Origin of the sequence: Myxococcus sp. RHSTA-1-4 (assembly GCF_020037125.1) — a bacterium.
Lineage (GTDB): Bacteria > Myxococcota > Myxococcia > Myxococcales > Myxococcaceae > Myxococcus.
Map to the genome: position 1 here is coordinate 57,672 of NZ_JAIQDG010000037.1, position 50,800 is coordinate 108,471.

The following is a 50,800-nucleotide window of genomic DNA, read 5'->3' on the forward strand; positions in this document are numbered from 1 at the left end:
TCCGCTTCGACGGGCAGAACCTGGCGGCCCCCGTCTTCGAGAAGGTGGGCCTGTCCTCGCTGGACCTCATCCTCTGCCGCAACGTCATCATCTACTTCGACCTGCCCACCATCCGCGGGCTGATGGACCGGTTCCTCGCCGCGCTGCGGCCGGGCGGGCTGCTCTTCCTGGGGTACTCGGAGAGCCTCTTCAAGGTCTATGACCGCTTCGAGATGATCGAAGTGGACGGCGCCTTCGTGTACCGGCGCCCGCTGAACGACCGGGGCCTCCGCGCGCCTCCGCTCCGGATGACGCCGTACCCCGGCGAGCCGGAGCCCAGGCAGCAGACGCCCGAGACCTTCGCCTCGGACCTGCGCAAGCGCATCCAGGCGGAGGCCGCGGCCAGGGCCGCGGGTGCGGGCACTCCCGCCGTGGGGGGCCCGCGCGCGCAGGGGACACCGGCCATGCCCGCGGCGGTGGCCAGCCGCCCCGTCCAGGCGCCGGGCACCGCGCCCGCCGTGTCACCCCCGATGCAGCCGCGCCCGGCCGACTCCGCGCGCCCGCGCATCACCCAGGAGCTTCCGGTGGTGGGCTCGCAGGACTCCGCGCGCCCGCGCATCACCCAGGAGCTTCCCGCCGTGCCGCCCGCGCGCACCGGGGAGGTGCCGGTGGCCGCGTGGCCCAAGCTGCTGCCGCCCGCGGAGCGGCTGGCGATGGCCGTGCGGAAGATGGCGCAGGGAGACTTCCCCTCCGCCATCGCCGGGGTGGAGCGGCTGCTGGCGGACGAGCCGAGCGACCTGGACGCGCTCCTGACGCTGGGCAACCTCTACTCGCTCACGGGCCGCATCCCCGAGGCACGCGACACCTTCGCGCAGGCGATTCAGCGCGAGCCGCTGTGCGTGGAAGCGCGCGTGTTCGGCGGGGTGGCGGCGCTGCAGGCGGGGAACCTCGCGGAGGCTCGCTCCGAACTGAGCAAGGCCCTGTTCCTGGAGCCCACGCTGGCCATTGGCCACTACCTGCTGGCGCAGGTGCACGAGCGCTCCCAGGAACCCGACGCGGCGCGGCGCAGCTATCGCAACGCCATTGCCCAGCTGCGCTTCCCGCAGCGGCCGCTGGCCGGGCACTACCCGGAGATGCCGGACTCGGCGGAGGCCATCTCCCGCGCGGCGCGCTACGCTCTCGCCGCGCTGGAGGAGCAGCCCCTTCGCTGACGCGGGGCCCTGGCGCTCCCAGGTGCCCCAGCGCCCCGGCTCCGGAAGCTCAGCCCAGGTTGCTCTTCACCTGGTCCAGCGTCTTCTTCGGGTCCAGCACCGAGGCGAACTTGTCCTGCAGGTAGGACTTCGCCTTGCTGCGCAGGAGCATGCCCGGGTCGGTGCCTTCGCCCTGCACCTGGTTGTCGGTGATGACGAACGAGGCATCCATCTGGATGCCCATCACCTTGCCGGCGATCTTCGCGCCGTCGCCCTGCCAGTTCGACTTCACGCCGTACTTGTTGCTCCAGTACTGGAGGAGCTGCTCGACGCGCTGCTTCACCTCCTCCTTCGGGAGGGAGTGGGGGATATCGAACTTCATCATGCCCATGGCCCGGCTCCTGATGTCGGTGACCCGTCCGTGCGTTTAGTGACGCCCGGGCGGGAAGGAAACCGCCGTGTCACTTCATGGGGACACGGATGTCAACAGGCTAGCTCACCGGACAGGCGCGCCGCGGGGGCGCTTGAGCTTCACCGGCGGGTCCCCCGGGCGGCCCCACCGGGCCATGTAGGGCGCCAGGTCGTACTTCTCCGCCGTGCGGGGCGAGCTCATGGGCCGCACCTTCCCCAGCACCTTCCGCTCCTGGAAGGGCCTGTCGTGCAGCCCCAGTACCCACATGAAGTTGGCCACGCTGGCCGGGTCCCTCCCGTCCACCGCGTACTTGTCGTTGAGCAGGGCGATGCGCTGGAGGCCCTCCAGCGGGGTGGGGCTCCACTCCAGGAGCTTCTTGCCCCACAACATGCGCAGGTAGTTGTGGATGCGGCCGCGCTCCAGCAGCTCGCGCTGGGAGGCGTTCCACAGGCCGTCCCCGGTGCGGGCCGTCTCGAGCTGCTCCAGCGTGTAGAGGTGCTCGCGGGCGTCCTGCTGGTGCCTGGCCAGCGTCTCGCGGGCCCAGGCGGGCAGCGACTCCAGGGAGAGCTGCCGCGGCACGGGGGTGTGGAAGCAGTAGTTGAAGGCCAGCTCGCGGCGCACGAGCAGCTCCTCCAGGAAGGAGCGCACGGCGGGGTGGTCCGTGCCGCGCTCGCGGATGACCGCGCGTGCCGCCTCGCCCGCGTAGAGGTTGCCCCAGTGGAAGAACGGGGACAGGCCGGACTGGTGCGCGCGGCCCGGGTCGCTGCGCTCGGTGTCGTAGCCCTCCAGCTTCTTCTCGAGGAAAGCGTTGAGCGCCTTGAGCCCGGCCTTGCGCCCGCCACGCTCGGAGACGGGGGCCACGGCGTGGTCGATGTCGAAGGTGCCGAGCGCCTCGCGGGCCTCGCGCGCGTCCGCGAGGGTGAAGCCCGGCTTCAGCTTCTGTCCCGCGGCGGCGGCCTTCACGGCGCGGGCGGGGAGGGTGCGGCCCAGGTACTCCGGCCACAGCTTCTGCAGCTTGGGCCGCAGCGTGTATGCGCCGGCCTGCACCGTGGCGATGCGCTGCATGGGCACCACGCAGGACGCGTCCACCGCGAACAGCGGCACGTCCAACGCCTTCGCGGCGCCGCGCAGGTGGCCGGGGATGATGAAGGTGGGGAAGAGGTCCGACACCACCGCGGCGGCGCGGCGGCCCAGCTCTCCCAGCCGGGGGTGGTGCGCGTGCTTGTTGCGGGGCAGCTCCAGCCAGTAGGGCAGGCCCTTCGCCGCGCAGCCCGCCGCCAGGTCCACCATGCCCTCCAGGGCCCAGGCATGGTGCCGGTCCGAGGCGTGGGGGTAGTCCGGGCGCAGCGCCTGGTAGACGACCACGGGCAGGCCCAGGTGGTTGCCCAGGGCGATGGCCACGTCCAGCGCGTGGTTCTCCTCCGCACGGTGATTCACCATGCACCAATAGAGGACGAACTCACGGCGTCCGGTGGGAAGGGGGCAGTCCTTCACCACCTGGACACGAGCGGAGTCCACGCCGAGCTCGGACCATGAAAACCCGATGGGCATTTGTAACAACGATGCCCGAGCCGCGTTCGCGTCGCGCGGGAATAATACATGTATTCATGCTGCATTGTTTCAGGGCGCTCACGGGTGTGAGCCCATGCGTCTGAGCGGACGCGGGGTGGGGGAGGCGTCCGGCTGGACGTGAGCTTCTGCTCGATGTTCGCCTCGTGGACCGGGGCGCATCGCTCGGACGTGGGTCAGTTCAAGGGTCCGGATTCTCGGATTACAAGTGGACGGAGGTGCCAGAAAACCGGCACGGAGCCGCCGGTTGTGGTCTTCTCCGCGGCCGGCTGACCCAAGGAGTCGTTGCGTGCCACATCCGAGAATCTGGAGCTGCCTCTCCGCCGCCGTCCTTGCCCTGGCGCTCGCCCTGCCGGTGTCCGCCGGTGCGCAGTCGCCTTCGACCTACCCGTCCACGCCGCCCCCGTCGTATGCGCAGCCGCCCTCCGCGCAGCCGGGGTATGCGCAGCCCCAGCAGCCGGCGTACCCGCAGGAGCCCGCCTCGCCGCCGGCCCCCGCACCCGCGTCGCCTCCCCAGGGGACGCAGCCCACGGACCCGAGCTACCCGCCGCCGCAGAACGCCTACCCCCCGCCGCAGCAGCCGGCGTACCCACCCGCGCAGCCCGCGGACCCGGCGTATCCGCCGGCGCAGCAGCCGCAGAACGGGTATTCGCAGCCGCAGCAGCCTTCCTCCTACCCGCCGCCGCAGAGCGCGTATCCGCCGCCGACCACCGCGCAGCAGGACCCGGCGCAGGGCATGGACCCCACGGCGCCGGACGCGCCCCGGGTGCCGCCGGAGCAGGATTCGCTGGTCACCCAGCCGCAGGCGCCGCTGACGCCGGACGGGCGGACGGACCCGCTGAAGCCCTCGGTGGCGTCGTCGTCGGCCACCTCCTCCATCCCGCCTCCGGGTGAGGACACCGGGGTGATGCTGGACGGCCGGCCCCGGCAGGGCCCCTTCCTGTCCGGCCCCGGCAGCCTCACGTTCCTCATCCACCACACGACGATGGGGGCCCTGGGCGGCTTCTTCACCCAGGCCTTCGCGAACGACTTCAACTTCAAGCAGAGCTCGCGCGAGCAGATGCTCGCGGGCACGCTCATCGGCGCGGGCCTGGGCTTCGGCGCTTCCGCGTGGTGGCAGTTCAACAACTGGGTGGACAAGCCCATGGCCAACTTCGGCATCGGCAACTCGGTGGTGGGCGGCATGTTCACCGCGGGCCTCATGGACCTGTTCACGCAGGACCCGGGCGTGCTGACCTGGTCCGCCTTCCTCGGCGCCGAGCTGGGGGCGTGGCTCACCGCGGGGCTCGGCGGCGGGCAGCTTCCGCTGAACGACGGCCTGCTGGTGGCATCGGGCGCGGGCTGGGGCATGGCGTACGCGGCGCTGCTGCTGGCCGTCATCCACTTCTCCGGCACGGACGTGTCCAGCAAGACGTGGCGCGACACGCTGCTGCTGGCCCCTGGCATCGGCGCGGGCGCGATGGCGCTGGCCACCATGCGCTACAACCCGACGCCCTCGCAGATCCTCCGCGCGGACATGTTCGGCGCGGGCGTGGGCGCGGCGGTGCTGCTCATCTCCGGCCTGGTGCTGGGCGGCTTCGACCAGTCCACCCCCTACGTGCTGTCCTTCCTCGGCTCCGCGGGCGCCATCACCACGGTGAGCCTGCTGTGGGAGGAGAGCGTGGACCGCTCGGCGTTGAAGCTGTCCGGCCGCTCGGCGAAGGCGCGGCCGTACAGGAACGTCTGGTGGTAGACGGGACGTAGAGCGGCCGGGCGGGCGCCGTGGCACGGCGGGGCAGGCGGCACCACCTTCCCCCCGACATGGCGCGCGTTCACCCCTTTACGGCCCTCCTGACGTCGCTGGGGCCCAGGCTGGAGCCCAGCGACTACGTGCCGCGAAGCAACGCGGCGCCCCAACCGGCTCACGTCCGGCCCCTGCTGGAGTCGGCGAATCCCACGGCGGAGCTGCGGCGCCTGAAGAGCTCCGGCGCCCTGCTGCGCGACGCCCGGCCGGCGATGTACCTGGTGGAAATCCACAGCCCCGCCGGGAAGCTGGGGGGCCCGCCGGTGCGCTTCCTGCTGTGCGCGCTCAACCCGGATGCGGCCGCGCCGCTGGAGCATGACCCGTACCGGCCCAGGGCCTGGGAGGCGGAGCCCGCCGTCACGCTCACCGCGGACGATCATGGCGTGCTGCGAGGGCTGCTGGCCGAGGCCTCCGAGCGTGCCATCACCGTGTGGCATGGGCAGTACGACAGCCACCCCATCTCCCTGCGCCGCATCGAGCCCTCGCCGGTGGCGAAGCGCATCCAGGCCGTGCTGGACGAGGCGCCCATGCGCCCGCTGGTGGCGCTGGACGAGGGCGGCCCCACGCTGGCGGCGGTGGTGCCCCTGTCGGACCCGGGGCTGGAGCTGCAGCCCATCCACCGCGCCTTGAAGGGCGTGGAGACCTTCAAGGAGGAGACGTTCCTCACCCTGGTGACGGCATACGCTCGCGTGTACGAGCTGGACGAGCCGCTCGACACGCCGCGTGGGCTGGCCGCCGCGCGCGAGCGCCTGGCAACGCTCATCAGTGGACACCACGCGGTGCTGCTGGTGCTGCCGGGCGGAAGGGGACGCATCCTGCGGTTCCGGCAGGGCTTGGACCTGGCGCACCTGAAGGGGGCGCCCCGGAGTCCCACGCTGCGCAGTCTGGACCTGGCGCTGCTCAACGCGCTGGTGCTGCGGACGGTGCTGGGCATCCAGGACCCGGAGGCGCCGGGGCACCCGCAGGTGTTCCCGGTGCAGGGGCTGGAGGCGTTGGTGCGAGGTGTTCAGGAGGGGACCTTCCAGGCAGGCTTCGCCCTCAACCCTCCGCCGCTGTGGGAGGTAAGGGCCGTGATGGAGGCACAGGCCACGCTGCCGCCGAGGACCCTCCGGGTGGAGCCGCTTCCACCAGCGGGTCTTCTGTTCCTGGATCGTGAAGCCTAACTTTTCAGCGTGAGGGTCCTGACGCGAACCCTGCCGGACTGGCCCCGGCGCGTGCGGCTCGAGCTCCAGCCGGGGCCCGGGGAGACCCTTGATGCCATCTGCGGCGGGGAAGTGCAGGTGCTCCAGCGGCGCCTGGGCTACCGCTTCACGTTGGATCCGCTGCTGCTGGCGCACTTCGCGGCGTACGAGGGTGGGGCGCTACGGGGCCGGCTGATGGACCTGGGGACGGGCTGCGGCATCATCCCGCTGGTGCTCGCGCGGAGGCTGGGGCGCAAGGACATCACCGCGCTGGAATTACAGCCGAGGCTGTTCTCCCTGGCCGAGCGCAACGTGTACCTCAACCGCTGCGAGCGGGAGGTGACGCTGGTGCGGGGCGACTTGCGGTGTGTGGAGGAGCAGTTCCCCGCGGGCAGCTTCGCGCACGTGCTGTGCAATCCGCCGTACCGGGCGCGCACGTCGGGGCGGAGCAGTCTGTCGATTGAGAAGGCCATCGCGAGGCACGAACTGGCGTGTGAGCTGGCGGACGTGGCCCGCGCGGCGGCTCACCTGCTGGGGCCGCGCGGTGGGCTGTGCATGGTGTACCCGGCTTCGCGCCTCAGCGATCTGGTATCCGTGCTGCGCGGGCGACGGCTGGAGCCGCGCACCGTGCGTTGGGTGCACCCGCGCGCGGACCGGCCCGCGAAGCTGGTGCTGCTCCACGCGGTGAAGGGGGGGAGGGGAGACCTGACGGTGCTGCCCCCACTCGTGGTGCATGCCGAGGACGAGCACGCGTTCACGGAGGAAGTGCGGGCGATGATTCTGTGAGGCCACGCCCCGTGGGCGCCCGAAGCCCCCATCGCAATCCCTTTCAGAGCAGGAGCCACACTACTGCACCGCCGACAGCCGGGCCGGAAAGCCGGCCTGCCGGTTATGATGGGGACGCATGACCTCCGACGGGAGCAGCCCACGAGGACCGCGCGGCCGTCCTCCTCGATTGTCGCGAGCCCTCGTGGTGTCGATGGCTGTCGACCTCGTCCGGGAGCAGGGCATGCGACAGCTCTCCATGCGGACGCTGGCCGAGCGGCTCGGTGCCACGCCCATGGCCATGTACAAGCACATCGCGAGCCGGGACGAGCTGGTGCTCCTGGCGGTCGAGGCGATTCTCGCGCCGCTTCGGTTCCCGGATGAGCGCCTGGAGCCGGTGGCGTGGCTCCGGGAGCTCGCGATGCGGGTTCGCGCCATGGGCCTGGCGCACCGGGGCGTCATGGACTTCCTGCTGGACCAGGGGCCCGTCGCTCACACCGCGCTCGTCGTCCTCGACAGAACGGTCCGCAAGCTGCACGACGCCGGCCTTCCCTGGAAGGAGGCGGGAGCGCTGCACAACACCTTCTTCTCCTGGCTGGCTGGAGCGGTGCGCAGGCAGGAGCCCTGGGACGCGCTTGCCCCGGAAGCACCCCCGCCGTTCCAGCGGTTCTTCGCCGCCGCGGCGGCACTGCCCGCCTCGGACTACCCGGGCATCGCCCACAGCCTGCCCCACATGCAGGCCACGGACGTCGACCGGGAGTTCGAGGCCAGCCTGGACTTCATGCTCGAGGGAATCCAGCGGCGCATCGACGCACGTCGGGGCACGGCGGGTGGAGCTGCCCGGAAGCCCTCACGGCCTCGCCGCCGCTGAGCGTCTCTCCGCCGCGTCTCACGCCTCTTCGGTGGCGCCGCCGCGCCCCGTGTCCCAGTGACTGGCGAGCGCACCTCGCTCCCCGAGGAGCGCGGACGGGCCCCCCACGCGGCCGAGCACCGCATCGCGTGCCGCGGTGACCTTGCGGCGGACCGCTGCCACGTCGACGTCGACGAGCCTTCCCTGGAGCTTCACCCACCTTCCGCGAACCATCACCGACTCGACATTCCCCGCATGGGCCTGGAGCACCACCGCGTCGCGGGGACGATTGAGCGGCGTCAGGTTCAGTGCGTCGGCGCTGAGGACGAGCAGGTCCGCGTCCTTGCCGGGACGCAGCGAGCCCGTGACGCGCCCCAGGCCCAGGGCCTCCGCGGCGTCGAGCGTCACCATCTGGAGGACGCGAGCGGCCTTGAGCTCCAGGGCTTTGGGCATGCCCACGCGCTCGTTCGTTCTTCCCCGCTCCACCTGGAGGGCCAGCCGCATCGCGGTGAACAGGTCCCCGCCATTGCTGGAGACGACGTCACAACCGAGCGTCACCCGGACACCGGCGCGCAGTGCCTGCCCGGTGATGGGAAAGCCCATGCCCATCTGCAGCTCGGTCTCCGGAGTCGCCGCGATGGAGCCGCCGCTCGCGGCGATGCGCTCCAGGTCCTCCCGTGAGCTCCAGGTGCAGTGCACGAAGAGCAGGTCCGGGCCGAGCAGTCCCGCGTCCGCCAGCCGCTGGACCTCGCTCGGCCCCGGCATGGGCCAGGCGGAACAATGGGCGGTGATGGGGACGCCGAGCTCGCGCGCCGAGAGGAGCTCGGCCCGGCTCTGCTCCCAGGGAACCTGCATCTCCGTCAGGGCGATGCCCATGCGCACCAAGCCCCCGTCCGACGCCAGGCGCGTGGTCCTCAGGCGCCTGGCGTCCTGGAGCCGGCTGGCGTGTGTCGGCAGGGCAGGGCACTCGCCGGGCCCGGCCGCGTAGCCGTACGCGAAGAGCGCCCGGATGCGGGCCTCCTCGAGCGCGGTGAGCGCGGCATCGGCGTGCTCGGGAGACGCCATGCAGTGGGAGTAGTCGACGAGCGTGGTGATGCCCGCGTCCAGGGCCTCCAGCGCTCCGGCCAGGTTGGCGGCATGAATGTCCTCCGGCTGGAACGCCGGTGCGAGCTTCACACGCACCGCCGCCAGATAGTCCATGACCGTCCAGTCCGCCCCCAGTGCTCGCAGCGGTGTCTGCCACGTGTGCCGGTGCGTATCGATGAGCCCCGGCATGACCAGCTTGCCGCTCAGGTCGAGGACGCGGCAGTCGCCGGCGCGCAGCTCGGGGCCGATGGCGACGATGACTCCGTCCTCGACGAGGACGTCACCGCGCGGCAGGTCCTCCTGCCCGGGCTCACAGGTGATGACCTCCGCTCCACGAAGCAGCCATCGGTCGCCCATCCGGTGTACCTCCTGTCACTCTGATTGAGTATACACCGTATACCAAATCACGGCTGGACGGCGTGCCCGCGCAACAGGCGCTGCCCCACGTGGTGACGGGAGGCCCTGCCTACCGCACGCCCGCGTCGGCCTCCGCCGCCTGCCGCTCCTCCTTGCAGAACGCCAGCCGCTCCTGAATCACGGAGAGGGGCACGGCCATCTCCAGCTTGAACGACGAGCCATCCGGCTGAACCCGGGCGAAGTCCAACAGCTGCGCCATCTCCTTCTCACCCTCGGCCTGCGCCCGCATGCGCGCCAGGGACAGCGCGGCACCCAGGGACTTGCCCAGGTCCGTCACCTGGTCCTTGTCCTTGCCGCGCACCTCGGCCACCAGCGCCACGTCCGAGGTCGCGTCCACGTGCAGTTCCACGTTCTGCGCCACGTCGCGCAGCCGCTGCGCCAGCTCCGCCTGGTCCGGCGGGAGCAGCCTCGCGAGGTGCTCCACCGACAGCACGCCGTACATCTCCCCGTACGTGCTGCCCTCGGGAATCGTGGGTGGCTCGTCCGGCCCGCGTCCCTCCACCCGGTCGATGGCCGCCTTCACGTCGTCGGGGTTCTGCCCCACCATGAAGAGCTGGTTGTTCCAGATGCCCACCGCCGGCCGCCTGTGCACGCTCGACGTGTTGCCGTCCGGGCCCGTCACTATCGTCTCGCCCGGCTCGTACACCCGCGCGCCCTGGCCGTAGTCCATGGACACCGCATCGCCCATCAGCTCCTGGAACTTCGCGTTGGCGAAGTTCCCCGACAGCATCATCCCCTGGTCGGTGATGACCAGCCGGTCCAGGTCCTGGAGTGGGTCCACGCCGCTCTTCTTCCGGAACTCGTCCAGCTCCTTGCCGCCGTCCCGCATCATGCAGTCCAGCAGCAGCTCTCCAATGGGCGAGTGCCTCAGCGCATTCGCTTCGATGACCACCGCCGTCCGGCCCGCGCCCCGGGGCAGGGCCGCCAGCAGCGGGTCTTGAGGCCGGGGGCGCTCCGCCGCCGCCGTGCCCGCGTCCACCACCGTGGGCATCACCCACGTCTTGCGCCGCTCCGCGCGTTCTCGCTCCTGGCCCCGCATCCGCCGGGGGAACTCCACCTGGGGCTCCTCCTCGGGGAGCTTGTCGCCCTGGCCGGTGAACATCAGCACCCCGGCCAGCACGAACAGCAGTCCCGCCACCCCGAGCCACACCCGGCGCCGTCGACGGTTGTCCACGTCAGTAGTCCTTTCCCTCGAAGCGCCAGAACCCCACGGCCAGCGCCCCGAATCCGAACACCAGCACGCCCATCAACAACATCCCGAGCGAGTTCACCTCCAGCGGCGTGGACGACGCGATGTTCCCCGCCGCCTGCGCCAGCGAGGACAGCCTCGGCAGTATCAGCGTCACCGCCTCGAACGCGCTCCGGCTGAACCCATCCTCGAACATCGGCGCAATCTGCTGCCGGAAGCCCGCGATGATGCCGCTCACCATGACCACGAAGCCGGCCGCCGCGCACAGCGCCGCGCTTCGCACCAGCGTCGCCGTGGTCAGCATCACCGCATACACCGCCGCGAAGCCCACGCACGCCATCAGCCCCGCGATGAGCGGCCCCGCCGTCCAGTACCCCGCCTTCACCCCGAAGATGAGCACCAGCCCCGTGGTGCCATACAGCGTCCCGCCCACCGCCAGCACCATCACCCCGAGGAACGTCCCCGCCAGCAAGTGCCAGCGCTGAATCGGCAGCGCCAGCAGGTGCTCGATGCGCCCCGGTGACAGCAGCGACGGCGCGAAGTCCGAGCAGGCGACGATGCCGAACAGGATGCCCCCGTAGAACACGATGAACGCCGCCGCCGTGTACACGGGCCGCAGCGCCACGTCGACGGAGCGGATGCTCGCGCGAAGCTCATTGCCGAACAGCCGTGAAGCCGCCAGCGCCCCGTCGACGACCTCGATGCGCAGGCTCAGTGCCACCACCGACAGCACCAGGGTGATGCCCACCACGAAGGCGAGGATGAACTTGCGAGACATCGCCTCGCGCAGCACGTACCCCGCGATTCCCAGCACCGGATTCATGCCGCCACCCCCGCCGCGCCCGCCGGGGCCACCGTCCCCAGCAGCACGGACTCCAAGTCAGTCCCGTCGCGACGCAGCTCCACCAGCAGCGCCCCCTTCGAGCGCGCCCGGTCCAGCGCCGCGTTGAGTGCCGCCGCGTCCTCCGCCTCCACGCGGTACACGCCGTCCGCGCTCCCCCGGGCAAAGCCTTCCTCCGCCAGCGCCTCCGCGTCCGCCCCGGGCGCGAAGCGCACCATCCACCGGGCCCCTCCGCGCGCCAGGTCCTCCAACCGCCCCTCGCGCAGCACACGCCCGTCCGCGAGGATGGCCACCCTGTCACAGACCCGCTCGGTCTCCGCCAGCAGGTGCGAGTTCAGGAAGAGGGTGGTGCCCCGCTGCACCTCCTCCAGCAGGATGCGGCGCACCTCCAGCCGGCCCATGGGGTCGATGCCGTCCGTGGGCTCGTCCAGCACCAGCAGGGAAGGGGAGCCCACCAGCGCGGCCGCCAGCCCCAGCCGCTGCCGCATTCCCTTGGAGTACCCACCAATCTTCCGCCCCGCGGCGTCCGCCAGGCCCACCCGCTCCAGCAAGCGCCGGTTCCCCGGCGCATCCGCCTTCAGCCCCTTCAGCCGGGTGACGGTGGCCAGGAAGGCCGTGGCCGTCCATGAGCCCGGCAGGTGCAGGCGCTCCGGCAGGTAGCCGATGCGCGCGCGGATGCGAGGGTCCTCCGGTGAGCCTCCCAGCACCCGCACCGTGCCCTCCGTGGGTTGGACGATGCCGAGGATGCTCTTGATGAACGTCGTCTTGCCCGCGCCGTTGGGGCCGATGAGCCCGAAGGCGCTCCCCTCGGGCACGCTCAGGTCCATGCCCCGGAGGGCCTCGTTCCCCACCTTGCGGAACAGACGCCGGTACGTCTTCCGCAAACCCCTCACTTCAATGGCTGGCGCTCTGGCTGTCACGGTTGGGACTGTAGACGACCGGCGCGTCCGGCGATTGCTTCCCCCGGCCCTCGGAGGGGGGACGGCCGGGGGAGCACCCACGCTTCCCTCCGCGACAGCGCTTTCGCGCACCTGGGAAACGGATTTCGCACGCCTGCCGTGCCTGCCGCGCCGCGACACCCCGTCGTTCCGCGAGCTTGGAACCGTTGGAGCTCCATGGTCCGGTCCATGCACCCACGTGCCGGCACATTCCACTTCCCCGGAGGACACCTCATGACGTCCGAGAACCGCATCGAGCAGCAGCTTCAGGAAGCCCGCCGTGAGCTGGAGGCCGCGGAGCAGGGCCTGGCGGCCGGCACCGAGGCGGCCCGCGTGCGCTATGCGCGGGCCCTGCACGAGGCGGACATCGCGGAGCGCCGGGCGCAGCGGCAGGCCCGGGAGAGCCTGCGCCATCAGCGCAGCTGGCGGCTCGCCGCAGGCTGAGCAGCCGGGCAGGGGAACGGAAACGATGAAGCGGGCGCGCCGCCGGTTTATACCGGCGTCGTCATGGCCTATCCCGTCCACCGTCCCCGCCGCCTCCGCCGTAACCCCGTCCTGCGCGACATGGTGCGTGAGACGCGCCTCGAGCCGGGCGACTTCATCTACCCCCTGTTCGTCGTGGAAGGCCGGGACGTGCGCCGTCCCATCGCCTCCATGCCGGGCGTCTTCAACCTGTCCCTCGAGCACGCCGTGGCCGAGGCCCGGCAGGCCAAGGCCCTGGGCGTGCCCTCCGTCCTCCTGTTCGGAATCCCCAACCACAAGGACGCGCGTGGCTCCCAGGCCTACGCCCAGGACGGCATCGTCCAGCGCGCCATCCGCGAAATCAAAGCGGCCGAGCCGGACCTCCAGGTCATCGCCGACGTGTGCCTCTGCGAGTACACGGACCACGGCCACTGCGGCATCCTGGAGGAGGGCCACGTCGTCAACGACGCCACCCTGCCGCTCCTGTCCCAGATGGCCGTCACCTGCGCCCAGGCCGGCGCGGACATCATCGCCCCCTCGGACATGATGGACGGGCGCGTGGCCGCCATCCGCCGCGCCCTGGACGAGGTGCGCCTCACCGAGGTGCCCATCCTCTCCTACGCGGCCAAGTACGCCTCCGGCTTCTACGGCCCCTTCCGCGAGGCGGCCCAGAGCGCGCCCAGGTCCGGCGACCGCCGCGGCTACCAGATGGACCCCGGCAACGTGCGCGAGGCCCTCAAGGAGGTGGCGCTGGACGTGGAGGAGGGCGCGGACATGATCATGGTCAAGCCCGCCCTGGCCTACCTGGACATCATCCGCGCCGTGCGCGAGCGCTTCGAGCTGCCCGTCGTCAGCTACAACGTGTCCGGCGAGTACTCCATGCTCAAGGCCGCCGCCCAGCTCGGGTGGATTGACTACGAGCGGGTGATGCTGGAGACGCTCACCTCCATCAAGCGCGCCGGCTCCGACCTCATCATCAGCTACCACGCCCTGGAGGCCGCGAAGCTCCTGTAGGCAACAGCCGGACCCACGTCGCGCGGCTTGCCGCTTGATCCGCCGCGCGCGTTGCGTCCAAATGAACCACGCACGATGCCCACCAAGAAGAAGCGGCCCGCCCGCAAGTCCGAGAAGCCCCCGCCCCAACGCCGGCGCCGGGCTGGCCAGCGCCCCGGAAGCGGGCGCTCCGCGGTGGTCCGTACCCCCGGACCGTTGCAGTACAAAGTGGTGGAGCTCTCCACGGTGGACGAGGGCACCCTGGAGCGGACCCTCAACGAGTGGACCGCGAAGGGCTGGAACCTGGACGGCGTGCAGTTCGCCATGCGCGAGGCGTCCAAGCGCCCGGCCATGGCCTTCGTCTTCTTCACCCGCGAGGGTGCCCCGGCCGAGCATGACGAGGACGCCGCGCGCGAGCGGCTCCTGCGTTTGTCGGACACGGGCAGCCCCACCGCGGCGCTGGCCGCCGGCAAGGTGCAAGAGCATGCCGCCTGGTCCGTACCGCAAATGCACCCGCTGAGTGCCCACGAGCGCCTGGCCCGGCTGGCGGGACTCGACGAGCCGGAGCCGCCCGAGGAGGGCCTCACATTGGAGCCCGAGGAGTGAGCACTGACCGCGAACGTGTCTTCATGACGGACAGCCGCGGCGGCAGCCGGGTGTTGCGGCTGGTGGCGGATGACTCGGAGCCCGGCTCTCCGTACCCGAAGGCGTCGCTCTGGCTGCGCATGGGCGCCCGCGTGGTGGACGTGGCGGTGGCCTGGGGCCTCTACGTCGTCTGCGGCGCGGCCGGCATGGTGGTGGCGCTGCTCTTCCTGCTGCTGGCGGACGGGATGCTCCAGGGCCAGAGCGTGGGCAAGCGCATCTTCGGCGTGAAGGTGATGCACCTGCCCACGCGCTCCGCCGCGCGCCACCGGGACAGCACCCTGCGCAATGCGCCGCTCGCCCTCGTCGTCCTCTTGGGAATGATGCCGGCGCCGCTGGGGAACGTGGCCTTCGTGGCGGGGCTGTTCGTCATCGGCGGGGTGGAGGCGTGGCGCGTGGTGAGGGATCCGCTCGGCTGGCGGCTTGGTGACACCTGGGCCCAGACGCAGGTGGTCGACGGGAAGGTTGTCGCGGGCGCAACCGTTGCAGCCCGCACGCCGGTGGCGCATCAGCGGGCACCGGGAAGAATCATGTCCGCGGCGAAGGTGCGCCGCGGTCGCTCGCTCAAGAAGAGAAAGGGGCAACCGTGCGCATCGCGCTGACCCACAACCTCAGGCTGTCCGATTCGGAAGAAGAAGCGGAGTTCGACACCCAGGAGACGGTCAACGCACTGGCCGCGGCGATCGAACGGCTCGGGCACCGTTTGGAGCGCTTCGAGGTGAGCGGTCCCGCCTCGCGCACCGTGGCGCGGCTGGAGGCGTACAGCCCGGACCTCATCTTCAACACCGCCGAGGGGCGCCGCGGCCGCTTCCGCGAGGCCTTCTACCCGGCCCTCTTCGACGAGCTGGGCTTCCCGTACACGGGCTCGGACGCGTACGCGCTGGCGGTGACGCTGGACAAGCAGCTCACCAAGCTGGTGCTCTCCAAGCAGGGCATCCGCACCCCGGGCTGGCAGTACGTGGAGAAGCTCAGCGAGCTGACCGCGGAGAACCTGCGCTTCCCCGTCATCGTGAAGCCCAACTTCGAGGGCTCCTCCAAGGGCATCACCCAGGACTCCATCGCGGAGACGCTGGACGAGGTGCGCGTCAAGGTGGCCGCCGCGCTGGAGAAGTACCCCGCCGGCGTGCTGGTGGAGGAGTTCATCACCGGAAGGGACCTGACGGTGCCCTTCCTGGCCGCGGTGGACAATGACTACGACGGCGTGCTCACGCCGGTGGAGTACGTGGTGGACCCGGCCGTCACGTCGGGGCGCAAGTACGCCATCTACGACTACGAGCTGAAGACGAAGAAGGAGAACGCCGTCAGCGTGCGCGCTCCGGCGCAGGTCTCCGCCCGCGTGGCGGAGGACGTCCGGAAGATGGCGCAGAAGGCCTTCCAGGCGCTCGACTGCCGTGACTTGGGCCGCATCGACTTCCGGCTCAGTGACGCGGGCGTGCCGTACTTCCTCGAAATCAACGCGCTGCCCAGCCTGGAGCCGGGCGCGGGCATCTACGCCTCCGCGGAGCTGGACGGACTGCACTTCGACGGCGTCATCAACTCCATCATCCAGAGCGCGGCGAAGCGCTACAAAATCAAGGACGGCAAGCGCCAGGGCAAGCCGACGCGCAAGACGGGCCCGCTGCGCGTGGGCTTCACCTACAACGTCAAGCGCGTGAAGCCCATGGCCAACGCCGAGGCGGTGGAGGACAGCGAGGCCGAGTACGACTCGCCCAACACGCTGCAGGCCATCCGCGAGGCCATTGCGTCCTGGGGCCACGAGGTCATCGACCTGGAGGCCACGGCGGAGCTGCCCACCGTGCTGGCCAGCACGCCGCTGGACATCGTCTTCAACATCGCCGAGGGCTTCAAGGGCCGCAACCGCGAGAGCCAGGTGCCGGCCATGCTGGAGCTGCTGGACATCCCGTACACGGGCTCCGACCCGGCGACGCTGTCGATTGCGTTGGACAAGGCGCTGGCGAAGAAGATTGTCCGGCAGGCCGGCATCCTCACGCCCAACTTCCAGCTCATGGCCACGGGCAAGGAGCGCCTCAACAAGGAGTTCACCAGCTTCCCGCTCATCGTGAAGCCGGTGGCGGAGGGCAGCTCCAAGGGCGTCGTCACCAAGAGCGTCTGCCACAGCGAGGCGGAGCTGCGCGAGGTGGTGCGCGAAATCGCGAGCAAGTACCAGCAGCCCGCGCTCATCGAGGAGTACATCGGCGGGCGTGAGTTCACCGTGGGCCTGCTGGGCGAGCGCCGCCCGCGCGTGCTGCCGCCGATGGAGATCGTCTTCCTCGACAAGGAGGAGAAGAACCCCGTCTACAGCTTCCAGCACAAGCTCGACTGGACGGACCGCATCCGCTACGACGCGCCGGCGAAGCTGGAGCCCGCGCTGCTGGAGCGGCTGCGGACGGCGGCGCGCAACTCGTTCATGGCGCTGGGGTGCCGCGACGTGGCGCGCATCGACTTCCGCATGGACGACAAGGGCCGCATCTACTTCATCGAGTGCAACCCGCTGCCGGGCCTGACGCCGGGCTGGAGCGACCTGGTCCTCATCGCGCAGGGCGCGGGCATGGACTACCGGACGCTCATCGGCGAAATCATGGCCCCCGCCATCCGCCGCTACAAGGAGCGCGAGGCGCGGCGCGCGGCCAGCGAGCATGCCTCGGCGGTGCTGCGCAAGGGCGGAAGCCTGGACGAGCACGGTGCCCCGGTCGCCGCGACGGCCACGGCTCCCGCGGCTCCGGGGGCCAGCAGCGCCGGCAATGGCTCGGGCTCGCATGGCGAGGCGCCTCCGCGCATGGAAGCGAAGGCCTGACCCGGGGAGCATGTCCGGGCGGTTCGAACCCCATGCGTCCGGCGCGCCGCGGCGTCAGTGCACGCCGCGGCGTACGTCGCTCGGGGTCGCTCCCGTCCAGCGGCGGAAGGCCCGGTGGAAGGGGCTCGGCTCCGAGTAGCCGAGCAGGTACGCCACCTCCGAGATGGCGATCTTCGGGTCGGCGAGGTAGCGCAGCGAGAGCTCGTGGCGCAGCCTGTCCAGCAACTCGTCGAAAGTCACACCTTCCTGGGTGAGCCGCCGCTGCAGGCTCCGCTCGCTCATCTTCAGGCGCGCCGCCATGCTCTTGAGCGTCGCCTCTCCGCCTCCCTGGGCGAGCGCCGTGGTCAGGAGCTGGCGCACGCGCTCCGCATGGGACGCCACGGGCTCTGGACGCGCGGCGAGCAGGGCCTGGGCCTGACGCTCGACGATACGGGAGAGCGCGGGGTCCGCCGCGAGCACGGGCCGCTCGAGCATCATCCGGTCCCACTCGATCGCGTTCACGGCGGTGGAGAAGCGTGGCTCGACGCCGAACAGGCGCAGGTGCTCCGTGAGGGAGGCGGGCCTCGCGTGCCGGAACTCCACGGCGGATGGCGCCAGCCGCGTGCCGGTGATTTGTGAGCCGATGATGACGTGCGACGCGAGGGTGAACTCCGCCGCGTGACGGCTCTGGCCGACGCCGCCACGGAGGGTGTGCTCCACCCGCGTCCGGTCGCCCTGGTCGTGCAGCGTGAAGACCGCGGCGTCGTGCTCCAGGCGGTTGTAGCGCGCCAGCCTCTCGAGTGCCTGGCGCAGGGTCGGCGCCGTCCGCACGGCATAGTCGAGCACGTCGAAGGCACCGGGCTTCAGCAGCTCCGCGGCGTGCAGCCCGAAGGCGTCGTCGCCGCTCAGCCGCGCGGCCTCGTCCCAGAGCGCTCCTTCGAGCGAGAGCGGGATGCGCGCGTCCGGGTCCTCCGCGCTCGCCGCGTCGAAGCCCGTCGCGCGTTGGAGGACGCGTGGGTCGACGCCCCTGGACGCCGCGGCGTGGACGATCATCGCCCCGATACGGGCGGACACCTCGATCTGCACCATGTGGGTGAATCTACGTCCCGGCGCTGGAAGAGGGCACCTCCCGCTGTCGCCCCAGGTCAGTCGATGCGGCGTCTCGCGTCATCGCCGCCGGGCGGCGGGGCGGACAGATTGGGTCGCGCAAGGAGACACGAACCCATGAACAGGCCTTCCCGCCTCGCCGCCGTTCCCGCCTTCCTCTCGCTTCTGCTGACTGCGTCCTCCGCCCTGGCGGAGCAGGCCCCCGTCGCGAACCTCCAGCCCGTGTCCGAGGCGTTCCACGCGGACGCCGAGGTGGACCCCACGGCGTATGTCTTCGGGGGCTACTCGGTCCACGTGGGGCTGGGCTACCGCAACCTGCGCCTGGACGTGGGGGCCTTCGCCATCGATGTGCCCGACTTCGTGCATGGCAATGACGGCTTCGACGCCTCGATGAATGGCTTCGGGCTCAAGCTGCACTACTTCCCCTTCGCCGAGCAGCGGGGAGCCTTCGTCGGCGTGGACGCCGGGCTGGTGCGCATCCTGGTGCGGCGGGAGGGGACATCGCTCGCCTCCCAGCAGACCCAGCTCAGCACCGGCGTCCACGCGGGGTACCGGTTCCTGCTGCCGGCCAACCTCTACGTCACTCCGTGGATTGGCGTCAGCCGTGGCTTCAACGTGCGCGACGTGACGCTGGGGGACGCGACGTTCGACTCGAACCCGGTGACCGTCTTCCCCGCCGTGCACCTGGGCTACCGCTTCCGCTGACGGACAGCACCGCGTCCCGCTCCGTGCCTGCCCTCCTGGCGGCCGGGATGGGGCGCCGTCCCATCAAATGGGCCGGCGGGGCGCAGGCTCGCCGCCACGGCGTGCGCGGAGTGGTTGACGGTGGGGGTTGGTCGGTTAGTGTCGGCCACCTATGGTGCAAATCCCCGAGTACACCGGGCCCCGGATGCGCGCTCGCGACCTGGGCCTGCCGCTGGGGCGCTTCAAGCCCGGGAAGTTCAACGCCATCACCGACGTGGAAGGGGTTCTCGTCGGCCATAGCACCATCATCCAGGGCGAAGGCCCGCTGCGGCCCGGCCATGGCCCGGTACGCACCGGCGTGACGGCCATCCTCCCCAACAACGGCAACATCTTCATGGAGCGCATGAACGGCGGCGGCTTCGTGCTCAACGGCGCGGGCGAGGTCTCCGGCATGACGCAGCTCATGGAGTGGGGGCTCATCGAGACGCCCATCCTCCTCACCAACACCATGGCGGTGGGCGCGGTGTCGGACGGCGTGGCCCGCCACCTGGTGGAGCGCTACCCCGGCATTGGCGACGAGCACGACGTCATCATCCCCGTGGTGGGGGAGTGCGACGACTCGTGGCTCAACGACATCTCCGGCCGGCATGTGCGCGAGGAGCATGTCCAGGAGGCCATCCGCAACGCCACCAGCGGCCCGGTGGCCGAGGGGAACGTGGGCGGCGGCACCGGCATGGTGACGTGCGACTTCAAGGGCGGCATCGGCACGTCCTCCCGCAAGCTGCCGGAGGTGCTGGGCGGCTACACGCTGGGCGTGCTGGTGATGTCCAACTTCGGGAAGATGCACAACCTGCGGGTGGGCGGCCTGCCGGTGGGCGAGGTGCTGGCGGAGAAGTTCAAGGGCACGCCCAAGCGCGGCCAGACGTACGGCTCCATCATCGCCGTGGTGGCCACGGACGCGCCGCTCCTGAGCCATCAGATCAACCGCCTGTGCAAGCGCGTGGCGCTGGGCATCGGCCGGGTGGGCAGCTACGCGGCGCACGGCTCGGGCGAAATCGTGGTCGGCTTCTCCACCGCGAACATCATTCCCCGGCGCACGCAGAAGATGGTCTACAAGCTGAAGATCCTCCTGGATCAGCGGCTGGACCCCCTCTACGAGGCGGTGATGGAGGCCACCGAGGAGGCCATCCTCAACGCCATGTGCATGGCCACGTCCATGACGGGGGTGAACGGAAACCACTGCCCGGCACTGCCCCTGGACGAGGTCCGCCGCTTCCTGGACGCCTACAAGCCCATCTTCGCCTCGGTGAAGAAGCGTCCCCAGCAGACCAGCGCCCCCGCCTCCCGCGAGCGGCCCAGCGACGAGGACCGGGAGGGGGAGGTGACGGTGTCCGCCGCCCGACCGACCGAGGTCCGGGGGGCCGAGGGCATTCCGTATCCCACCCGGCCTGCCCCGGACGACTCTCCGGAGGGATCCTCTTCCGGGAGCCCGGCGGGTTCTGATAGTTAAGCTCGTCTTTTCACGTCTCCCTACACGGGAGCACAGGAGTCAACGATGGCCCGCAGCAAGAGCAAGCACCGCCGCGTGCAGATGAAGATCAAGCAGGCGTGGAAGAAGCGCGCGAAGAAGAACAAGGCCGAGGCCAAGGCGGCCGCCGAGAAGAAGAAGTAGCAATCCCCGCCCTCGAGCGGCCCGAAGGACTACTCCCGGGTCGCCGAGAACGGGTTCACGACGTTGCAGCGCTGGGGCCCGTTCGGCCCGGCGCGCGTGAAGTTTCCGGTGTAGGTCCCCGTCAGCAGCGCCGTCCCACCATCCGCGACGGGGGGCAGGAAGCGGCCCGCCAGGCTCAGCGTCTGCGTGACGCCCCCATCCGGGGTGCCGGCGGCATTGCCCGACAGACTGAAGGTGCCCTGGGCGGAGACGGTGCCTCGCAGGGGCACGGACTCCAGCGTGCCGGTGAGGGTGGCCTCCGTGCGGGTGATGTCCAGCGGCTCGCCCCGGGGCAGGTCCACGCCGAGCTGGGAGCACTCGCTCGGCACGCCCGCATCCCCGAAGTCCATCCGGTAGCGGCCCTCCAGCGCCGGGCAGTCCGTGCACGGGGCGGCGCCGTCCCCACACGCCGTCAGGGCGGTGAGGGTGAACACTCCCGTGAGCAGCGCGGCGCCCAGGGGGGAGAAACGTCCAGAAGTCATGGTTGCTCCTCTGCGTGGTTGAACCCGGACTTCCCGGAGGGAAGGGCGGTTCCTAGGTTGGGGGTGGTCGGTGGGCTCGTGGGGCGGCGTGGGGTGGGGCTGTGGGTGATTCACGGCGGTGGTCGAATTTCGTTTTCGCGGGGCTCTTCGCCCTGGCGTTGATTCTGTTCTCCAGGATTCTGCTGCCGTTCCTGATGCCGGTGTTGCTCGGCGGCTTCCTGGTGGTGTTGTTCCTGCCGGTGCAGGACTACCTGTGCCAGAAGCTGCGGGGCCGCAAGTCCCTCGCCGCCGGGCTGTCCACCCTCACCGTGTTCCTGCTCATCCTGGCGCCGCTGGCGCTGGTGGGGTGGATGGTGGCGCGCGAGCTGCTCCAGTTCGTGGGGCAGGCGCAGGACCTGCTGGAGCAGGTGGACCTGCGTCACCAGTTCGCCTCCAGCCTGCCTCGGGGCGTGAGCCGCTACATCCGGTTGGAGCCGGAGAGCGCGGAGACGGAGCGCGCGCTGATGACCGCGGTGACGGGCGGGGCGGCGCTGCTCAAGGACGTGGTGAGCGCGGGCGCCGAGCTGGTCATCAACATGTTCCTGATGATCGTGGCCATGTACTACTTCTTCCTGGACGGCCGGCGGCTGGTGTCCGAGGTGATGCAGCTCATCCCCCTGGACAAGCGCTACTTCGAGGCCTTCGCGCGCGAGTTCACCGACGTCGCGTATGCGATTGTCTATGGCAACACCGTCACGGCGCTCATCCAGGGCGCGGTGGGCTTCGCGGGGCTGCTCATCGCCGGGGTGCCGCATGCGGGGGTGTGGGGCGCGGCCATGGTGCTGGTGGCGCTGGTGCCGGTGGGCGGCACGGCCATGGTGTGGGGGCCCATCGGCGTGGTGCTCATCGCCGCGAACAAGGTGACGGAGGGCGTGTTCCTGCTGTCGTGGGGGGCCTTCCTGGTGGGCAGCATCGACAACTTCATCCGGCCGAAGCTGTGCGGGGCGCGCATGGCGTTGCATCCGCTGCTCGTCTTCCTGTCCATGTTCGGCGGGCTGGCGGTGTTCGGGATGATGGGGCTGCTGGTGGGCCCGCTCATCGCCTCCATCTTCATGGCCATGGTGCGCATCTACCGGCGTGACTTCCTGGGCATCGGCCGCGCGGAGCACCTGGCGGCCACCGAGGCCCCCGTGCCGGTAGGCGCGGCGTCCATGGGGGCTCCGGCGCCGCTGAATGCCTGAGGGCCGGGCTTCCGGCCGCGAGCCTGGACATCGCCAGCGGGGTGGGTGAACCTCCCCGCTGAATGATGAACACCCGACACACGGTGGCCCGCTGGGGCATGTTGGTTGCCCTGGCGGTGGTGCTGGCTTTCCCGGCGTCCGCGGCGGTCGTGAAGCGGCCGGAGGACGGTCCGGCGCCGATGCAGGAGGACCCCGAGTCGCACACCACGACGGAGCCACTCCTGGAGGTGGAGCTGGACACGGGCTCCGGGGGCACGGTGGGTGACGAGCCGTCGCGCCCGCCGCTGGCGCGGCTGTTCCTGGGTGGCACGACGACGTGGCGGCGGTACTGCGCGCGTCCCGGGGTGAAGTCCTGCGGCGAGTTCGACCGGAAGCCGGAGGATGAGCAGCTCGGGGACACGGTGGACTACTCCTCGTCGGTGCCGTACCTGGGCGTGTCCGCGGAGCTGGAGCTGCTGCCGCTGGCGCGCAGGACGTCCGCGGTGCGGGGGCTGGGCCTGGTGCTGGGATACCGGCGCGGGTACTCGTCCACGGACGTGACGCTGGTGGGGGAGGCCGGGCAGTCCGTGACGCGCGAGGTGGTGGCGACGGACTCGGTGCTCACGGCGCAGGCGCTGTACCGCTACTTCTTCGGCCGGGGCGAGTCGCGGCAGTTGCTGGGCTACGCGGGGCTTCGCGCGGGCCTGCTCACCCGGTCCTTCGACGTGGACGAGTCCGCGCAGAGCCCGCTCACGGGCACGCACCGCATGTTCCCCGCGGTGGGCCTGGAGGTGTCCGTGCCGCTGGTGCGCGCGGTGCGGCTGGAGGGCGCGGGGCAGGTGTTCATCCGCCCGGAGCCGGGGAAGGGCTTCGACGACGAGGGTGGGGCGCTGGACCTGGAGGTCAGCGACTACGGCACGTCGGTGTCCAGCTTTGGCTGGGAGGCGGAGCTGGGCGTGGCGGGCGAGGTGTGGGGGCCGTTCGGCTACTCCTTGCGCTTCCGCCTGTCGCGCTACCAGGACACCTTCTCCGGCGCCGGCACCCGGACGGGCTGGGAGGCCGGGGGCGTGGCGGAGGAGACCTACTCCAGCCTGCACTGGGGCATCACCGCGTCGTACTGAGCACGGCGTCCGGAGGCTTCGCGACGGCGGGCCTTCACGGGCGTAGGGTGTGGTTCATGAGCACGCACCCGAGTCCCCAGGAACTGCGGAGGAAGTGGAAGGCGGCGAACGCGGAGCCGGTGGAGGACTCCCGCCGGCTCGACGCCTACCGGGAGGTGGCGGAAGCCTGCCCCGCCTTCGTTCCGAACCTGCTGGCCATGAGCCGGACGGTGTTGCTCGGCCGGGAGGCCGTGGCCGAGCCCGAGGCCCGGCTCGCGGAGGCCGAGCGCGCGCTGCGCACCGCGGTGGATGTGTCCGCCGGAGCCCCGGAGCCGCTCATCGAGCTGGGCCGCTTCCTCGCCACTGTCCGGCATGCGCCCGTCGAGGCGGAAGGCGCGTTCTCCTCCGCGGCCAGCGCGGCGCTCTCGCTGCTGGAGGAGGCGTGGGCGGGGTGGATCCACGCGCTCGGTGAGCAGGACAAGCTGGATGCCGCGCTGGAGGTGGCCGACCAGGCGCGGCGCATCCTGCCGGACTCCGCCGCGATCAGCAGGGCGGTGGAGGCTGCCCAGCGGCGCGCCACCCGCTGAGACGCGGGCCCGGTGCAGGGCCAGCCCGAGCACCGCGAAAAGGTTCTGCATCCCTCATCGACGAGCCGTGGGCGCCCGAGGCGGGGGACCGCCCCAAGAGGCGCAGGAGGGTTGAGTTCGCCCCAGGGGGTCGATTAGACGACAGTACCCCTGTTGGGTACTGGAGGAACCTTGAGAAAGTCGCTGAGCATTATTGCGGTCGCGTTGTTGGGCACTCTGGCGTGTGGCGGTGACGATGGGCCGGAGCAGAGCGCCGAGTGCAAGAAGTACGTGGCCTGCGTCAACGCGACGATGCCTGAGATCAGGGCCACCGTCGATGCAGCGTACGGCGCCGACGGGACCTGCTGGCAGACCGACGACAGCGCCAGGCTGTGCACCGCCTATTGCACCGACGGCCTGACGCAGATCCGGGGGAGGCACCCCGACGAGTCCGCCTGCCGGTAGGCCGGAAGCGCGCGCCCCCGAGCCGCGCGAGGCCGTTCAGGGTGAAAAGCCGGTAAATAGTAGAAGCCGGATATACCGTTTCACCTGGAAAATCGTGTAGGGGTCCACCCGAAAGGGAGGACCCCATGCTTTCCGTTCGCCGTCATCCTCATGGCGCCCTGGCGCGCGCCATCGTCCCGGTTGTCGTGCTGTTGCTCTCCGCCTGCGGGCCGGAGTCGCTGGAAGATGACCCCTTCGGTGATTCCAGCTGGGCGCTCGCGGGAGGCCCCGAGTCGACCGCGTTCCGGGCGGCGCTCGCGAAGCGCTGGGCGCCCATCCACTATCAGGACGTGGACGTGACGGGCACGCATTCGCTCTCGGGCCGTGCGGACTACATCTCCCGGGTCGACTTCGATGGGGACTGGAGCGGGACGAACAACTGGGACAACACCGCGTCGAGGGTGCTGACCGCGCATGCGTACCACTCGCTGGTGGAGACGAGCACGCACTGGTACCTCATCTACACGTTCTTCCACCCGCGCGACTGGGCGGACAACATCTTCGACTCGGAGCACGAGAACGACGCCGAAGGGGTGCTGCTCATCGTGAGGCGCGACGGCAGCGAGTACGGCGCGCTCGACGGCGCGGTGACGGTCGCGCACAAGGACTTCTTCTCGTTCGTTCCGGATGGCAGTCCGCTCGTTGCGGGCGCGGAGAACATCGACGGCAAGCTGTCGTATGCGAGCTTCGAGGGAGTGCTTCACCCCATCACGGCACAGGAGGCCAAGGGGCACGGGCTCAAGGCGTGGCCGGCGTATGACATCGTTGGTGACGGAGTGAAGTATTTCCCCTCGCTGACCCTGGCCGAGGAGCCCTCGTCGGCCACGGATTCCGACGTGCGCTACAAGCTGCTCGACATCTACGGTTCTGAAGGGTTGTGGCCGCGCCGGAGCCTCGGCGAGCTCTTCGCGTCCGACGGCACGTTCCGGGGGGACACGAGTGGGGGCTGTGGTCTCGTGGCGGGGCAGTGCTCCACGAACTCGGCGAATGCGCCGTGGGGCTGGGATGACCAGAACGACGGGTCCATCCTGCGCGGCGAGCTCGCCAAGGACCCGGCGAAGCTCGTGGCGTACTACTTCAGCCCGTCCGCGCAGTTCTCGACGACGTACACGTTCAATCCCTACAAGGGCATTGGCGGGGACCCGAACACGCCCTGACACGGGATGCCTACAGGCCTGGCGTGGGCTGCTCTCGCGCCAGTTCCCAGACCGGCCGAAGCGCGGCGGCAACCGCGCTCACCACGTCGGCCAGTGCCTCGGGCCGGCCCTCGGGATGGCTGGCCCGGTAGCGAGCCCACTTCTCGTTGCTCCACGGACTCCGGCCGAACTCACCCTCCATCAGCCGCGTCATCAACTCCAGCGAATCACCGCGCGAGTCGAATGCCAGCCGCAGCGCCCGGGGCAGCAATGCCGCGTCCAGCGGTGCGTACCGGGTGAGCAGATACACGTCGAACAAGTCCTTGGGACGGAAGCGGCCCTTCCCGCGCTCGAACAGGCCGTGCACCTTCCAGCCCAGCAGTGTCTCCGGACGGCACGCCAGCACCCGCGCCACACCGCCCTCGCCGACGCCGTACTCCGTCCACGCCGGCCCCGGCTCCATCGGGTCGCCGAAGCCCGTGTCGATGCGCAGCTCGAATGTGCCCTCCACCCCGGGCAGCCGTGTCTCCACGAAGACCCGCACGCCCGGGAACGCCGTCTCCGCCCAGATGACCTCGGACCTCAGCGCGCCAAAGGAGAACCCGTCCTCCACCTCGACACGGAGCACGGACTCCAGCCGCCTCACGGTGTCCGCCGCGTCGAACGGGAACCTCGCGAGGAAGTCCAGGTCCTCCACCGGCCGGGGCACCGGGCCGCTCCACCGCCGCATCATCAGCCCGCCCCGAAGGACGAGCGCCTCCACCTCCGACGACCGCGCGAGGCGGCGCAGCACCGCCGCCCCGGCGCGGAGTGGCAACTCATGCGCGCTCACTTCGAATCCCCCAGCCAACCCCGGTCCAGCCCGTGGTTGGAGTCGTACACCGTCCACTCCCGCAGCCGATGCGTCAGCGTCAGCCCCGTCCCCGCCAGGTCCTCCAGCAGCGCCGTGAAGCGCGCCTCCGCGTTCGCACGGCCCAGGCCGTACACCCGCAGCGTGACGAACCGCTCGGAGGCACCGTCCTCCCGCACCTTCCGCGCGTTGCGAGACAGGTGCGCTCCATGTTTCTCGCACCGGCTCCGCAGCCCCTCCACGTCAGACACGCCCGCGGGCAGCAGCACCTTCACATGGAACTCGAAGTAGTTCGCCGGCTGGGCCCGCGCCGCCGCGTCGTCCTCGGGAATGTCCCGGTTCTTCCCCAGGGCCTCCAGCTTCATGCGCGTCACGTCGAAGCCCTCGGCCGCCAGGGTACGGGCCATGGCCTGCACCTCCTCGCGCGCCTGGCGGAGCGTGCCGTGGTGGTACGAGGCCGTCATGGGCTGGAAGGGCTCCTCGCCCCGGCCCAGCTCGATGAAGATGCACTTCACCGCCGCCGCGTCGCAGAACGCGCGGAAGCGCCGCAGGTCCTCCTCCGAGCGCGCGGACACGGTGATGTGTGCCTCGAACGCGCCACCCTGGCCCTGTGCCCGCACGCGGTCCGCCAGCACCTCGTCGGCCTTGTATTGATTCCCGGTGACGAAGAACGCGCGTGTCACGGCTGCACTCCCTACGGCTGCGGCGCCTCGGGGCGCCAGTTCCACACGGCGGCCCGTCCCGTGTTCTCCGGTAGGAGGCTGCCATCCACCTTGTCCGGCCGTACATACTTGGCGAGCAACTCCACCCTGACACCCGCGTCCTCCCGCCGCTCCAGCCGCCAGACGGCCCCCTCCACCGGGTCCACCGCCCCATGGAAGCCGCCCGACTGGAGACGTTCCATGGCCGCCTCGATTCCCAGCGGCCCTCCCTCGTGAATCCGCCCGGGTGTCACGAAGCCACCGGCCCCGACGCGCTCGGTGACGGCGTGCCACGGGAGCCGCTCACCGTCGCGCATCAGGTCGAAGGCGACGAAGGGCTCATGCGGCAGCACGTACCGGGTGCCATGCGCCAGGGCGAGCCACTCACCGACGAGCCGCTCTCCCGGCTGGAGTACGGCGAGGAAGCGCTCCACGTTCCCGGCAACCCAGGCCGCCCAGAGCCGGCGTGAGTCATTGGGGGACTGCGCGGCCAGCCGCCCCTCCCGGCCCAGGGCCAGCACCGAGTCCCCCACGCGCGCCGCGGCCACACACGAGCCGTCGAGCTTCTCCAGCACCACGACGTGGTCTCTCGCGTCGCGGGTCCGCTCCGTGCAGACTCGCGCCAGGGCGGGGGACAGGTGGCGATCCGCCGGCCCGGTGCGCGAACCCGGAAGGTGGGGAATGGAGCCGTAGGCTTTTCGGCCCAGCGGACGGAAATCCGGTTCGGGGCGGGGTTGCACCGCGCGAAGGTAGCACCGATGCCGGGCCCCCGGGACGGGCGCTCACTCCAGGGATGACCAGAAGCTCTGAGGGCTGAGACTGCGGTCGCCGCCCACCCGTGAGTCCGTTGAAACCATGCGGTGGTGTGCACTCACGGGCGTTTCATTCTCGTGAAGTAGTGAACTCCGAATACCTGCAAGAGTCCTGGCGGCACGACGGTCCAGTGAAACAGGACTGCGCCGTCGATGCATCTCCCCTCAGCGAGGACACATTCATGTCACGGTTGCGTAGCCTGCTGCTGTCGCTGTCACTCCTCACCGCCGCCTGCGGTGGCGAGCCTTCCGCCTTCGTCTCCGAGCCCGCGCTCGGTGAGCGCGAGGACGCCGTCACCATTCCGTCCCGGGGCTTCGCAACGACGCTGGATGTCGGCGCGTGGAACCTCGAGTACTTCGGCGCCGCCTCCCAGGGCCCCTCGAACGACACGCTCCAGCTCCAGAACGCGCGTGACGTCATCCAGGGCGCGGACCTGGACCTCTGGGGCGTGGAGGAGATTGTCAGCGCCGCCCAGTTCAACACGCTTATCTCGCAGCTCCCCGGTTACGCGGGCCTCCTCGGCAGCGACCCGAGCGTGCAGAACGGCAGCACCTACTACACCGCGGGCGAGCAGAAGGTGGCCCTCGTCTACAAGACGGGCGTGGCCTCGGTGCTGAGCGCGCGCGTCGTCCTCACCGCCGATGCCACGCTCTTCGCCGGCCGGCCTCCGCTCGAGGTCCAGATGCGGGTGAGTCTCAACGGGCACACCGAGGACCTCGTGGTCATCGTCCTGCACGCCAAGGCGATGAGCGACGTGGACAGCTGGCAGCGTCGCGTGGATGCCTCCCAGGCCCTCAAGTCCTACCTGGACAGCACCTGGCCGTCCGCCAAGGTGCTGGTCATCGGTGACTTCAATGACGACGTGGACACCTCCATCACCTCCGGCCTCGCGTCGCCGTACGAGAACTTCGTGGCGGATGCGAACGACTACACCTTCACGACGCAGCCGCTCTCGGCGGCGGGGCTCACCTCCGTCATCGGCTACAAGCAGGTCATCGACCACCACCTGGCGACCAACGAGGTGCAGGCCCTCTACGTCCCGGGCTCCGCCGAGGTGTACCGGGTGGACGCGTACATCTCCAGCTACGACACCACCACCACGGACCATCTCCCCGTCCTCACGCGCTACTCCTGGGGCAACACGGGCGCGTCGCTGACGGTGACCTCGCCCAACGGTGGCGAGAGCTGGGCGGGCGGCGGCTCGCGGACCATCACCTGGACCGCGAACCAGGTGTCGACCGTGGCGCTCGAGTACTCGCTGGATGACGGCGGCTCCTGGACGCTCATCGCCAACGCGCAGGGCTCGGCGGGCAGCTACACGTGGACGGTGCCGGACAGCGCCACCTCCCAGGCGCGCGTCCGGGTGAGCGACGTGGCCAATGCGTCCATCTCGGACAGCAGCGACGGGGCGTTCACCATCACCTCCACCAACACGGCGGGCAACGTGGTCCTGCACGAGATTCTCGCCAACGAGATTGGTTCCGACGCCGCGACGGAGTTCATCGAGCTCATCAACACGGGCGGCTCCGCGGTGGACCTCAGCGGGTGGACGTTGTGGGACGCGACGGGCCTACGGCACACCTTCGCCAGTGGCACCAGCCTGGGCGCGGGCAAGGCCCTCGCGGTGTTCGGCAAGGCCACCGCCATTCCGAACGGGCTGGGCAACGCGGTGGCAGCCACCACGGGCGGTCTGAGCCTCAACAACGGTGGTGACACCGTGACGCTCCAGAAGGCGGGCGGCGCGGTGGTGGATGCGTACACCTATGCCGCGGCGCTCGCGGGGCAGGACGGCGTGTCCATGAACCGCAACCCGGACGGCAGCGCCACGGGGAGCTTCGTGCTCCACACCAGCCTCTCCACGCGCAGCGCCTCGCCGGGCACGCGCGCCAACGGCACGGAGTTCTGACAGGCGCCTCGAGCCCATCGCCCCCGGCTCCGCGCGGCCGTCACTCCCTCGGGAGATGGCGGCCACGCGGCAATAGCTCATATCCGGGCGAGGACGAGCCGGGCCATCTGGACCGCGTCGGCGTTGTCGGAGGTCTGCGCGATCCGGAGGACGTCGTCACGCACGGCGTGGCCGAGGTGCACCAGCCCCCAGCCCGCTTGGGAGCGTACGTTCCAGGCAGGGTCTTCGAGCGCGGCGAGGAGGCCGTCCTTCGCCCGGATGTCGCGGAGCTCGTCGATGGCCAGCGCCGCATGTGCGCGGACCTCGATGTGGCTGTCGGTGCGTAGGAGCCCCAGCAGCCGGTCCAGGTAGCGAGGATTCTTGTCGAGCGCGGCCTCCATCAGCCCCCGCACCCGCTCGGCGGAGTGCACGCTCTCGAGAAGTTGCTCGATTCCCCGAAAGGGTAGGGTCAGCCGCAGCAGGTGCTCGCTGTAGGGGTGGTGGCCAGGCACGTTGTCCTGGTCAGCGACGAACGTCTTCTTCTTGTCCGACCAGCGCCTTGGCCATCCCCGCAGGACGCGCTGCCCACCCTCCGCGAGGTACACGGCCGCCAGGTTGTATCCGTGACCCGCCGGGACGCCCGCGGGCGCCGGGTCTCCATGCGCCGCGCCCGCGACGACACGCACGAAGAGTCCTCCGGCCCCCGAGCGTGCCTGCTCGGAGTCCGCTTCGTGCACATGGCCGGAGAGGTGCAGGTGCGCATGGTTTCGAATCCACGCATCCGCGTTCTGCTCGTCCGCGAGCCTTCTCGCCAGGTCGGCCCTCCGGGCCGCCCCTGCGCGGAATGGAGCGTCCGTTTCACGAGCCCCTCAGCGCGCGAGGCCAGCCTCCGGGCCGCCCATGACTGGAATGGAGCGTCCGTTCCGCGTGACCTGCCCGGTCCTCACCGCCCGCAGGCCTCTGCCTACCAGCCATGTCAGCCCCCTGCGGTAGACACCATGTCGCGGGCGGAGCGCTCCTTTCAGCGGAGCCTCGTCCCAGGGGCGGGAGGGGAATGGGGATGTGGACGGCGGAGCAGCTGTACCTCATGAGCATGCGGGACTCGGCGGCCGCGCCACCCTCGCGCAATTCTCTACCGCGTCGCGAATCAGTGCGGCGTGAAGGCGCGGTGCCGATCGAGCCAGCGCTGGGCCTGCTCCAGGTTGTCGACGAACTCCACGTCGAAGCGCTTCCTGCCGGACAGCAGCATGGCCACGGTGAGCCCCTTGGCGGTGATTCGCTGGAGGAGGCCACCACCGACGAAGACCATCCCCTTGAGCCAGTCCGAGTTGCTGTTCCGGGCAAGGTACTGGCGGGCCTCCTGCGAGAGCCGGGGGTAGGGGAAGTCCGGCATGGGCGTCATCAGCACCACGCAGTACACGGGCCCCGCCGCGGAGACCTCGCGGATGATGTCCACCCACTTCGGGGCGTCCTCCGCGGTGATCCACCCGCGCACCGTGGTCCACAGGATGTCCGGTGGCTCGAAGCGGAGCTGGTGGTTGCCGACAATCCATTCTCCCGGCTGGTCCATGGCGGCCTCCCGTCACTCTGGGACGGGAGGAGCGCCCGCTTGTGAATCCGTGCCGTGAGGAGAGGGGCCGTCACCGCGCGCGAGCGACTCGCGTCACGACAGCCGGTCCGCCAGTCCGCGGGCCACGTCGCGCACCGCCTGCCGGTGCTGGGCGATGCGGCCGCGAGCCCACTCGGGCGCCAGCTCCAGCTCCTCGGGGAAGAAGAGGTCCTCGCCGAGCCCCTCCACGTGGACCTGGATGAGCGGGTCCGCCGGGTACTGGGTGGCCGGGTCGTCGAACACCAGCGCCACCACCACGCCCGTGCGTCCGAGGAAGCGCTGGCTGATGGTGCCGTCCTCGGAGCTGCTGACGACCTTCACGGACTCGCCGATGCGCACCGGCGCGCCGTCCACGTCACTGCACACGATGAGAGAGGGGTCCTGGATCATGGCGCGTAGGAACGGGGTTTGAGCGACTTGGAGATGACCAGCGACGCGACGGTGACGATTCCCCACGCCAGCAGGTGGTAGCCGGCGACGTGCCGCCAGTCCCGCTCGCACGCGAGCTCGCCCAGGAAGGCTCCCGTCGTCCCCACCGCCAGCCCCGCCACCAGGGCGCGCAGCGGCTCGAAGACGGCGCTCCGCAGCGCGAGCAGCGCCACCACCAGCGGCACCACACCCACCGCGAGGTGGCTGGCCGTGCACACCCAGGCGGGTAGGGTGGGCGTGCCGTGCGGCGTGCCCCGCGCGAGCACCAGCACCGCCGCGCAGGTCATCGCCAGCACCACGCCGAGGCGCCGCAGCCCGCGGCCCCGGGGAGAGAGCGCGCCCCAGGCACAGGTCGCGCTCGTGCCCAGCAGCAGCACGAGCAGGTGCGCGCGGCCCAGCAGCGTGGCGCCGGTGGTGGCCCCCACGGCCAGCATCACCAGGGCCACCGTGAGCGCCAGGCCTCCCGAGGCCGCCATCAGCCACACCGCCTGCGTGCGCCAGCGCCGCACCGGACGGCGCAGCGCCAGCTCTCCACGGGCCGCCGCGAGCACGCGCTCGGCCGCGGCGCTGTCACGCGGGGGCTCCCGCGAGAGGAGCTCGTCGAGGTCCACGGGCGGGCTCATCGTGCCGCCTCCAGCGGGGCCAGCAGCTCGCGCAGCCGCTCGTAGCCCCGGTGCGCGCGGAGCCGGGCCGCGCCCGCGCTGATGCCCCGCAGCGCGGCGATCTCCTCGAAGGACCAGCCCTCCACCTTGCTGAGGACCACCGCCTCCCGCTGGTCCGGGGGGAGCTGTTGCAGCGCATCCAGCAGGTGCCTGCGCAGGCTCGGGTCACCGGCCGGTGGCTGGACCGACGCGGGCGCGGAGGTGTCCTCCCGGGAGGCGTACGCCTCCACGTGGTGCTGGTGCCGCAGCGCGTCCCGCGCGGCGTTGGCGGCGATGGTCATCAGCCACGGCAGGAAGCGGGTGCCCGGCTCGTACCGGCCCCGGGCCCGGATGACGGACAGGAAGGTGGACTGCAAGAGGTCCTCCGCGAGCGGGCCACTGCGCACCATGCGCGTCAGGAAGCCCTGCACCCGCCCGGAGTGGCGGGCGAACAAGGCCTCGAAGGCGTCGTGTGCTCCGTCGCGAAACCGTTCCATGAGCTCTTCGTCCGTCGGACTCCCCATCACCCGTCTCCCGTACGGCCCGGCTCCGAAAATGTTTCCAGATGCCCGGGCAGGCCGGCTCGCGGCGGCAAGTTGCTGGAAACATAGGGGAAACCAGCGGGCGCTGCCTCACCGGGATGGAGGGCCGTCAACCGGGCAGCAGTACGAGCCGGGCGATTTCCGGCGGCGCGCCCACGCGCATGGGCGGGCCCACGAACCCGCAGCCCCGGCTGACGTAGAGCAGCGAGCGGTCCATCTGGCTCAGCCCCGCGTTGCGGTCGCCCCAGATGACGTCTCCGAGAATCGTGCCGGGAAACATCTGCCCGCCATGCGTGTGGCCGGAGACCTGGAGCCCCACGCCGCGCCGGGCCACCTCGTCGAAGTTGGAGGGCTGGTGCGCCAGCAGCACCGAGGCGCGGTCGGGCCGCACGTCGCGCAGCGCCGCGTCCAGGTCATAGCCGGGCTCGCCCAGCCGGTGCGCGCTCCAGTCGTCCACGCCCGCCAGGTCGAACGACGCCCCGCTGTCGCCAATGGACACCGAGCGGTTGCGCAGGACGTGGATGCCCAGGCGCTCCAGGAAGGAGACCCACGCGTCCGCGTCCGAGTAGTAGTCGTGGTTGCCGGTGACGAAGAAGGTGCCATGCCGGGCGCGCAGGTTGCCGAAGCCGGAGACGAAGGGCCCCAGTCCCTCCACGGAGCCGTCCACCAGGTCCCCGGTGATGGCGATGAGGTCGGGCTTCAGGGCGTTGGTGCGCGACACCAGCTCGTCCACGAAGCGGCGTTGCAGCACCCCGCCGATGTGGATGTCCGTGAGGTGCACCAGCGTGAAGCCCTCCAGGGCCCGGGGCAGCCCGGGCAGGCGCACGGGGACGTCGCGCACGTCGGGCGGGTGGAAGGCGCGCCAGCCGCCGTAGGAGCTGACCGACGCACCCGCGAGGCCGGCGCCCAGGGCCAGCCCCCGGCCGAGGAACTCGCGGCGCTCCGGCGACTCGGGCGCCGAGGGCCCGGCGGCGGTGGAGGCCCGGCGGCTGGCACGCCACCGCGACACGTTGCGCAGCAGGTCCGCCGCGAGGGTGAAGGCGAGCAGGTAGAGGACGAGCCCCATCCACGCGAGGAAGACGAGGCCCACGATGCGCGACGCCTCCGAGGGAAGCACGGCGCCGAAGGCGCGGGCACCGAGCGCCCCCGCGAATCCCACGGCGAACACCCCCTGGGCCGCGAGGCGGGGCCCGCGGCGCGGCGTCATGTCACGGACGAGCCGGCGGTAGAGGTAGACGTGTCCGGCCGCGAGCAGCAGGAGCACCGGGATGAAGAACAGGAGGAAGCTGACCCAGCGTGGCATCGCGGGCTCCTGCATAACGGAAGCCCGTCCGCCGCGCCCCTGTATTCCAGGGTGGCAGGCAGGGCCCGCACGCACGCCCCCTTTCACACGGTGCCGGGGCGGGGCAGGCTTCACCCTCGCGCGAGGCCGATTTCCGGCGCGCCCCCTTCAAGAGGACTCCATGCTCCGCTTCCTGCTGTCCTGTGCGCTCATCGTCCCGCTGCTCGCCGGGTGTGGTGAGGACTCCGGGGTGAACCCGGACAACGGCGACCCCTCCAAGGTGACGTATGCGGAGAGTCTGAACGTCAATCTGGCGGACATGCAGGTCACTCCGGGCGGCGTCTACTACCGGAATGAGGGGCAGGAGGGGACAGGGGCGGAGGCCGTGGCCAACAGGCGGGTGCGGGTGCACTACACGGGCTACCTGCCGGACGGCTCCGTGTTCGACTCCAGCTTCGGTGGCGTGCCGTTCGCCTTCATCCTGGGCGCGGGCGACGTCATCAAGGGGTGGGACGAGGGCATCGCCGGCATGAAGGTGGGAGGCAAGCGGAGGCTCGTCATCCCCGCGTCGCTCGGCTACGGCGAGGACGGTGTGCCCGGCATCATCCCTCCCTACTCGGTGCTCATCTTCGACACGGAGTTGATGTCCGTGGATTGAGCGCGGCGGGGCTCCCGACATCGGGGGGGCGGGCGTCCACGCGCCGACACCTTCGCCCGGGCTCCAGCCCGGGCGGCCTTTCATGGTGTTATAGCGGTGCCCTGTCTTCCGGGGCGTCGGGGCCGGGCACCTCCCGGTTCCGCAGCGGTGGTCCAACCAACCCGGAATCGGGGGGACGAGAGATGGCACGGTCCGAGTCGGAGATGCTCAAGGATGGCGGCGCACACCCGGTGGGGGAAGGCGCGTTCCAGGCGCTGCAGGCGCTGATGATGCTCGCGGAGCCGGACCGGGCGGCGCAGCTCTACGAGGAGCTGGGCTCGGCGCAGCGCGAGCGGCTCCAGAAGGAAGCAGCGCAGGCTCCGGTGCAGGAGCGCCAGCGGCTGGCGGAGGTCATGCGGCTGGCGCGTGACTTCTCCGGCGCGGCGCGGCTGCTGGACGGCTGCGGCGCGGAGGCGCTGGTGGCCGAGCTGTACGTCCAGGGTGGGCAGTACGTGGACGCGGCGGAGGCGTACCTGCGCGCCGGACAGGTGGAGCGGGCGGCCGCGGCCTTCGAGCGCGGGGGCGCGCTGGAGCGGGCACTGGAGGCGTACCGGGGCCTGGGCTCGCGCGAGTCGATGGCGCAGTGCCTGGTCCGGCTGGGCCGCCCCTATGAGGCGGCGATGCTCTACCGCGAGCTGGGCCAGTCGCACGCGGAGGTGGAGGCCCTGGGCAGCGTGCCCGTGGGCGACCCGCGGCACCTGGAGTCCGTGCTGCGCATGTGCAAGCTGCTGGACGGCGAGGGCTTCACGCGGCGCGCGCTGGCGCTGCTGGCGGACACGATGCGCGGCTCGGACGCGGCGCGCGCGGACCCGGCGCTGGCGGCGGAGAAGGCGCGCCTGTTGCGCCGCATGGGCATGGACGCGGAGGCGGAGGCGGTCATCGCCCGGCTGCCCACGAGCGCCTCGGCGCCGGAGGCCAACGGCTACGGCTACCTCAAGGCCATCCCCATCTTCGGCGAGCTGTCGCTGGAGGACATGAAGGACCTGTACCGCGTGGCGCGGCAGGTGCTCATCCCCGCGGGCGCCGTGCTGCTGGAGAAGGGCGCGCAGGGCGTGGGCCTCTTCGTGCTGCTGGAGGGCACGGTGGAGGTCTACAGCGGCGCGGAGCCTGACGCTCGGCGCCTCAACACGCTGGGGCCCGGTGCATACCTCGGGGAAATCTCCCTGGTGCAGGACGCGCCCGTCTCCGCGCACGTGAAGGCGCGCACGGCCGTGCGGGCGCTGCGCATCACCCGCGCCGGCTTCCAGCACTACCTGGACACGCATGAGGCCGCCGCGCTGCGCATCTTCCGGCTCTTCACGCAGAACCTCGCCGCGCGCGTGCGTGCGTTGAGCGCGTGAGCTGTTCGAGGTGCCGGGCATCCAGGCGCTGACAGGTGCCCGGGTTGACAACTCGAGGCGGGTGCTTTACCTCATCCGCATCATGAGGCCCGTTTCCAACATCGCCCTGCTGAGTGCGCGCTTCGCCGCGCCGGCGGCGGACGTGTGCCTCGCCCCCCGTCACGAGGTTCTGCTCGACATTTGAGCTGGCGGACCGGTGTCCTCCGGTTCGCGGGTTGGCTGGTTCCCGCGTGCCGTGAGTCCCGGCTCCGCCATGGCTCTCGTGGTGCCCTCGTGTGTCCTCACGCGTCCCTGAGCGGGCCTGTCGTGCCCCTCCGGCGTGTCTCGCGTGCGTGTCCCTGAGGCGCGCCCTTCGTCCACCCAACCAGTTTGCCCTTTCCACCCGCGGGCCTCGCTGCCCGGCGGGAACGGGAGTCTTCCATGTCTCGCAGCACGCGCATCGAGCGGTACCGCAACATCGGCATCATGGCCCACATCGACGCGGGCAAGACGACGCTCACCGAGCGCGTCCTCTTCTTCACCGGCCGCATCCACGCCACGGGAGAGGTGCACACCGGCTCCACGGAGATGGACTGGATGCCGCAGGAGAAGAAGCGCGGCATCACCATCACCTCCGCGGCCACCACCGCGTTCTGGACGCCCACGCAGGGAAGCGCGGCGGGCACGCCCCACCGCATCAACATCCTGGACACGCCGGGACACGTGGACTTCACCATCGAGGTGGAGCGCTCGCTGCGCGTGCTGGACGGCGCGGTGGCGGTGTTCGACGCCAGCCAGGGCGTGGAGCCCCAGTCGGAGGCGGTGTGGCGTCAGGCGGACCGGTACGGCGTGCCGCGCATCGCCTTCCTCAACAAGATGGACAAGGTGGGCGCGGACTTCGACATGAGCGTGGCGTCCATCGAGGAGCGGCTCGGCGCGCGTCCCGTGGCGGTGCAACTGCCGCTGGGCGAGGGCTCGGACTTCCGCGGCCTCGTGGACCTGGTGCGCATGCGGACCGTTCTCTTCGAGGGAGAGGAGGGCCAGTACCGGGAGGAGCCCCTGACGGCCGCGCTGCGTGAGCAGGCGGAGGTGTTCCGCCAGCGCCTCATCGAGGCGTGCGCGGACGTGGACGCCACGGTGCTGGAGAAGTTCGTGGAAGGGCGGCTGGACGACATCACCGCGGAGGACCTGGAGCGCGCGCTGCGCGCGGGCACGCTCACGCGGAAGCTGGTGCCGGTGCTGTGCGGGTCGGCCTTCAAGAAGAAGGGAGTGCAGATGTTGCTGGACGCCATCATCAACTACCTGCCCGCGCCGTCGGACCTGCCCGCCGTCGAGGGCTGTGTGCCGGGCAGGGACGAGCGTGTGTCGCGTCCGGCGTCGGACGCGGGGCCGCCATGCGCCCTGGCCTTCAAGCTCATGAGCGACAAGGCGGTGGGGAGCATCGTGTTCCTGCGGGTCTACTCGGGCACGCTGCGCGCGGGCACCGTCCTGCTCAATCCCGTCACCGGGAAGCGCGAGCGGGTGGGGCGCCTGATGTTCATGCACGCCAACCGCCGCGAGGAGGTGGCGGAGGTGGGCGCGGGGGACATCTGCGCGGCGCTCGGCCTGAAGGGGGTGCGCACGGGCGACACGCTGTGCGCCCCGGCGGCCCCGGTGGTGCTGGAGTCGCTCGGAGTCATGGAGCCCGTGGTTCAGCTCGCCGTGGAGGCGCGCTCGCCCGCGGAGCTGACGAAGCTGGAGGACGGCCTGCACCGGCTGGCGGCGGAGGACCCGTCGCTGCGGGTGGGCGTGGATCCGGAGAGCGGCCAGGTGCTGCTGTCCGGCATGGGTGAGCTGCACCTGGAGGTGGTCGTGGACCGGTTGCTGACGGAGTACGGCGTGGAGGCGCGCGTGGGACAGCCGAAGGTGGCGTACCGCGACACGCTCCGGCGCAAGGTGCGCCAGGAGTACCGCCACGTCCGCCAGACGGGCGGGCCCGGACAGTACGCGCACGTGGTGCTGGCCGTGGGGCCGGCGCCGCGAGGGACGGGGCTCGTCTTCGTGGACGACACCCGGGGCGGCAGCATTCCCAGGGAGCTGGTCCCCGCCATCGAAAAGGGCGTGGCCGGCGCCATGGAGCGCGGCGTGCGGGACGGTATCCCGCTGGTGGACGTGGAGGTGCGGCTGGTGGATGGGAGCACGCACGTGAAGGACTCCACGCCGCAGGCGTTCTCCATGGCGGGCTCGCTGGCGCTCCAGGAAGCGGCGCGGAGCGCGGGCGTGCTGGCGCTGGAGCCGGTGATGGAGGTGGAGGTCACCACGCCCGAGGAGTACCTGGGCGACGTGCTCGGGGACCTGGCCGCGCGGCGCGGCCGGGTACAGGGGATGGAGGCGCGTGGCCCGGTGCGGATTGTCTCCGCGCGGGTGCCCATGGCCAGCCTCTTCGGCTACGTGACGAGCCTGCGCGGCCGCACGCAGGGACGGGCCCAGGCCAGCATGCGCCTGGGCTCATACGAGCCGGTGCCGGAGTCGCTCCACGCGGCCCAGGCCGAAGCGCGGGTGTGACGTCGTGAGGTGAGGGCCCCGGGGCGGAGGATGGCTCCGGGGCCCGCGCTGACACCGCCCGTCAGCGAAGCTCCGCGTCCGTCAGCACATGCCCGTGCTTCAGCCTCCGTGGCACGGGCCGGTATTCCCGCGCCACCAGCTCGCCCAGGTCGAACGGGAGCCCCCGCTCCCGCCGCACCGTCTCGGCGCTGGCCATCAGTGACTCGCGTGAGTGAGGCTCCGCGTCCGCCAATCCCACGAGGATTCGGTTGGAGGTGTCCGCCACGTCGAACCGGTGGAGCTGGCGGAAGCTCACCTGCCACGTGCGCAGCATGGAGGGGAACAGCGGGTTGGACTCCGACTCCCACACGTTGCCCACCACGGCGCCTCCCGGCGCCAGCCGCGCCCGCACCGCCCCGAGGAACTCCCGCGTCGCCAGGTGCGCGGGGATGCTGTCAGGACCGTAGGCATCCAGGAAGATGAGCGAGTAGGGCGGGCCGGAGGACTCGATGAAGCTCCGGCCGTCGGCGACAAACACGCGGAGGGCGTCGTCCTCCTCGACGCCGCAGAAGAGCTTCGCCGCCAGCACCACGTCCGGCTCCACGTCCACCACGTCGAGGTGCGCCTCGGGAAGCACGGCACGGAGGAACATGGGGATGGCGCCACCGCCCAGGCCCACGACGAGGATGCGCGAGGGGCGAGGCACGAAGGCCAGCCCCACCATGGACACCCGCGTGTAGTCCGCCTCCAGCCGCAGCGGCTCACCGGGCCACACCACGCTCTGCCGCGCGCCGCCCTCCTCGAAGCGCAGGGTGCGCAGGCCCTGAGGGTCCTCGGTGACGATGACGCGGCGGCTCACCCGCTCCTTCCCATCTCCGCAGCGTATCCGCCCCCCAGGGCCCTCGGGGAACCAGGAGGGCAGGCGAGGCGCCGAGCGCTCTCCTCGGTGGCAACTGCTGCCCGGCTAAATCCGCTGTCAAGATGCTGATTTCACGGGACTTTGGATCCCGGAGCGGGCAGGGTCCCGCGCCGTTGTCACGGAATGGGTGGGGAGCCCCCCCTGTTCCACCACGTTCCCCGAGCGGTTCGGCCCTCCAGCCCTATCGCGCACCGCCAGGCGCCCCGGGCAAAAGCCCGAAAGGGCGCGCTGCGCGGGCCGCCTCCCACTGTCTGGGAGGCGGCGGGCTCACAGTTGCCGTTTCCATCAGGACTCCATGACTTTCGACGAACTTCAGCTTCACGACTCCCTTCTGCGCGCGGTCAAGGCCGAGGGCTACACGACGCCCACGCCCATCCAGACCAAGGCGATTCCGCACGCGCTGGCGGGGAAGGACGTGCTCGGTGTGGCGCAGACGGGCACCGGCAAGACGGCCGCCTTCGCGCTGCCCATCCTCCAGCGGCTGTCCGCGAAGGCGCCCGCGGGCGGCGCGCGGCCCGTCCGCTGCCTCGTGCTCACCCCCACCCGCGAGCTGGCGGGGCAGGTGGGTGAGAGCTTCGCCACCTACGGAAAGCACCTGCCGCTGCGCCATGCCGTCATCTTCGGCGGCGTGGGCCAGACGCCGCAGGTGCAGACGCTCCAGCGCGGCGTGGACGTGCTGGTGGCCACGCCCGGACGCCTGCTGGACTTGATGGAGCAGGGCTTCGTGTCCCTGCGCTCGCTCGAGGTGTTCGTGCTCGACGAGGCGGACCGCATGCTCGACATGGGCTTCATCCATGACGTGCGCAAGGTCATCAAGGCGCTGCCGCAGAAGCGGCAGACGCTCTTCTTCAGCGCCACGATGCCGCCCGAAATCGTGGACCTGTCGCGCAGCATCCTGACGGACCCCGTCCGCGTCGAGGTGACGCCCGTCTCCAGCACCGCGGAGACGGTGACGCAGCAGGTGTACTTCGTGGAGCGCGAGCAGAAGCGCGGCCTGCTGACGCACCTCCTCAAGGAGGGCCGCATCCCGCGCGCGCTCGTCTTCACGCGCACGAAGCACGGCGCCAACCGCGTGGCGAAGCAGCTGGAGGGCGCGGGCGTGCATGCCGCCGCCATCCACGGCAACAAGAGCCAGAACGCCCGCGAGCGCGCGCTCGATGACTTCCGCACCGGCTCCATCCGGGTGCTGGTGGCCACGGACATCGCGGCGCGTGGCATCGACATCGATGGGCTGAGCCACGTCATCAACTACGACCTGCCCAACGTGCCCGAGCAGTACGTGCACCGCATCGGCCGCACGGGCCGCGCGGGCGCCAGCGGCACGGCGCTGTCCTTCTGCGACGGCGAGGAGCGCGCGTTCCTGCGCGACATCGAGCGCACCATCCGCCGCAGCGTCCCCGTGGTGGAGGACCACCCGTACCGCGCGGGCCGTCCGGGGCCCCGTCCGGCGGACTTCTCGACTCCGGCCGAGAAGCCGGAGCGCGCCGAGGGCGGCAACCGGGGCGGTGGGCGTCCCGCGTCTCATGCGCGTGGCTCGGGCCATGGTGGTGGGAACGGCGGTGGTGGTGGGCATCCCTCGGGGCAGTCGCGGCGCCGCCGCGGAGGCCGGGGTGGTGGCCGGGGTGAGGGTAGGTCCGAGGGCAACCGCATGGCGCAGGGCGGTGGCGGCTCCGGTGGCAACCGGGGTGGCTCGCAGTCCCCGCGTGGGCAGGCGCCCGCGCAGCCGCGTCCGGCGGGCGTCGCCGCGCACGCGCCGGCCAAGGCTCCCGAGGCTCCGCCTCCGCCGCCCCGTCGCCCGTCGCCGAAGTGGTTCTGATTCAGGGCGCGGTTGAGTCCTGCCGCGTTGCCTCCTTGGCGACGCGGTAGCTGGGACGGTGCCTCGGCCCCGTGCCGGAATGGAACGTCCATTCCGGCTGACGCGCCGGGCCCTCACCATCCAGGTCCCTCCCTCCCTGGCGTGCCACCGGCCGCTCAGGGGGGACTGAGCACCTGCGTCATGAATCCGGAAGAGGGCCAACTTCCCAGGTGGGGCCCGGCTCCCGTAGCGTAGACGCACGCATGCCGACCGAGGTCACCGTCCAGTCCACGTTGTTCGAATCCCTCGTCCGCTTCACGAAGCCCGATGCCTCGCTTCGGGCCGAGTTCCTGGCCGCGGGGTACGACATCGACAAGCCCCGTGCCACGTACCCGGCCTCGGTGTACCTCGCGTGCCAGACGGCGGCGGTGCGGCGCAAGTACCCGGGGCGTGAGCGCAAGGACGCGCTGCGGGACCTGGGGCGGGAGATGGTGCGCGCCTACTTCGACACGCTGGTGGGCCGGGTGGTGGGCGTGGCCCTCAAGATGGCGGGGCCCGAGCGCGCCATGAAGCGCGTGGCGCTGAGCTTCAGCTCGGTGGTCTCCCCCGTGGACATCCAGAGCGAGCAACTGGCCCCCGCCGACTGGCGCGTCCGGTTTCGCGGCTACCCCTTCCCCGCGGAGGCCGCCGCGGGCACGTGCGAGGGGGCGCTCCTGCAGGCCGGCGCCACCGCGCCCCGCGTGGAGGTGGAGCGCTACGAGGGGACCGCCGGCTTCGACCTGCGCATCCGCTGGTGAGGACTCCCGGAGTCTCATAGCTCCGGGAGCTCGCCGCGCGTGGTGACTACGGCGCGGAGGTCGCGCCCATCGTCACCGGCTGTCCCTCGACCGGCGCCTTCACGTTGTCGCCGGGCGTGCGGTCGATGAGCATGTTGAGCGGATCGATTCCCACCTCGGCGGGCTTCGCGGCGACGGTGAAGGAGATCTCCGACTCGCCCTTGGGTACCTTCCGCTTCTCCAGGAAGAGGGCATTGCCCTTCTCATCGAGCGCGCCGACGTCCATCCAGTCGTTGAAGTCCAGCTCCGTCTGGGTGCCCTTGTCGTCGCTGCGGTACTTCTTCGCCAGCACCTTGAGGGTGACGTCCCATGAGCCCTTCTCGTTCTTCCTCACCGTCGCGTCGACGACGCGGTTGTCGTAGAGGGTGATGGTCTCGAAGAGGTCCTCGAGGAGGTACTGGTACTCCGGCGGCGTCTCCTCGCGGAGGAAGCCGAGCAGCTCGGTGGAGCCCGTGTACGGCGGGCCCCGGAAGCGCACCTTCTCCACGTAGCGCTTGAGGGCGCGGTTGACGCGCTCCTCGCCGATGAAGTCCTGCAGCGCGTACATGGCGAGGCTGCCCTTCTGGTAGTGGATGTAGGTCTGGTGTTCCACGCGGGACAGCGGCATTTCCTTCTTCCGCTCCATGGCGCGGCCCATGAGGTAGGTGTCCAGCTCGAACTTGAGGAAGCGCTTCATCTTCCTCGGCCCGTAGCGGTGCTTCATCACCATCAGCGCCGCGTACTGCGCCATCGTCTCCGACGTCATGGTGGCGCCCTGCGCGCGGCCGCCGACCACCTGGTGCGCCCACCACTGGTGGGCAATCTCATGCGCGGTGACGTAGTACGGGTAGTCCACGTCGTCGGCCTTGTCCTCGCGCACGCGGGCGATGAAGCCGAGGGCCTCCGAGTAGGGGATGGTGTTGGGGAAGGACTGCGCGAAGGCCGCGTAGCGCGGGAACTCCAGGATGCGAGCCTGCCGGTGCTGGTAGGGCCCGAAGTTCTCGCTGCAGTACTCCAGCGCGTCCTTCATGCCGTGCATCATCCGGTCCAGCGCGTAGGTGTGCGTGGGGTGGTGGTAGATCTCCAGCCGCACGTCGCGCCACGTGTCGTGCATCACCTCGTAGCGCGCGGACAGCACGGAGAAGAAGTTGAGGATGGGCTGGTCCATCTTGTAGCGGAAGAAGCGCCGGCCGCCCTCGGTCCACTCCTTCTCCAGGTAGCCCGGCGCCACGGCAATCTGGTCCGGCGAGGTGCTCACCGTCGCCTGGAAGGAGATGAAGTCCGAGTCCCGCCGGATGTAGTTGTTCTCCCGGGCCTTCGGGTCATCGCGGTCCGGCAGACGCTCCTTGGGCGCCAGTCCGTACTCCTTGCGGTCGCCGTCCTCCACCAGCTCCTCGTCCTCCGAATAGCCCAGCTTCGGCAGGTTGTCGTTGTTGAAGAAGGTGCCGTTGCCGGCGATGTCCGTGCGCTCGCCGCCATGCCTGAAGCCCTTCCTGGAGAACTCCAGGTCGAAGGCGAGGTCGGCCTCGGCGCCGGGCGCCAGGGGCGTGGGCAGCTCGTAGACGAAGAGCCCCAGCGCCGCGTCGTGCGAGGCGGCGGTGTCCACTCCAGCCAGGGACAGCTTCCGCACCCGCGCGTCCGTCGGGAGGTGGATGAGCACCTTGGAGATGGGAGTCTGCGTCTTGTTGCGGACGAGGTAGGTGCCGAGCGACTCCAGCCTCAGCTCCTCCGGGTAGATGTGGAACGTGACGTCCGCGGAGATGATGCGTGGGTGGGGCAGGGCGGCGAAGGACTTGAACTCCTTCTCGTACCGCGCCGTCGCGCGCTCGACGTCCTTGGCGGTGACGTACGGGTTGAGGACGTGGGTGTTGTAGAAGATGAACGCCCCCATCCCCACGAACACCAGCAGCGACGCCGCGGCGGCCACGTTCCAGGCCGTGGTGCGCCGGGCCTTCGCCGCGGCCCACCGCTCCTTCCACCGCGCCTCGCGCCCGCGCACCGTCAGCAGGTAGCCCACCGCCACGAGGAGCGCCGCCAGCCCGTACCAGTAGAGGCGGTGCACGAAGACCACCGGCAACATGCCCCCGTACCGGTTCATGTCCGAGTACCTCACCGCCGGCTCGGAGGCGTAGCGCACCAGGTTGTCCTCCACGCCCAGCAGGCCCAGCCCGGCCTGGGCCGCGAAGTAGAGGACCATCACCAGGTACGCGAGGTACTTCTGGTGGATGACCACCTGGGCGAAGAACGCCAGCACGCACAGGAGCACGTCGCGCGGGAAGTCCAGCACGAAGAGCTGGGTGAGGTAGAGGCTCCACTCGATGTCGAAGAAGCCACGGCCGACCTGGGACAGGAGCGCCGCGGCGGCCACCACGAACTTGAGCGACAGCGCGACGAGCAGCAGCGCCGCCAGCTTCGCGCTGTAGCCCACCCACGTGGGGGCGCGGGTGGCGTCCACGATGTCACCGAGCTCCGCGTCGCGCTCCTTCCACACCAGCTCGCCCGCGTAGAAGGTGATGGTGATGAGCACGAAGAGACGGAACATGCTCATCGCCAGCTCCAGCACCTGCCACGTCAGCGGGTACGTGGGCGTGCCGAAGATCTGACCGGAGAGGAGCACGCCGACGAGGACGAAGGAGAGCCCCGCCACCACGAAGGACCAGTACACCGGCGAGCGGAGCACGTCGCGGAAGGCGAGCCACGCGGACGAGGCCGCGGTACGGACCCAGCTCCCCGTCGTGGGCGTGGCCGGCGTGGAGGGCAGGGGGATGGGGGCCGAGGAGACGGGCTCGCCCTTCGCGCGCCCGCCGCTGTGCTCCTCCACGGTGGTCCGGAACCGGGCCACGGACAGGCCGAGCAGCGTCACTCCGGCGGCGCACCACAGCAGGCGGTTGGTGAGCATCACCCCGGACAGGGGCACCAGGTCCTGGTTGCGCTCGGCGGGCGTCCAGTACCGCGTCACGGTCTCGAAGGTGATGAAGCCGAACGGGTCCAGCAGCGAGCCGAGCTCCTGGTACTTCACGTCCGCCACGGCGGCGGAGATCACCAGGTACCCCAGCACCAGCACCACGATGCCCACGTACACCGGGGCCATGCGCCGGGTGAGCGCGGCCAGCGCGAAGAAGAGGGCGCCCGTGAAGAACAGCGTGGGCCAGACGCCCACGACGTACGGCCAGAAGTACGCGGCCGTCTGGTGCGTGGTGAGCTGGGTGGGGTCCATCAGGTACGCCACGCCCAGGCCCAGCGCCAGGCCGGGGAGGATGGCCAGCATCAGCAGGGCGCTGAGGACGTACGCGCCCAGGAACCGGCCGAGCAGGTACGGCGCCTTCTTCACGTTCTTCGTGAAGATGAGCATCCAGGTGTTGTGGCCGAAGTCCTGGCAGGCGGCCTGGCCGAAGATGGCGGCCACCATGAGCAGGCCGAAGAAGGCGATGGTGGTGATGAGGCCGAAGAGCGAGTGGGGGCTGTTGGCGAGCACGCGCTCGGCGCCGGAGCCCGCCGAGAAGCTCTTGAACACGCCGCCGGTGGCGAGCGCCATCAGGAGGCCGGCGCCACCCAGCACCAGGGCGTAGACCCAGGTGGAGATCATCTTCACCCGGCGCCGAAGCTCGAAGAATACGAGGGCTGAGAACATGGCGCGCCCTCAGGCCTGCTGCTTCTGGGCCCGGGACAGGGCGTGGAAGTAGACGTCCTCCAGGTCGGGGCTCGCGGGCTCGAAGCCCGGCGGCGCGCTCTCCGCGTGGACGTGGACGAGGCGCTGCCCGGCGACGCGGCGCACGGCGATGACCTCCAATTCCTTCATCAGCGCGTCCAGCTCCTCCTGCGAGGAGATGAAGCGCTTCCACACGCGCTGGCTCAGCGCGTCCACGAGCTTCAGCGGGTGGCCGCTGAGCACGACGTTTCCGTGGGCGAGGATGGCCATGTTCTGGCAGAGGTCCGCCACGTCCGAGACGATGTGCGTGGACAGCAGCACCACGACGTCGGTGCTGATCTCCGCCAGCAGGTTGTGGAAGCGGAAGCGCTCGGCGGGGTCGAGGCCGGCGGTGGGCTCGTCGACGATGAGGAGCTTCGGGTTGCCGAGCAGCGCCTGGGCGATGCCGAAGCGCTGCTTCATGCCGCCCGAGAAGCCGCCCAGCCGGCGGTCCCGGTGGTCCCAGAGGTTGGTCTTCTGGAGGAGGGCCTTCACCGCGTCATGGCGGGGGCCGCGCTTCGACAGCCCCTTGAGCTGGGCGAGGTGGTCGAGCATGTCCCAGGCCGTCACCTTGGGGTACACGCCGAAGTCCTGGGGCAGGTAGCCGAGCACCTCGCGCAGGCGGTCCTTGTCGCGGCGCAGGTCGATGCCGTCGAAGGTCATGGTGCCCGTGTCCACGTCCTGCAGCGTGGCGATGCTGCGCATCAGCGTGGACTTGCCGGCGCCGTTGGGACCGAGCAGGCCGAACATGCCGCGGGGGATGGTGAGATTCACACCCTGCAACGCGCGAGTGCCGTTGGGGTAGGTCTTCGACACGCCTTCGAGTCTGAGCTCCATGGGCCCAACCCTAGCCCATCCTCCAGGGCGGGGGCGCGCGGGGCACGGGGCCGCCAGGCCAGAGCTCACCATGACGCCACGGCGGGGACGCGTCGGGGCCGCTGTGACGTATCGGGCCTCGATGCGACGGGTCGTTCGAGAATCGTGTGCGTTCGTCTAGCATGCGGCCATGCCCTTCCCTTGCCGGACCTCCGCCGTGGCGCTCGCCTGGGTGCTCTGCGCCTGCGGCGAGGGTGAGCCGGTGATGCTGGAAGCGGTGGCCGCCGACTGTGGGAGCGGTCCGGCGCAGCACCTGGACCGGCTGCCGTCGGGGAGCATGGTGCTCAACGCGTACTTCCTCCAGGAGGAGGCGGCGCGCGACGTGAGGCGGGGGCTGGCGGAGTCTCCCGCGCTGGAAGAGGTGCTGGCCAAGGCCTCCGCGCTGGGCGTGCGGGCGCTGCGGACCAATGGCCACAACGACGCGGCGGAGAAGGTGGGGGACAGCGCCATCCAGGTGGCGCCGCTCCAGTACGACGAGGTGGCGCTCGTCGGGTTGGACCGGGTGCTGGCTCGCGCGCGGGCGCATGGCGTGCGGCTGGTGCTGACGCTGGGCAACTACTGGGACGCGTATGGTGGGGCGCGGCGGTACGTGGAGTGGGCGGGGCTGCCCCGGCCGGTGGAAGGCGATTCGCGCTTCTTCACGGAGCCGGCGGTGGTGGCGCACTACAAGGCGCACGTGGCGGAGCTGCTGAACCGGGTGAACACGGTGGACGGCATCCGGTACGGCGACCACCCGGCGGTGCTCGCGTGGGAACTGCTCAACGAGCCGCGCGGGCGGGGGCTGGACAAGGAGGGCGTGCGGCTGCGCGCGTGGATTGATGACGTGGCGCGCGAGGTGAAGGCCCACGCGCCCGGGCACTGGGTGGGCACGGGCGAGGAGGGCTTCGAGCCGTCACCGGAGGGCTACGACGCGCCCTTCTGGGCGGCGGTGGGCACGACGATGCTGCGGACGCCGGGCTCCAGCTTCGCGCGGAACACGGCGTCGCCGTTCATCGACTTCGCGTCGGTGCACTTCTACCCGGAGGCGTGGGGGCTGGACGGCCCGGGTACGGCGGTGGCGGGGGCGAAGTGGATTACCGAGCACGCGGAGATTGCTCGGGGGCTGGGCAAGCCGCTGCTGGTGGGTGAGCTGGGGCTACGCAACGAGGGCGACCTGGACCTGTCACAGCGCCGTGCGCTGTATCGCGGCTGGCTGGAGTGCATGCGCGAGCAGGGCGTGGGGGCCGGGGCGCTGTGGATGTTCGCCAACGACGCGCGGCCGGATGCCTGGGACGCGCACACGTTCTACTTCCGCGACGGCACCGCGCCCGAGGACCCGGTGAACCGCTACGCGGACCTGATCATCGAGGCCGCCGCGGCGGCGCGGTGAGGACCATAGCCGTCGGGGCGTGCTGGCATACTCCAGGGCGGGCCGTGACCCACAGAGCCCTCACTTGAAAGACGTGACCATGCGACTCCGCGCCTGCGCCGCACTTCTACTCATTCTCTCGGCATGCGCTACGTCGGCACCGAGCCCAAGAGAGCCGGCGACCCGGAACCCGAGGATCGCCAACCTCCACAGAGCGGCGACGCTGCCGTGGGCGGATGGCGGGCGATGCGTGGTGCGGGAGGCATCCAACGAATGGGCCGTGCTTGTGGAACGGTGCTATCACGCGCTCGACCATGAGAGGATCCAGTTTCGCGATGTCACTGGAAGATGCTCTGTCGCCTCGGCGGGTGCTGCGGCTTTGGGATTGGGAGTCTGCATCCTGATAGCGCCCGAGATCGTCGTCGGAGCTGTGATTGTCACAGGCGTTGTGGTGGTGGCAGTCGCGATCAAAGAGGAGTTGGATGTATATCGAAGGGCATCCCGTGAGAGTGCGAAGCCTGAGACCCAAACGCGGCCATCCAATGAGCAGGAGCGTTTGGCGCACCGAAAACCCAATCCGGAAGGGTTGGGTAGGGACTTGTTTCCCCCAGACCCGCCAGAATCCCTAGAACGAGAGCGCCGCCCGGAGTGCGTTCCCAAGCGCGTTCCACCCAAGGGCGGGAACGCCTTGCACAACTGGTGTGCCGACAACGTGCCGTTCAATGCCTTCCGTGGTGCTAATGCGCTCGTCAACGGCAAGGCATTCGACGCGCTGCAAGTTGTCGCGGGCGTGCTTTGGGAAGTGAAGACAGATAATTTTGACGCGTACCCGCTCGAACTCCAGGCGGTTGTCGTCAGAAAACAGGTGAGGGAGCCGCGGCGCGAGCGTGACCTCGCAGCGGCTTGCGGATTTGATTTCCACGTCGGGGTGCGGAGCGCTGCGCACAAGGCCGCACTGGAATTTGAGGATGACACCCTCAGGGTCGTTGTCATGGATTGGTGTTGAAATGTCAGGTACGCCCAATTTCATCGGCATCATTGTCTACGCGCCTGCGCTCGTGCGCGGCGATAGCCGTCCTCTCGCTGTTGTTCGTGGATTGGAGGGGGCGTTTCCCGGCTTGCGTCTGGACTGGACGATTTCAGACGAGGGGAAGCTAGTCCCGTTGCAGCAGCGTGACTCTTGGGTCGGTCAAGAGATGCCTGAAGGTGATGGTTTTCCTCTCGTCTGCAACGGCGACGAAGGCTTCCGCGTGACGCTCCACGGGATGGAGATAGCAGCGCGCAGCGGGCCGGGAGGTCGGCCGCTGTTCGACGTTCACGCGCACTTGCCACAGGACGCGGCAGGCATCGCGGCGGCAGCGAATTCGCTGGAGGCTATAGCGGAATGCTCGCGTGCGTTTTGGGGTCATGCGACGCCGTTCAACGCTGGCGTGGAAATCTCGCGCCAGACGGTCCACCCCCGACGTAAGCAGGGAGTCCCGCCGCGCGGGTTGCCAGCACTCAAGCTCCGTGAGGACATCCGCTCTCCTGAGATTCCGCATTACCTGGGATGGTTGAACTATTGGTCTGCCGATGCCGCGCAGGCCATCGGTTTCCCGGACCCGGCTCGGGACGCGGACCTGCTCTCACGGGCGCGGCGCACGGCGACGGGCGGGTGGGTCGTGCAGCTCACCGATGCGCCGCTCGATCTCGACAACCCCGCCCACCTGGACGCGCTCCTGCGGGCCTATGCGCGCTTCCCGGAGATCGGGGGGCGCGCAGCGCCTTGACCCCATCAGCTCGGGGCACCCCTGCGCGCGTGCCGGCGATGGCAGGGTGCCCATCCGGGAGGTCATGCACCATTGCTGCAACCTATACGATTGGCCCTTGCGCTCGTGCTCTTCTGGGGAGCTGTGCCGCGAGCCGAAGCGGCCCCGGGGCGCACGAAGCGAGAGCGGCCCGTTGCTGTCGTCGGGAACCCGGCCGAGCCGTTGCCCGAGATTCGCCTCGAAGCGGCGTCGCCGACGTGGCTGTTCTTCCCGACGGCGATCGCGGAGAACACGCTGACGGTCGACGAGCAGCCGCGAACCGTCGACACGGCGGCGGTCCCGGGCGGCGGGTCGCGGATTCGGGTGCTCGACGTAGGAAAACGCTCGATCATCGTTCAAGCCGTGGAGGATCTCCGGCCGGGTGAGCGCCACGAACTCGCGGTCTTCTTCGCGGATGGGCGCGCACCGGCACGGGCCGCGTTCGTGCTCGTGACCGACCCGGCCGAAGTGGACGCACGGATCGTCGTGGAACGCCGCGAGCCGACCGCCGCTTGCCCTGCCGAAGCGCCGCGCCCCCCTCCCGGGCCGGAAGACTGCGTGATGCTGGGCTACGTGACAAGGAAGGGCGTTCAGACAGGCCCGGTTGATGATGCGTCCAACGAAGCGGGGGGGGCTGCGGTCGAAGTGTTGACGCGCACGTCTGCTGATGGGCGAGCAAGCCGGCTGGTTGATGGGCATCCGTCAGGAGCAGGCGGGCCGTC

48 protein-coding genes (1 of these 48 running past the window's edge) are annotated in these 50,800 nt (G+C 70.5%); 28 read left to right on the top strand and 20 right to left on the bottom strand.

The window, feature by feature from the left end:
• On the top strand, positions 1-1,190 hold the 3' portion of the coding sequence (locus tag K8638_RS36315) for a CheR family methyltransferase (RefSeq protein ID WP_223759305.1). It extends 571 nt beyond the left edge of the window; 1,190 of the gene's 1,761 nt are visible here — the last part of the coding sequence; its start codon lies beyond the left edge, outside the window; its stop codon occupies positions 1,188-1,190.
• Positions 1,191-1,239: 49 nt separating this feature from the next.
• Here the strand turns inward: K8638_RS36315 and K8638_RS36320 are convergent, their stop codons facing one another.
• Together K8638_RS36320 and K8638_RS36325 are read right to left on the bottom strand one after the other, a co-directional pair.
• On the bottom strand, positions 1,240-1,560 hold the full coding sequence (locus K8638_RS36320; protein WP_223759306.1) for a polyhydroxyalkanoic acid system family protein: 321 nt from the start codon (positions 1,558-1,560) through the stop codon (positions 1,240-1,242).
• 105 nt (positions 1,561-1,665) lie between these two features.
• A complete protein-coding gene (locus tag K8638_RS36325; RefSeq protein WP_225937871.1) occupies positions 1,666-3,132 on the bottom strand; it encodes a deoxyribodipyrimidine photo-lyase in 1,467 nt (488 codons plus the stop codon).
• A 307-nt stretch (positions 3,133-3,439) separates the two neighbouring features.
• On the opposite strand from K8638_RS36325, the gene K8638_RS36330 reads away from it, so the two are divergent.
• From K8638_RS36330 to K8638_RS36345, 4 genes are all read left to right on the top strand, one after another.
• A complete protein-coding gene (locus K8638_RS36330; RefSeq protein WP_223759308.1) occupies positions 3,440-4,882 on the top strand; it encodes a hypothetical protein in 1,443 nt (480 codons plus the stop codon).
• 68 nt (positions 4,883-4,950) lie between these two features.
• A complete protein-coding gene (locus tag K8638_RS36335; RefSeq protein WP_223759309.1) occupies positions 4,951-6,096 on the top strand; it encodes a DUF1015 family protein in 1,146 nt (381 codons plus the stop codon).
• A 9-nt stretch (positions 6,097-6,105) separates the two neighbouring features.
• Positions 6,106-6,900, top strand: coding sequence for a methyltransferase (locus K8638_RS36340; protein WP_223759310.1), 795 nt, complete (start codon positions 6,106-6,108; stop codon positions 6,898-6,900).
• Between the two features lie 193 nt (positions 6,901-7,093).
• Positions 7,094-7,750: a TetR/AcrR family transcriptional regulator gene (locus tag K8638_RS36345; RefSeq protein WP_223759311.1), complete on the top strand. Its 657-nt coding sequence runs from the start codon at positions 7,094-7,096 to the stop codon at positions 7,748-7,750.
• 18 nt (positions 7,751-7,768) lie between these two features.
• Here the strand turns inward: K8638_RS36345 and K8638_RS36350 are convergent, their stop codons facing one another.
• The 4 genes from K8638_RS36350 to K8638_RS36365 form a co-directional block, all read right to left on the bottom strand.
• Positions 7,769-9,172 (bottom strand): amidohydrolase family protein, encoded by a 1,404-nt coding sequence (locus tag K8638_RS36350; protein ID WP_223759312.1) that lies wholly within the window; start codon positions 9,170-9,172, stop codon positions 7,769-7,771.
• 109 nt (positions 9,173-9,281) lie between these two features.
• Positions 9,282-10,406: a hypothetical protein gene (locus K8638_RS36355; RefSeq protein ID WP_223759313.1), complete on the bottom strand. Its 1,125-nt coding sequence runs from the start codon at positions 10,404-10,406 to the stop codon at positions 9,282-9,284.
• Position 10,407: 1 nt separating this feature from the next.
• Positions 10,408-11,244, bottom strand: a complete 837-nt coding sequence (locus K8638_RS36360; protein ID WP_223759314.1) for an ABC transporter permease — start codon at positions 11,242-11,244, stop codon at positions 10,408-10,410.
• The gene (locus K8638_RS36365) at positions 11,241-12,146 is read right to left on the bottom strand and encodes an ABC transporter ATP-binding protein (protein ID WP_225937872.1); all 906 of its coding nucleotides are present in this window, start codon (positions 12,144-12,146) and stop codon (positions 11,241-11,243) included. The genes K8638_RS36360 and K8638_RS36365 overlap by 4 nt, the downstream gene beginning before the upstream one ends.
• 288 nt (positions 12,147-12,434) lie before the next feature.
• Here K8638_RS36365 and K8638_RS36370 point away from each other — a divergent pair, with 288 nt between their 5' ends.
• The 5 genes from K8638_RS36370 to K8638_RS36390 all read left to right on the top strand — a co-directional run bounded on the left by K8638_RS36370 (position 12,435) and on the right by K8638_RS36390 (position 17,091).
• Positions 12,435-12,644, top strand: a complete 210-nt coding sequence (locus tag K8638_RS36370) for a hypothetical protein (RefSeq protein WP_223759316.1) — start codon at positions 12,435-12,437, stop codon at positions 12,642-12,644.
• A 63-nt stretch (positions 12,645-12,707) separates the two neighbouring features.
• Positions 12,708-13,676 carry a porphobilinogen synthase gene (gene hemB, locus K8638_RS36375; RefSeq protein ID WP_223759317.1) on the top strand — a complete coding sequence of 323 codons (969 nt, stop codon included), beginning with the start codon at positions 12,708-12,710 and terminating at the stop codon, positions 13,674-13,676.
• A gap of 75 nt (positions 13,677-13,751) precedes the next feature.
• On the top strand, positions 13,752-14,261 hold the full coding sequence (locus K8638_RS36380; protein WP_223759318.1) for a hypothetical protein: 510 nt from the start codon (positions 13,752-13,754) through the stop codon (positions 14,259-14,261).
• Positions 14,258-14,899 carry an RDD family protein gene (locus K8638_RS36385; protein ID WP_223759319.1) on the top strand — a complete coding sequence of 214 codons (642 nt, stop codon included), beginning with the start codon at positions 14,258-14,260 and terminating at the stop codon, positions 14,897-14,899. Before K8638_RS36380 ends, K8638_RS36385 begins: the two co-directional genes overlap by 4 nt.
• Entirely contained in the window at positions 14,884-17,091 is a 2,208-nt protein-coding gene (locus tag K8638_RS36390; protein WP_223759320.1) for an ATP-grasp domain-containing protein, read from the top strand. Before K8638_RS36385 ends, K8638_RS36390 begins: the two co-directional genes overlap by 16 nt.
• 54 nt (positions 17,092-17,145) lie before the next feature.
• On the opposite strand, the gene K8638_RS36395 is transcribed toward K8638_RS36390, so the two are convergent.
• Positions 17,146-18,159 (bottom strand): AraC family transcriptional regulator, encoded by a 1,014-nt coding sequence (locus tag K8638_RS36395; protein ID WP_223759321.1) that lies wholly within the window; start codon positions 18,157-18,159, stop codon positions 17,146-17,148.
• Between the two features lie 135 nt (positions 18,160-18,294).
• Between K8638_RS36395 and K8638_RS36400 the strand changes: the two genes are divergently transcribed.
• From K8638_RS36400 to K8638_RS36410, 3 genes are all read left to right on the top strand, one after another.
• Complete coding sequence (locus K8638_RS36400; protein WP_223759322.1) at positions 18,295-18,882, top strand: hypothetical protein; 588 nt, start codon at positions 18,295-18,297, stop codon at positions 18,880-18,882.
• Positions 18,883-19,033: 151 nt separating this feature from the next.
• Positions 19,034-20,371, top strand: coding sequence for a P1 family peptidase (locus tag K8638_RS36405; RefSeq protein WP_223759323.1), 1,338 nt, complete (start codon positions 19,034-19,036; stop codon positions 20,369-20,371).
• Between the two features lie 45 nt (positions 20,372-20,416).
• Positions 20,417-20,533: a hypothetical protein gene (locus K8638_RS36410; RefSeq protein ID WP_046713536.1), complete on the top strand. Its 117-nt coding sequence runs from the start codon at positions 20,417-20,419 to the stop codon at positions 20,531-20,533.
• Between the two features lie 29 nt (positions 20,534-20,562).
• Here the strand turns inward: K8638_RS36410 and K8638_RS36415 are convergent, their stop codons facing one another.
• Positions 20,563-21,054 (bottom strand): hypothetical protein, encoded by a 492-nt coding sequence (locus tag K8638_RS36415; RefSeq protein WP_223759324.1) that lies wholly within the window; start codon positions 21,052-21,054, stop codon positions 20,563-20,565.
• Between the two features lie 101 nt (positions 21,055-21,155).
• On the opposite strand from K8638_RS36415, the gene K8638_RS36420 reads away from it, so the two are divergent.
• From K8638_RS36420 to K8638_RS36440, 5 genes are all read left to right on the top strand, one after another.
• Positions 21,156-22,274: an AI-2E family transporter gene (locus K8638_RS36420; RefSeq protein WP_223759325.1), complete on the top strand. Its 1,119-nt coding sequence runs from the start codon at positions 21,156-21,158 to the stop codon at positions 22,272-22,274.
• Positions 22,275-22,336: 62 nt separating this feature from the next.
• Positions 22,337-23,374, top strand: a complete 1,038-nt coding sequence (locus tag K8638_RS36425; protein ID WP_223759326.1) for a hypothetical protein — start codon at positions 22,337-22,339, stop codon at positions 23,372-23,374.
• 56 nt (positions 23,375-23,430) lie between these two features.
• Positions 23,431-23,940, top strand: a complete 510-nt coding sequence (locus K8638_RS36430) for a hypothetical protein (protein WP_223759327.1) — start codon at positions 23,431-23,433, stop codon at positions 23,938-23,940.
• Between the two features lie 171 nt (positions 23,941-24,111).
• Positions 24,112-24,384: a hypothetical protein gene (locus K8638_RS36435; RefSeq protein ID WP_223759328.1), complete on the top strand. Its 273-nt coding sequence runs from the start codon at positions 24,112-24,114 to the stop codon at positions 24,382-24,384.
• Between the two features lie 125 nt (positions 24,385-24,509).
• The gene (locus tag K8638_RS36440) at positions 24,510-25,580 is read left to right on the top strand and encodes a hypothetical protein (protein WP_223759329.1); all 1,071 of its coding nucleotides are present in this window, start codon (positions 24,510-24,512) and stop codon (positions 25,578-25,580) included.
• Positions 25,581-25,590: 10 nt separating this feature from the next.
• On the opposite strand, the gene K8638_RS36445 is transcribed toward K8638_RS36440, so the two are convergent.
• The 3 genes from K8638_RS36445 to K8638_RS36455 are packed head-to-tail and all read right to left on the bottom strand — an operon-like array spanning position 25,591 to position 27,688.
• Positions 25,591-26,391 carry a nucleotidyl transferase AbiEii/AbiGii toxin family protein gene (locus tag K8638_RS36445; protein ID WP_223759330.1) on the bottom strand — a complete coding sequence of 267 codons (801 nt, stop codon included), beginning with the start codon at positions 26,389-26,391 and terminating at the stop codon, positions 25,591-25,593.
• Positions 26,388-27,092 carry a hypothetical protein gene (locus tag K8638_RS36450; protein ID WP_223759331.1) on the bottom strand — a complete coding sequence of 235 codons (705 nt, stop codon included), beginning with the start codon at positions 27,090-27,092 and terminating at the stop codon, positions 26,388-26,390. Before K8638_RS36450 ends, K8638_RS36445 begins: the two co-directional genes overlap by 4 nt.
• An 11-nt stretch (positions 27,093-27,103) precedes the next feature.
• Positions 27,104-27,688, bottom strand: a complete 585-nt coding sequence (locus tag K8638_RS36455; protein ID WP_370644213.1) for an RNA ligase family protein — start codon at positions 27,686-27,688, stop codon at positions 27,104-27,106.
• 416 nt (positions 27,689-28,104) lie between these two features.
• Between K8638_RS36455 and K8638_RS36460 the strand changes: the two genes are divergently transcribed.
• Complete coding sequence (locus K8638_RS36460; protein WP_223759333.1) at positions 28,105-29,829, top strand: lamin tail domain-containing protein; 1,725 nt, start codon at positions 28,105-28,107, stop codon at positions 29,827-29,829.
• A gap of 77 nt (positions 29,830-29,906) precedes the next feature.
• Here K8638_RS36460 and K8638_RS45420 read toward each other — a convergent pair whose 3' ends face one another.
• The 6 genes from K8638_RS45420 to K8638_RS36490 all read right to left on the bottom strand — a co-directional run bounded on the left by K8638_RS45420 (position 29,907) and on the right by K8638_RS36490 (position 34,332).
• Positions 29,907-30,494, bottom strand: a complete 588-nt coding sequence (locus tag K8638_RS45420; protein ID WP_223759334.1) for a HEAT repeat domain-containing protein — start codon at positions 30,492-30,494, stop codon at positions 29,907-29,909.
• A 461-nt stretch (positions 30,495-30,955) separates the two neighbouring features.
• Positions 30,956-31,378: a hypothetical protein gene (locus tag K8638_RS36470; protein ID WP_223759335.1), complete on the bottom strand. Its 423-nt coding sequence runs from the start codon at positions 31,376-31,378 to the stop codon at positions 30,956-30,958.
• A gap of 93 nt (positions 31,379-31,471) precedes the next feature.
• Complete coding sequence (locus K8638_RS36475; protein ID WP_223759336.1) at positions 31,472-31,807, bottom strand: Carotenogenesis protein CarS; 336 nt, start codon at positions 31,805-31,807, stop codon at positions 31,472-31,474.
• Positions 31,804-32,469, bottom strand: coding sequence for a DUF1109 domain-containing protein (locus K8638_RS36480; RefSeq protein ID WP_223759337.1), 666 nt, complete (start codon positions 32,467-32,469; stop codon positions 31,804-31,806). Before K8638_RS36480 ends, K8638_RS36475 begins: the two co-directional genes overlap by 4 nt.
• A complete protein-coding gene (locus tag K8638_RS36485) occupies positions 32,466-33,011 on the bottom strand; it encodes an RNA polymerase sigma factor (protein WP_223759338.1) in 546 nt (181 codons plus the stop codon). The genes K8638_RS36480 and K8638_RS36485 overlap by 4 nt, the downstream gene beginning before the upstream one ends.
• A gap of 127 nt (positions 33,012-33,138) precedes the next feature.
• On the bottom strand, positions 33,139-34,332 hold the full coding sequence (locus K8638_RS36490) for a metallophosphoesterase (protein WP_223759339.1): 1,194 nt from the start codon (positions 34,330-34,332) through the stop codon (positions 33,139-33,141).
• Between the two features lie 160 nt (positions 34,333-34,492).
• Here K8638_RS36490 and K8638_RS36495 point away from each other — a divergent pair, with 160 nt between their 5' ends.
• From K8638_RS36495 to fusA, 3 genes are all read left to right on the top strand, one after another.
• On the top strand, positions 34,493-34,969 hold the full coding sequence (locus tag K8638_RS36495; RefSeq protein WP_223759340.1) for an FKBP-type peptidyl-prolyl cis-trans isomerase: 477 nt from the start codon (positions 34,493-34,495) through the stop codon (positions 34,967-34,969).
• 182 nt (positions 34,970-35,151) lie between these two features.
• Positions 35,152-36,348, top strand: coding sequence for a cyclic nucleotide-binding domain-containing protein (locus tag K8638_RS36500; RefSeq protein WP_223759341.1), 1,197 nt, complete (start codon positions 35,152-35,154; stop codon positions 36,346-36,348).
• A 420-nt stretch (positions 36,349-36,768) separates the two neighbouring features.
• Complete coding sequence (gene fusA / locus K8638_RS36505; RefSeq protein ID WP_223759342.1) at positions 36,769-38,871, top strand: elongation factor G; 2,103 nt, start codon at positions 36,769-36,771, stop codon at positions 38,869-38,871.
• Positions 38,872-38,932: 61 nt separating this feature from the next.
• Here the strand turns inward: fusA and K8638_RS36510 are convergent, their stop codons facing one another.
• Entirely contained in the window at positions 38,933-39,709 is a 777-nt protein-coding gene (locus K8638_RS36510; RefSeq protein ID WP_223759343.1) for a fused MFS/spermidine synthase, read from the bottom strand.
• A gap of 355 nt (positions 39,710-40,064) precedes the next feature.
• Between K8638_RS36510 and K8638_RS36515 the strand changes: the two genes are divergently transcribed.
• Positions 40,065-41,585, top strand: a complete 1,521-nt coding sequence (locus K8638_RS36515; RefSeq protein WP_223759344.1) for a DEAD/DEAH box helicase — start codon at positions 40,065-40,067, stop codon at positions 41,583-41,585.
• Positions 41,586-41,827: 242 nt separating this feature from the next.
• A complete protein-coding gene (locus K8638_RS36520; protein WP_223759345.1) occupies positions 41,828-42,361 on the top strand; it encodes a DUF2378 family protein in 534 nt (177 codons plus the stop codon).
• Positions 42,362-42,407: 46 nt separating this feature from the next.
• Here the strand turns inward: K8638_RS36520 and K8638_RS36525 are convergent, their stop codons facing one another.
• On the bottom strand, positions 42,408-46,010 hold the full coding sequence (locus K8638_RS36525) for a M1 family aminopeptidase (RefSeq protein ID WP_223759346.1): 3,603 nt from the start codon (positions 46,008-46,010) through the stop codon (positions 42,408-42,410).
• A gap of 9 nt (positions 46,011-46,019) precedes the next feature.
• Complete coding sequence (locus K8638_RS36530; RefSeq protein WP_223759347.1) at positions 46,020-46,904, bottom strand: ABC transporter ATP-binding protein; 885 nt, start codon at positions 46,902-46,904, stop codon at positions 46,020-46,022.
• A 169-nt stretch (positions 46,905-47,073) separates the two neighbouring features.
• Here K8638_RS36530 and K8638_RS36535 point away from each other — a divergent pair, with 169 nt between their 5' ends.
• The 4 genes from K8638_RS36535 to K8638_RS36550 all read left to right on the top strand — a co-directional run.
• Positions 47,074-48,312, top strand: coding sequence for a cellulase family glycosylhydrolase (locus tag K8638_RS36535; protein WP_223759348.1), 1,239 nt, complete (start codon positions 47,074-47,076; stop codon positions 48,310-48,312).
• 229 nt (positions 48,313-48,541) lie between these two features.
• Entirely contained in the window at positions 48,542-49,297 is a 756-nt protein-coding gene (locus tag K8638_RS36540; RefSeq protein ID WP_370644214.1) for a DUF6310 domain-containing protein, read from the top strand.
• A gap of 1 nt (position 49,298) precedes the next feature.
• Positions 49,299-50,060, top strand: a complete 762-nt coding sequence (locus K8638_RS36545) for a DUF5953 family protein (protein WP_223759349.1) — start codon at positions 49,299-49,301, stop codon at positions 50,058-50,060.
• Between the two features lie 123 nt (positions 50,061-50,183).
• A partial coding sequence (locus K8638_RS36550; protein WP_370644215.1) for a DUF2381 family protein occupies positions 50,184-50,800 on the top strand: 617 nt, incomplete at its 3' end.

Excerpts from the sequence above, each read along its gene's own strand:
- K8638_RS36440 (WP_223759329.1), top strand. The coding sequence starts at position 24,510 with ATGCTTTCCGTTCGCCGTCATCCTCATGGCGCCCTGGCGCGCGCCATC.
- K8638_RS36320 (WP_223759306.1), bottom strand. The coding sequence starts at position 1,560 with ATGGGCATGATGAAGTTCGATATCCCCCACTCCCTCCCGAAGGAGGAG.
- K8638_RS36335 (WP_223759309.1), top strand. The coding sequence starts at position 4,951 with ATGGCGCGCGTTCACCCCTTTACGGCCCTCCTGACGTCGCTGGGGCCC.
- K8638_RS36425 (WP_223759326.1), top strand. The coding sequence starts at position 22,337 with ATGATGAACACCCGACACACGGTGGCCCGCTGGGGCATGTTGGTTGCC.
- K8638_RS36405 (WP_223759323.1), top strand. The coding sequence starts at position 19,034 with ATGGTGCAAATCCCCGAGTACACCGGGCCCCGGATGCGCGCTCGCGAC.
- hemB (WP_223759317.1), top strand. The coding sequence starts at position 12,708 with ATGGCCTATCCCGTCCACCGTCCCCGCCGCCTCCGCCGTAACCCCGTC.
- K8638_RS36535 (WP_223759348.1), top strand. The coding sequence starts at position 47,074 with ATGCCCTTCCCTTGCCGGACCTCCGCCGTGGCGCTCGCCTGGGTGCTC.
- K8638_RS36480 (WP_223759337.1), bottom strand. The coding sequence starts at position 32,469 with ATGAGCCCGCCCGTGGACCTCGACGAGCTCCTCTCGCGGGAGCCCCCG.
- K8638_RS36415 (WP_223759324.1), bottom strand. The coding sequence starts at position 21,054 with ATGACTTCTGGACGTTTCTCCCCCCTGGGCGCCGCGCTGCTCACGGGA.
- K8638_RS36345 (WP_223759311.1), top strand. The coding sequence starts at position 7,094 with ATGGCTGTCGACCTCGTCCGGGAGCAGGGCATGCGACAGCTCTCCATG.
- K8638_RS36500 (WP_223759341.1), top strand. The coding sequence starts at position 35,152 with ATGGCACGGTCCGAGTCGGAGATGCTCAAGGATGGCGGCGCACACCCG.
- K8638_RS36350 (WP_223759312.1), bottom strand. The coding sequence starts at position 9,172 with ATGGGCGACCGATGGCTGCTTCGTGGAGCGGAGGTCATCACCTGTGAG.
- K8638_RS36520 (WP_223759345.1), top strand. The coding sequence starts at position 41,828 with ATGCCGACCGAGGTCACCGTCCAGTCCACGTTGTTCGAATCCCTCGTC.
- K8638_RS36525 (WP_223759346.1), bottom strand. The coding sequence starts at position 46,010 with ATGTTCTCAGCCCTCGTATTCTTCGAGCTTCGGCGCCGGGTGAAGATG.
- K8638_RS36360 (WP_223759314.1), bottom strand. The coding sequence starts at position 11,244 with ATGAATCCGGTGCTGGGAATCGCGGGGTACGTGCTGCGCGAGGCGATG.
- K8638_RS36370 (WP_223759316.1), top strand. The coding sequence starts at position 12,435 with ATGACGTCCGAGAACCGCATCGAGCAGCAGCTTCAGGAAGCCCGCCGT.
- K8638_RS36380 (WP_223759318.1), top strand. The coding sequence starts at position 13,752 with ATGCCCACCAAGAAGAAGCGGCCCGCCCGCAAGTCCGAGAAGCCCCCG.
- K8638_RS36395 (WP_223759321.1), bottom strand. The coding sequence starts at position 18,159 with ATGGTGCAGATCGAGGTGTCCGCCCGTATCGGGGCGATGATCGTCCAC.
- K8638_RS36470 (WP_223759335.1), bottom strand. The coding sequence starts at position 31,378 with ATGGACCAGCCGGGAGAATGGATTGTCGGCAACCACCAGCTCCGCTTC.
- K8638_RS36325 (WP_225937871.1), bottom strand. The coding sequence starts at position 3,132 with ATGCCCATCGGGTTTTCATGGTCCGAGCTCGGCGTGGACTCCGCTCGT.
- K8638_RS36545 (WP_223759349.1), top strand. The coding sequence starts at position 49,299 with ATGTCAGGTACGCCCAATTTCATCGGCATCATTGTCTACGCGCCTGCG.
- K8638_RS36475 (WP_223759336.1), bottom strand. The coding sequence starts at position 31,807 with ATGATCCAGGACCCCTCTCTCATCGTGTGCAGTGACGTGGACGGCGCG.
- K8638_RS36490 (WP_223759339.1), bottom strand. The coding sequence starts at position 34,332 with ATGCCACGCTGGGTCAGCTTCCTCCTGTTCTTCATCCCGGTGCTCCTG.
- fusA (WP_223759342.1), top strand. The coding sequence starts at position 36,769 with ATGTCTCGCAGCACGCGCATCGAGCGGTACCGCAACATCGGCATCATG.
- K8638_RS36460 (WP_223759333.1), top strand. The coding sequence starts at position 28,105 with ATGTCACGGTTGCGTAGCCTGCTGCTGTCGCTGTCACTCCTCACCGCC.
- K8638_RS36495 (WP_223759340.1), top strand. The coding sequence starts at position 34,493 with ATGCTCCGCTTCCTGCTGTCCTGTGCGCTCATCGTCCCGCTGCTCGCC.
- K8638_RS36400 (WP_223759322.1), top strand. The coding sequence starts at position 18,295 with ATGAACAGGCCTTCCCGCCTCGCCGCCGTTCCCGCCTTCCTCTCGCTT.
- K8638_RS36515 (WP_223759344.1), top strand. The coding sequence starts at position 40,065 with ATGACTTTCGACGAACTTCAGCTTCACGACTCCCTTCTGCGCGCGGTC.
- K8638_RS36430 (WP_223759327.1), top strand. The coding sequence starts at position 23,431 with ATGAGCACGCACCCGAGTCCCCAGGAACTGCGGAGGAAGTGGAAGGCG.
- K8638_RS36530 (WP_223759347.1), bottom strand. The coding sequence starts at position 46,904 with ATGGAGCTCAGACTCGAAGGCGTGTCGAAGACCTACCCCAACGGCACT.
- K8638_RS36485 (WP_223759338.1), bottom strand. The coding sequence starts at position 33,011 with ATGGGGAGTCCGACGGACGAAGAGCTCATGGAACGGTTTCGCGACGGA.
- K8638_RS36410 (WP_046713536.1), top strand. The coding sequence starts at position 20,417 with ATGGCCCGCAGCAAGAGCAAGCACCGCCGCGTGCAGATGAAGATCAAG.